General features: G+C 57.9%; 38 protein-coding genes (1 of these 38 cut by a window edge). 16 read left to right on the top strand and 22 right to left on the bottom strand.

From position 1 onward, the window contains the following. From tssI to PMI21_RS18650, 15 genes are all read right to left on the bottom strand, one after another. A partial coding sequence (tssI, locus tag PMI21_RS18580) for a type VI secretion system tip protein TssI/VgrG (protein WP_007936738.1) occupies positions 1–925 on the bottom strand: 925 nt, incomplete at its 3' end. A gap of 226 nt (positions 926–1,151) precedes the next feature. Continuing rightward, entirely contained in the window at positions 1,152–1,883 is a 732-nt protein-coding gene (locus PMI21_RS18585) for a hypothetical protein (protein WP_007936736.1), read from the bottom strand. A 397-nt stretch (positions 1,884–2,280) separates the two neighbouring features. Then, entirely contained in the window at positions 2,281–3,219 is a 939-nt protein-coding gene (locus PMI21_RS18590; RefSeq protein WP_007936735.1) for a carbohydrate kinase family protein, read from the bottom strand. Positions 3,220–3,232: 13 nt separating this feature from the next. Continuing rightward, complete coding sequence (gene xylB, locus PMI21_RS18595) at positions 3,233–4,729, bottom strand: xylulokinase (RefSeq protein WP_007936734.1); 1,497 nt, start codon at positions 4,727–4,729, stop codon at positions 3,233–3,235. 65 nt (positions 4,730–4,794) lie between these two features. Next, on the bottom strand, positions 4,795–6,267 hold the full coding sequence (locus tag PMI21_RS18600) for a mannitol dehydrogenase family protein (protein ID WP_007936733.1): 1,473 nt from the start codon (positions 6,265–6,267) through the stop codon (positions 4,795–4,797). Between the two features lie 16 nt (positions 6,268–6,283). Further along, complete coding sequence (locus PMI21_RS18605; RefSeq protein WP_007936732.1) at positions 6,284–7,387, bottom strand: ABC transporter ATP-binding protein; 1,104 nt, start codon at positions 7,385–7,387, stop codon at positions 6,284–6,286. Between the two features lie 32 nt (positions 7,388–7,419). Continuing rightward, a complete protein-coding gene (locus PMI21_RS18610; protein WP_007936731.1) occupies positions 7,420–8,250 on the bottom strand; it encodes a carbohydrate ABC transporter permease in 831 nt (276 codons plus the stop codon). Between the two features lie 10 nt (positions 8,251–8,260). After that, entirely contained in the window at positions 8,261–9,190 is a 930-nt protein-coding gene (locus PMI21_RS18615) for a carbohydrate ABC transporter permease (protein ID WP_007936730.1), read from the bottom strand. Between the two features lie 92 nt (positions 9,191–9,282). Then, entirely contained in the window at positions 9,283–10,593 is a 1,311-nt protein-coding gene (locus PMI21_RS18620) for an ABC transporter substrate-binding protein (RefSeq protein ID WP_007936727.1), read from the bottom strand. Positions 10,594–10,821: 228 nt separating this feature from the next. Beyond that, the gene (locus PMI21_RS18625; RefSeq protein ID WP_007936717.1) at positions 10,822–11,727 is read right to left on the bottom strand and encodes an AraC family transcriptional regulator; all 906 of its coding nucleotides are present in this window, start codon (positions 11,725–11,727) and stop codon (positions 10,822–10,824) included. An 82-nt stretch (positions 11,728–11,809) separates the two neighbouring features. Further along, entirely contained in the window at positions 11,810–12,697 is an 888-nt protein-coding gene (locus PMI21_RS18630; RefSeq protein ID WP_007936716.1) for a hypothetical protein, read from the bottom strand. Positions 12,698–12,886: 189 nt separating this feature from the next. After that, positions 12,887–13,753 (bottom strand): hypothetical protein, encoded by an 867-nt coding sequence (locus PMI21_RS18635; RefSeq protein WP_007936715.1) that lies wholly within the window; start codon positions 13,751–13,753, stop codon positions 12,887–12,889. 148 nt (positions 13,754–13,901) lie between these two features. Then, positions 13,902–15,197 carry a glycosyltransferase gene (locus PMI21_RS18640; protein WP_007936714.1) on the bottom strand — a complete coding sequence of 432 codons (1,296 nt, stop codon included), beginning with the start codon at positions 15,195–15,197 and terminating at the stop codon, positions 13,902–13,904. 119 nt (positions 15,198–15,316) lie between these two features. Further along, complete coding sequence (locus tag PMI21_RS18645) at positions 15,317–19,060, bottom strand: hypothetical protein (protein ID WP_007936712.1); 3,744 nt, start codon at positions 19,058–19,060, stop codon at positions 15,317–15,319. A 191-nt stretch (positions 19,061–19,251) separates the two neighbouring features. Further along, positions 19,252–19,614 carry a response regulator gene (locus PMI21_RS18650; protein WP_007936710.1) on the bottom strand — a complete coding sequence of 121 codons (363 nt, stop codon included), beginning with the start codon at positions 19,612–19,614 and terminating at the stop codon, positions 19,252–19,254. A gap of 217 nt (positions 19,615–19,831) precedes the next feature. On the opposite strand from PMI21_RS18650, the gene PMI21_RS18655 reads away from it, so the two are divergent. From PMI21_RS18655 to PMI21_RS18670, 4 genes are read left to right on the top strand one after another with little or no spacing between them, the layout of a single operon-like run. Further along, the gene (locus tag PMI21_RS18655; protein WP_007936708.1) at positions 19,832–23,323 is read left to right on the top strand and encodes a response regulator; all 3,492 of its coding nucleotides are present in this window, start codon (positions 19,832–19,834) and stop codon (positions 23,321–23,323) included. Then, the gene (locus PMI21_RS18660) at positions 23,323–24,138 is read left to right on the top strand and encodes a CheR family methyltransferase (protein ID WP_007936706.1); all 816 of its coding nucleotides are present in this window, start codon (positions 23,323–23,325) and stop codon (positions 24,136–24,138) included. The genes PMI21_RS18655 and PMI21_RS18660 overlap by 1 nt, the downstream gene beginning before the upstream one ends. Next, positions 24,135–25,367, top strand: coding sequence for a hybrid sensor histidine kinase/response regulator (locus PMI21_RS18665; protein WP_007936705.1), 1,233 nt, complete (start codon positions 24,135–24,137; stop codon positions 25,365–25,367). Before PMI21_RS18660 ends, PMI21_RS18665 begins: the two co-directional genes overlap by 4 nt. Before the next feature lie 44 nt (positions 25,368–25,411). Further along, positions 25,412–25,789: a response regulator gene (locus PMI21_RS18670; protein ID WP_007936703.1), complete on the top strand. Its 378-nt coding sequence runs from the start codon at positions 25,412–25,414 to the stop codon at positions 25,787–25,789. 86 nt (positions 25,790–25,875) lie between these two features. Here PMI21_RS18670 and PMI21_RS18675 read toward each other — a convergent pair whose 3' ends face one another. Next, complete coding sequence (locus PMI21_RS18675) at positions 25,876–26,931, bottom strand: tetratricopeptide repeat protein (protein ID WP_007936702.1); 1,056 nt, start codon at positions 26,929–26,931, stop codon at positions 25,876–25,878. A 76-nt stretch (positions 26,932–27,007) separates the two neighbouring features. Beyond that, on the bottom strand, positions 27,008–27,907 hold the full coding sequence (locus PMI21_RS18680; protein ID WP_007936701.1) for a bestrophin family protein: 900 nt from the start codon (positions 27,905–27,907) through the stop codon (positions 27,008–27,010). A 199-nt stretch (positions 27,908–28,106) separates the two neighbouring features. Between PMI21_RS18680 and PMI21_RS18685 the strand changes: the two genes are divergently transcribed. Genes PMI21_RS18685 through PMI21_RS18695 form a run of 3 tightly spaced genes read left to right on the top strand, consistent with a single transcriptional unit; the run spans position 28,107 to position 31,414 of the window. Next, positions 28,107–30,254: an FUSC family protein gene (locus PMI21_RS18685; RefSeq protein WP_007936700.1), complete on the top strand. Its 2,148-nt coding sequence runs from the start codon at positions 28,107–28,109 to the stop codon at positions 30,252–30,254. After that, positions 30,244–30,444, top strand: coding sequence for a DUF1656 domain-containing protein (locus tag PMI21_RS18690; RefSeq protein WP_007936699.1), 201 nt, complete (start codon positions 30,244–30,246; stop codon positions 30,442–30,444). Before PMI21_RS18685 ends, PMI21_RS18690 begins: the two co-directional genes overlap by 11 nt. Positions 30,445–30,448: 4 nt before the next feature. Further along, positions 30,449–31,414 (top strand): biotin/lipoyl-binding protein, encoded by a 966-nt coding sequence (locus tag PMI21_RS18695; RefSeq protein ID WP_007936698.1) that lies wholly within the window; start codon positions 30,449–30,451, stop codon positions 31,412–31,414. A 114-nt stretch (positions 31,415–31,528) separates the two neighbouring features. On the opposite strand, the gene PMI21_RS18700 is transcribed toward PMI21_RS18695, so the two are convergent. From PMI21_RS18700 to mexE, 3 genes are read right to left on the bottom strand one after another with little or no spacing between them, the layout of a single operon-like run. Continuing rightward, positions 31,529–32,950: an efflux transporter outer membrane subunit gene (locus PMI21_RS18700; RefSeq protein WP_007936697.1), complete on the bottom strand. Its 1,422-nt coding sequence runs from the start codon at positions 32,948–32,950 to the stop codon at positions 31,529–31,531. After that, positions 32,947–36,126 (bottom strand): efflux RND transporter permease subunit, encoded by a 3,180-nt coding sequence (locus tag PMI21_RS18705; protein ID WP_007936694.1) that lies wholly within the window; start codon positions 36,124–36,126, stop codon positions 32,947–32,949. The genes PMI21_RS18700 and PMI21_RS18705 overlap by 4 nt, the downstream gene beginning before the upstream one ends. Positions 36,127–36,138: 12 nt before the next feature. Next, complete coding sequence (gene mexE / locus PMI21_RS18710) at positions 36,139–37,392, bottom strand: multidrug efflux RND transporter periplasmic adaptor subunit MexE (RefSeq protein ID WP_007936693.1); 1,254 nt, start codon at positions 37,390–37,392, stop codon at positions 36,139–36,141. 525 nt (positions 37,393–37,917) lie between these two features. On the opposite strand from mexE, the gene PMI21_RS18715 reads away from it, so the two are divergent. Together PMI21_RS18715 and PMI21_RS18720 are read left to right on the top strand one after the other, a co-directional pair. Then, complete coding sequence (locus PMI21_RS18715) at positions 37,918–38,235, top strand: helix-turn-helix domain-containing protein (RefSeq protein WP_007936692.1); 318 nt, start codon at positions 37,918–37,920, stop codon at positions 38,233–38,235. Next, on the top strand, positions 38,228–39,487 hold the full coding sequence (locus PMI21_RS18720) for a type II toxin-antitoxin system HipA family toxin (RefSeq protein ID WP_007936691.1): 1,260 nt from the start codon (positions 38,228–38,230) through the stop codon (positions 39,485–39,487). The genes PMI21_RS18715 and PMI21_RS18720 overlap by 8 nt, the downstream gene beginning before the upstream one ends. 159 nt (positions 39,488–39,646) lie before the next feature. Here the strand turns inward: PMI21_RS18720 and PMI21_RS0128025 are convergent, their stop codons facing one another. Continuing rightward, positions 39,647–40,033, bottom strand: coding sequence for a hypothetical protein (locus PMI21_RS0128025; protein ID WP_033063912.1), 387 nt, complete (start codon positions 40,031–40,033; stop codon positions 39,647–39,649). A 342-nt stretch (positions 40,034–40,375) separates the two neighbouring features. Between PMI21_RS0128025 and PMI21_RS18725 the strand changes: the two genes are divergently transcribed. Continuing rightward, the gene (locus tag PMI21_RS18725; protein WP_007936689.1) at positions 40,376–42,397 is read left to right on the top strand and encodes an McrB family protein; all 2,022 of its coding nucleotides are present in this window, start codon (positions 40,376–40,378) and stop codon (positions 42,395–42,397) included. Continuing rightward, a complete protein-coding gene (locus PMI21_RS18730; protein ID WP_007936688.1) occupies positions 42,398–43,687 on the top strand; it encodes an McrC family protein in 1,290 nt (429 codons plus the stop codon). A 322-nt stretch (positions 43,688–44,009) separates the two neighbouring features. Here PMI21_RS18730 and PMI21_RS18735 read toward each other — a convergent pair whose 3' ends face one another. After that, positions 44,010–44,591: a helix-turn-helix domain-containing protein gene (locus PMI21_RS18735; RefSeq protein WP_007936687.1), complete on the bottom strand. Its 582-nt coding sequence runs from the start codon at positions 44,589–44,591 to the stop codon at positions 44,010–44,012. Between the two features lie 154 nt (positions 44,592–44,745). Here PMI21_RS18735 and PMI21_RS18740 point away from each other — a divergent pair, with 154 nt between their 5' ends. The 5 genes in view from PMI21_RS18740 to PMI21_RS18760 are tightly spaced (at most 56 nt apart) and all read left to right on the top strand, a layout consistent with a single transcriptional unit that may run on beyond the window. Next, a complete protein-coding gene (locus PMI21_RS18740; protein ID WP_007936686.1) occupies positions 44,746–45,639 on the top strand; it encodes a DMT family transporter in 894 nt (297 codons plus the stop codon). Between the two features lie 56 nt (positions 45,640–45,695). Beyond that, the gene (locus PMI21_RS18745; RefSeq protein WP_007936685.1) at positions 45,696–46,724 is read left to right on the top strand and encodes a beta-ketoacyl-ACP synthase III; all 1,029 of its coding nucleotides are present in this window, start codon (positions 45,696–45,698) and stop codon (positions 46,722–46,724) included. Positions 46,725–46,770: 46 nt separating this feature from the next. After that, positions 46,771–47,001 (top strand): acyl carrier protein, encoded by a 231-nt coding sequence (locus PMI21_RS18750; protein ID WP_007936684.1) that lies wholly within the window; start codon positions 46,771–46,773, stop codon positions 46,999–47,001. Next, a complete protein-coding gene (locus tag PMI21_RS18755; protein ID WP_007936683.1) occupies positions 47,001–48,218 on the top strand; it encodes a beta-ketoacyl-[acyl-carrier-protein] synthase family protein in 1,218 nt (405 codons plus the stop codon). Before PMI21_RS18750 ends, PMI21_RS18755 begins: the two co-directional genes overlap by 1 nt. A 30-nt stretch (positions 48,219–48,248) precedes the next feature. Next, positions 48,249–48,438, top strand: partial view of an acyl-CoA dehydrogenase family protein gene (locus PMI21_RS18760; RefSeq protein WP_007936682.1) — the 5' portion only. 1,640 nt of this gene lie beyond the right edge of the window; the window shows 190 of its 1,830 coding nt (coding positions 1–190); its start codon is at positions 48,249–48,251; its stop codon lies beyond the right edge, outside the window.

The raw sequence follows: 48,438 nt of genomic DNA, 5'->3' as shown, positions 1-48,438 counted from the left end.
CGTTCCACTCGGCGCGCGGGTGTTCGCTGAGGGCCAGGAAGTGACCGCTGACCAGGGTCGGTTCGTCGCCTTTACCTTCGGCGAGTTGATAGTCGCTGCGATGACGTTCGAGGGCGCGGGTCGCCAGTTGCTTGCCGCGCGCGCGGTCAGTGAAACGGCCGGGGTAGTCGTAGTCTTCGAGGTCCGGGGCGAACGTGCTCTTGGCCGCGCTTTCCGGCAGCAGACGGGGTTTTTCGAAGTCGTAGTCGCGGCGGCTGACGCGGGTGGTGCGGGTTTCCAGGCGCAGGTTGAAGCGCTTGATCACCGGCTTTTCGGCGGCCATGCCGGAATCCTGCTGGTAGCTCACCGGCGCGAGTTTGCGGAACACCGTCTGGTCATCGCCGAACACCAGCTTGTGGCCGCTGGTCGAGTGCTGGAAGTGAAAGTGGATGCCTTCCTCTTCGCACAGGCGCTGGATGAAATGCAGGTCGGATTCGTCGTACTGCACGCAGTACACGCGCTCCGGGTAGATGGCGCCGAGCTGGAAGCTGTAGGCGTCGGCCAGAATGCCCCGGGCTTCGAGGACCTGGGCGATGATCTTCGGCACGCTGAGCTGCTGGAAAATCTGCTGGTCGTGGTTGTGCCGCAGGTAGGCCAGTTGCGGCACCAGGCTGATGCTGTAGCGGGTCAGGCTCTTGCCGGAATCGCCTTGCTCGATGCGGTACACCAGGCCATGGATTTTTCCCTGGCCGGTGGCGCCGAAGGTCAGGCAGCCGGGCTTGTGCAGCAGCTCTTCGAGTTTCAGGTCGGGGCGGGTGCTGACCAGTTCGATGTCGAAACAGAACGGCTGGTTGAGGGCCTCGCGGCCGACGAAGCTGAGCACCTGAAGGTCGACGGAAACGCCTTCGAGGGTGAGAGAAATATGGATTGCGTTTGCGTCCAGCATGCCTTGAATTCCGTCCTTTGAAAAAGCAGAGGCGGATGGTGCAGGATTAAATGGCCACGTTCAAGGTTGGAATGCCGTAGGTCCGGGAGTGACGGGTATCGGGTTTTCCCCTATAACCGCTGTTTTTCCTAATGAGTACAGGCATTGCTCGAGGCAATTGGCCGTTATGCCAGATAAAAAGAAGGCCCCACGAATGGGGCCTTCATTTATTACTCAGTCAGTCAATTCAAAGCGATTGCAACGAAATGGTTGCGCTCTGAGAGTCTTGCTGGCTGTCAGCATCCATCCAGACCCACTGTGTACCGTCACCTTGCAGATTATTGGAGATGTTCTGAATCTGCGAGTAAGAGATCTTGACGGCCCCAACCTCACTTGCAGTAGGCCCAATCGTGGTGACTTGGCCGGAGAGCAGGCCATTCGAAGTCTCATTGACGACGAATACGGTCGCTTGCGCCTCACGGAACTGGCAGGAGAGGAACTGTGTAATGGTGCTGGTGATCGTCAGGTTCATCCATTTCGATGGAGGCACCGCATAGTAACGGGAGTACTTGTTGAACGGATGCTGTTCACCATCGGCTGGCAGCGGATAATTGCTGAGCCCCGATGTATTGGTCGGCATGCTGACACTTCCCAGCCAGATTTCGACCTGTGATTTACCGCTGTTGCTGGACAGTGAGACCGAAACGGTTTGAGTATCGGTGCCCGAGACAAAACCCAACGATGCCAGGCCTGCATTGGCCGTGGTGCCAGGCACCGTGATCGGCACGGGCGGCTGGCTATTGCTCCAGTTCACGCTGACAGTCGAGTTGTTGTCATTTTGAGCGGAGTTGTAGATAAAGATCCCATAAAGCTGGCCTGGGCTAAGCGCAGTACAGGTGGCTGTATCACCTGCGGTGAGCGTAATGCGTTGTCCGCCGTTCCAGTTAATTTGGGCAGCTGAGATAGCGACACTTTCCATGTTGGAGTTCCTTTTCCTGTTGTGGTGGTATAAGGATTGCGCACAGCAGTTATCCTTACCTGCGCCGTGCGTGGAAAAGAGACTAGTTGAAGGTATGTAACGGTCAAGTAACTGCCTGGTTATAGTCGGTTGCGAGTCATTATTTTTTGGAATAGTTGCAAGTGTAAGGCGCTATAAGTTTGCTTCGCGAATAAAAATATAAAGCTGTCAATGGCCGCCTATCTTTTATCTGGTTTAATATTTTTTAAATTGCAATAAGAATATATCTAAAAAATATAATAGGCGAAAAGATATAACTCTCAATGAAGAAAAATAGGCGGACTGTCTTTTTATTAAAATCCACCGGCAGGCCCCGAAATCAGGACCTGCGCTAGTAGTGGAGGCATGGGGGGGAATTTCAGCCCAACTGCCGCCGATACGGCAAATCCGGCCCGGTCTTGCTGCAGGTCAACGCCGCGGCGCTCACCGCAAACCTGAGCATCGCGTCAATCTGCTCACGGCTCAGCCGCTGCACACCCTCAACCGAATCCATCCGCTGCTCGGTCAGCCAGGTAATCAGCGCTGCCTGGAAGGTATCGCCAGCCCCGACAGTGTCGGCAATCTTCACCGAACAAGCTGGCACCGACCATGTGCCATGAGCCCGGCTGAACACCGTCGCCCCCTGACCGCCACGGGTCAGGAACACCAGCTGACAGCGATGCTCCAGCCAGCCTTCGATCACGCGCTGCGGATCCTGCTCGGGGTACAACAGGCTCAAATCTTCGTCGCTGACCTTGATCAGGTCGGCAAGCTCCACCAGGGTGGCGATCCGTGAACGCCACAACTCGATGTTCGGCTCGGGGTTCAGGCGCACGTTCGGGTCGAGGCTGATCAGGCGTTTGCCGCTTTCGCGCTGCACCAGCGCCAGCAAGGTATCGGCAATCGGTTGCACCACCAGCGAGAACGAGCCGATATGCAGGCCGCGCACTTCAGGCCCCAGTTCTGGCAGGTGCTCCAGTTTCAATTGCCGGTCAGCGCAGCCTTCGCCACGAAAGCTGTAGTGGGGCGAGCCATTGGCACCGACCGCCACCATCGCCAGCGTGGTGGGCGCGGCAAAGTCCACCAGGTAATCCGGGCGCACGCCTTCATCCTGCAGCACTTGCTGCAACCGTCGGCCAAGGTAATCGGTCGACAGCCCGGCAAACAGCGCGGCATCCACGCCCAAACGGCGCAAACCCACCGCCACATTGAACGGCGAGCCGCCGGCAATTGCCTTGAAATTCACTTTGGACGCCAGGCCGCTGGCATCGTCTTCGCTAAAGAAATCGAACAGCGCTTCACCACACACCAGATACATAGTTGCTCGCTCTTTAAAGGGTTGCGACATGCTGTTGATAGCGTTCGTAGGCCTGCTGACAGGCCTGTACATTTTCTGCAATCGGCAAGGTTTCACTGGCCAGGTCGAGCTTCACGCAGCGCTCGCACAAGTCCGCCAGGCTGTCTTCGTGGCCGTTTGCCCAGGACTTGCACCACGCCGCCTGAATCGCTGCGCCAAGGGCCGCTGCCTCGCTGTGTTCGGTACAAATCACTGGCGTATTCATGATGTCGGCGACGATCTGCCGCCACACCGGGCTTTTGGAGCCGCCGCCGGTCAGGCAGATGCTGCGGCTTTGTAAGCCATTGTGGCGCAGCAGGTCCAGCCCGTAACGCAAACCGAAGGTGGTGCCTTCCACCACGGCGCGGCACAGATTGGCCCGGGTCAGGTTGGTCATGGTCAACCCCAGCAGGCTGCCGCTGGCATGGGGCAGGGCGGGAACGCGTTCGCCATTGAGGAACGGCAGCATGCACACGCCTTCGGCACCAATCGGCGCTTGTTCGACCAAGGCGTTGAACTGCTCGATATCCAGTTCGAATAATTCGCGAATCGCGCCGGTGGCATTGGTCAGGTTCATCGTGCAGATCAGCGGCAGCCAGCCGCCGCTGGAGGAGCAGAACGTTGCCACCGAGGCGTCCGGGCTGACGTGCGCTTGCTCGGCATAGGCGTAGACCGTTCCCGAAGAACCGAGGCTCATGGTGATTGCGCCGGGCTTGATGTTGCCGGTGCCGATCGCGCCCATCATGTTGTCGCCGCCGCCGCTGGAGACCAGTGCCTTGGGGTTGATGCCCAGATGTTCGGCGATGCCTGGCAGGATCGTGCCGACCGGCTGGTGGGCATCGATCAGCTCCGGGAGCGCGGCTTGCAGGCGCCCGCTGGGGTCGATGTCGCGCAGCAGTTGCAAGTCCCACTGACGGGTTCGTACGTTGAAATAGCCGGTGCCCGACGCATCGCCGTACTCGCTGCAACTGCGGCCGGTGAGCCAATAGTTGAGGTAGTCATGGGGCAGCAGGATGCGGGCGATCCGGGCGAAAATCTCCGGATGTTGTTCTTTGGTCCAGAGCAGTTTGGACACGGTGTAGCCCGGCGCGATGACCACGCCGAGGCGTTCCAGTGAAGCCTTTTCGCCGCCCAGATGAGTCAGCAGGCGATCATTCTCCGGGGTGGATTCGGTATCGCACCAGAGCTTGGCCGGGCGCAGTACCTGGCCGTGATCGTCGAGCAGCACCAGACCATGTTGCTGGCCGGAAACGCCGATGCCGAGAATGGCCTGACCGTCGACATCTGCGGCGAGCAGTGCGCGGCGGGTGGCCTGGGTAAAGGCTTCCAGCCACTGGGCGGTGTCTTGCTCGCGACGCCCGTTGGCACCGCTGATGAGGCTGTGGACAGCGGCGCCCTGACCGAGGACCTGACCGCTGCGCGCGTCGAGGATCACGGCTTTGGTGCCTTGGGTGCCGCAGTCTATGCCCAGGAATAGTTGTTGGTTTGCCATGGAAACTCCCTACCGAAGATCGTTCCCACGCAGAGCGTGGGAACGATCAGAATTCGCCACCGAACTTACGCCAAAACCCGCTCCAGCGTCTGCGTCACGCCAACTTCCCGCAAGCTGTTGCAGCACCACTCGAACGCCGCGACAAACTCTGGCGAACGCGGGATCGCCGTGCCGAAAATCTCTTCAACCTCCAGCAGCCGCTGGGTGATCAACGCATCATCGGCCACCAGCGCCTGACAGAACGCCGCCCGCGGATCGGGAATCGAATAGGTGTGGCCATTCTCATCCACGCCTTTGAGGTACAGCGCCCACGCCGCCACCACCAGCGCCGCGCGCTTGGTCTCGCGGCCATCGGCGATCAAGCGGTTGAGGGTCGGCACGGTGAATTTCGGAAACTTCGACGAACCGTCCGAACACACCCGCTCCAGCTGATCGGCAATCGCCTGATTGGAGAAGCGCGCGACCAGGGTGTTTTTGTATTCGGTCAAATCGATGCCTGGCACCGGCGCCAGTTGCGGCGTCACGTCCAGGTCCATGTAGGCACGCATGTAGCGCACGAACAGGGGGTCGTTCATGGTTTCGTGAACGAAGCGGTAACCCTTCAAAAAACCCAGATAAGTCAGGGCCAGGTGGCTGCCGTTGAGCAGTTTGATCTTCATCTCTTCGTAAGGCGTGACGTCGTCGGTGAACTGCACGCCGACCTTTTCCCAGGCCGGGCGACCGTTGACGAATTTGTCTTCCAGCACCCACTGCACAAACGGTTCGCAGACCACTGGCCAGGCGTCGTCGATGCTGTGTTTGTCGTGCAGTTGCAGACGATGCTCGGTGCTGGTCATCGGTGTGATGCGGTCGACCATGGCGTTGGGGAAGCTGACGTTGCGCTCGATCCAGTCGCGCAGGTCGGCATCGCGCAGGGCGGCGAATGCGAGCAAGGCTTTACGGGTCACCGCGCCGTTGTGTGGCAGGTTATCGCAGGACATCAGCGTAAACGCAGGCGTGCCGGCTGCACGCCGTTTGGCCAGCGCGGCGCAAAGGAAGCCGAACACGGTTTTCGGCGCGTTCGGGTTGGCCAGGTCGTGCTGGATCTGCGGCAGGTGTGCCATGAACTCGCCGTTGCTGTCATCGATGCAGTAGCCGCCCTCGGTGATGGTCAGCGAGACGATGCGGATTTCGGGGCTGGCCAGTTTATCGATCAGCGCCTCGGCGCTGTCTTCGGCCAGCAGCATGTCGCGGATGGCGCCGATGACTCGCACTTCGGTGTCGTCGGTATCGCCGAGTTCAAACAGGGTGAACAGGTAATCCTGCTCTTGCAGATCGTCACGGGCGCGACGGTCTTCGGCGCGCAGGCCAACCCCGCAGATGGCCCAGTCCAGCGCTTCGCCGGTGTTCATCAAGGCGTCGGTGTAGTACGCCTGATGCGCGCGGTGGAAACCGCCGACGCCAATGTGCGCGATGCCCTGGCGGGTGTCGCTCAGGGTGTAGGCGGGCAGGGCCACCTCGGGGGCGAGGCGGTTGAGGTTGGACTTATTCAGTTTCATCGCATGCTCTCTGAAATCAGGCTGCGGCGCGCAGTGGACGGGTTAGCGCCACGCCGTCGGCATCGAATAAATGGCAGTGTTCGGCGTCCAGGTGCAGGCTCAGGGTTTCGCCATAACGGCTCGCCAGATCGCCGCGAACGCGCATGGTCAGCGCTTCGCCGGACGAGGTCAGGACGTGGCAGAAGGTGTCGCTGCCCAAACGTTCGCTGACATCGGCGGTGACTTGCAGCGTGCAATCGCCGGGTTGCGCCAGCTCCAGATGTTCCGGGCGAATGCCCAGCGTCACCGTGCCGCCGACGCTCAGGTTCGCTCCGCTCAGCGGCAGGCTGATGCGGGTGCCGGCGTCCAGCAGCACTTCGCAGCCCCGGCTTTCAACACGGGTGACTTTACCTTTGAGGAAGCCCATTTTCGGTGTGCCAAGGAAGCCTGCGACAAACAGGTTGGCCGGCTGGTGATACAGGTCCAGTGGTGAACCGACCTGCTCGATCTTGCCGCCATTGAGCACGACGACTTTGTCGGCCATGGTCATGGCTTCGACCTGATCGTGGGTCACGTAGATCATGGTGGCTTGCAGTTCTTTGTGCAGGCGCAACAGTTCCAGGCGCATCTGCACCCGCAGGGCGGCGTCGAGGTTGGACAGCGGTTCGTCGAACAGGAAAATTTTCGGGTTACGCACGATGGCCCGGCCGATCGCCACGCGCTGACGCTGACCGCCGGACAGCTGTTTCGGTTTACGTTCGAGCATCGGCCCGAGTTCCAGAATGCGCGCTGCTTCGCCGACTTTCTTCTCGACTTCAGCTTTCGCTACACCGGCCAGGTCGAGGGCGAACGACATGTTTTTACGCACACTCATGTGCGGGTACAGGGCGTAGGTCTGGAACACCATCGCCAGGTCGCGCTTGGCCGGGCTGACTTCGGTGATGTCGCGTCCATCGAGTTCGATGGTGCCGCCGCTGACTTCTTCAAGGCCGGCGATCAACCGCAGCAGGGTGGACTTGCCGCAACCCGACGGGCCGACGAACACCACGAACTCCTTGTCGTTCACTTCCAGGTCGATGCCTTTGATGATGGAAAAACCTTCGAAGCCTTTTTGCAGATTTTTTATTTTCAGGTTGGCCATGATGGCGCTCCTTTGTGCTTATTCTTTGAGGGCTATTTCACGGCGCCAAACGACAGGCCGCGGACCAATTGTTTCTGGCTGATCCAGCCGAAAATCAGGATCGGCGCACAGGCCAGGGTCGACACCGCCGACAACTTGGCCCAGAACAGACCTTCAGGGCTTGAGTACGAGGCGATCAAGGCGGTCAGTGGCGCGGCTTTGGACGAGGTCAGGTTCAGCGACCAGAACGCCTCGTTCCAGCACAGGATCAGCGACAGCAACACCGTGGAAGCCAGGCCGCCCTTGGCGATCGGCAACAGCACCCGGACCATTTCCTGCCACAACGTGGCGCCATCCAGACGTGCTGCTTCGAGGATGTCCTTGGGGATGTCTTTGAAGTAGGTGTAAATCATCCAGACCACGATCGGCAGGTTGATCAGCGTGTAGATCACGATCAGCGCGATCCGCGTATCCAGCAGGCCGAAGCTCTTGGCCAGCAGGTAGATCGGCATCAGCACGCCCACCGGCGGCAGCATCTTGGTGGAGAGCATCCACAGCAACGTGCCTTTGGTGCGCTGGGTTTCGTAGAACGCCATAGAGTAGGCCGCCGGCACCGCAATCAGCAGGCACAACGCCGTGGCGCTGAAGGAAATCACCACCGAGTTCCAGGCGAAGCTGAAGTAATCGCTACGCTCGTTGATGTGCAGGTAGTTCTCCAGCGTCGGCGTGAAGATGAACTGCGGCGGTGTGGCGAACGCGTCGATTTCGGTCTTGAAACTGGTTAGCACCATCCAGAAGATCGGAAAGAAAATCAGGATCGCGATGGCCCAGGCCAGGGTGCCGAGCAGCAGGCTTTGCAGACGACGGGATTGTTGAAGAGTCATGGCGCAGGCCTCAGGCTTTGTCTGTCAGGTTTTTGCCGATCATGCGCACCAGCACGATGGCCGCGATGTTGGCAATCACCACCGCGATCAAACCGCCGGCGGAGGCCATGCCGACGTCGAACTGCACCAGCGCCTGGTTGTAGATCAGGTAGGCGAGGTTGGTCGAGGCGTAGCCGGGGCCGCCGTTGGTGGTGGTGAAGATTTCGGCGAACACCGACAGCAGGAAGATGGTTTCGATCATCACCACCACCGCAATCGGCCGGGCCAGGTGCGGCAAGGTCAGGTGCCAGAAGATGGCGATCGGGCCAGCACCGTCCAGGCGTGCGGCTTCTTTCTGTTCCTGGTCGAGGGACTGCATGGCGGTCATCAGGATCAGGATCGCGAAGGGCAGCCATTGCCAGGACACAATGATGATGATCGACAGCAGCGGGTAGTGCGCCAGCCAGTCCACCGGCTGCGCGCCGAACAGCTTCCAGATGTAGGCAAGAATCCCTGAGACTGGGTGAAAGATCAGGTTCTTCCAGATCAGCGAACCGACGGTGGGCATGATGAAGAACGGCGAGATCAACATCACCCGCACGATGCCGCGACCGAGAAACTCACTGGCCTCCAGCAACGCGCTGATCAACACGCCGAACACCACGCTGATCAGCAACACGCTGCCCACCAGCAACAGGGTGTTGGTGGCGCCGGGCAGGAAACCCGAATCGCTCAGGAAGTAGCTGAAGTTCTCCAGCCCCACGAATTCGTTTTCGCCGGGGTAGAGCAGGTTGTAGCGGATCATCGAAAAATAAACGGTCATGCCCAGCGGCACGATCATCCACAGCAGCAGCAATGCCACCGAGGGGCTGACCAGAAACCAGCCGGGGTTGGTCAACCGGCTTTTACGCACCGGTTGCGGGATGTCCATATGAGCTTTGACAGTGGTTGAAGTATTCATGGTGATCAGAACCGATTCATGCAGACCTATGAAGATCTAATGTGGGAGCGAGCAGGTTCGCTCCCACAGAAGGCGAGAGCAGGGTGCGTTGGTTACTTGGGATAACCGGCGCGCTTCATCTCTCGTTCGGTGGTTGACTGGGCGGCGGTCAGGGCCTGGTCGACCGTGGTCTGGCCGATCAGCGCGGCCGAGAACAGCTTGCCGACCTGGGTGCCCACGGCCTGGAACTCTGGAATGGTCACCAACTGGATGCCGACGTAGGGCACCGGTTTGGCGCTCGGATTGCTCGGGTCTGCGGCTTTCAGCGATTCCAGCGTTACCTTGGCGAATGGCGCGGCATTCATGTAGGCCTCGGTGTAGGTCGAGGCGCGCGTGCCTGGCGGCACGTTGGCGATGCCGTCTTTTTCCGCGACCAGGGCACCGTACTCCCTGGACGTGGCCCAGGCGCTGAAGGTTTTCGCCGCGTCCTTGGCTTTGGAACTGGTCGGAATCGCCAGCGCCCAGGAATACAACCAGGCCGAGCCTTTGTCCGTGGTTTCGTGTGGCGCGTAGGTGAAGCCGACGTGATCGCTGACTTTGCTTTGGGTTTTGTCGGTCACGAAAGAACCCGCAACACTGGCATCGACCCAGATCGCACACTTGCCGCTGTTGAACAGCGCCAGGTTTTCGTTGAAGCCGTTGCTTGAGGCGCCCGGCGGGCCGGATTTCTTCATGGCGTCGACGTAGAAATTCAGCGCATTTTTCCACTCGGGGCCAGTGAATTCCGGCTGCCATTTCTCATCAAACCAGCGCGCACCATAGGCGTTGGCGAGGGTGCTGATCAGCGCCATATTCTCGCCCCAGCCGGCCTTTCCGCGCAGGCAGATGCCGTACTGTTCCTTATCCTTGTTGGTAAGTTTGCTGGCGAATTCGCCGATCTGGGTCCAGGTCGGGCGTTCCGGCATGGTCAGCCCGGCGTCCTTGAACAGGTCGGTGCGGTAATAGGTGATGGAGCTTTCAGCGTAGAACGGCAGGGCATAGAGCGAGCCCTTGACCGACAGGCCTTCACGCACCGAAGGGAAAACGTCGTCGAGGGCGTAGCTGGCCGGCAAGTCCTTCATCGGTTCCAGCCAACCCTTGGCACCCCAGAGTGCGGCTTCGTACATGCCGATGGTCAGCACATCGAACTGCCCGCCCTGGGTGGCGATGTCGGTGGTCAGGCGCTGGCGCAGGACGTTTTCTTCGAGCACCACCCAATTTAACTTGATGTCCGGATGCTCGGCCTCGAAGGTTTTCGAGAGCTTTTGCATGCGGATCATGTCGCTGTTGTTGACGGTGGCGATGGTCAGGGTCTGGGCGCCGAGGCTGACGCTGCTGAGGGTCATGCAGGTGAGGGCAAGCAGAGCTTTTACCGAAGGTTGCATCATGCACTCCTTTTCTGCACCCGGCGGGGTTACAGAAGGACAGTTATTGTTTTTGTGTCTTCCTGCGGAGGAAGAATGTGCGCTGATTACAGCCTTCAAACGCAGGGCTGACAAATCATCCCTAGCACTCAAACCGATACTTTTTTGCACTGGTGTTTTGATGGGGAGGCGCAAGGCACGGCTATCCAGCCGTTACGAAGGTTGAATTGAGTACAGGTTTTTGCGGTCTCAGCTGTGGTTTTGCTCGGTCAACCGCTGAACCACCAACCGACGGTAGTGTGAAGGCGTCATGCCCTTGAGCTGTTGAAAACGCCGGTTGAAGTTGGAAATATTGTTGAAACCCGACTCGAAACACACATCGGTCACCGGTTTGTCGCCGTCGGCCAGCAACTCGCAGGATTTGCTGATGCGCAGGCGATTGACGAACTCAATGAAACAGCGCCCGGTGGCCTGCTTGAATACCCGACTGAAGTAGGTCGGCGTCAGACCCAAGTGCTCGGCGACTTCTTCCAGCGGCAAGTCCCGGGCGTAATGGGCAAAGATGTAATCCACCGCGCGGTTGGTGCGGTCAATATTGTGTTCGTCGGCCAATTGCGGCGTTGTGGCCCCCGACAGCAACTGATAGTCATCGGACGTCGCCAGCAGCTCCAGCAGAATGAAAAAATGCCCGAGCCGGGTCATGCCCTGGGTGTCGGCGATGCGCTGCATCAAGGTCATGGCCTGGCGGATGGTGCGTTTGCAGCGAAACTCGATGCCGTACTGCGCGCGCTCCAGCAAGGGCGCAAGCGTCTTGAGTTCGGCGAACACCTGATGGCCGCTTTCGAATAGCTCGTCAGTGAAATTGACCAGCATGTCGCGCTTGGGCACCACTTCGTCTTCGGCCACCTGGCTGATCCAGTTGTGGGGCAGGTTGGGGCCGGTCAGGAACAGGGTTTCCGGGTAGAAGTTGCCGATGTAGTCACCGATGAACACCTTGCCGGAGCTGGCGACGATCAGGTGCAGTTCGTATTCCTTGTGAAAATGCCAGCGCACCAGAGGGCAGGGGAATCCGTGCTGGCGATAGATGATGGACAACCCGTTGTGGTCGTCCATCAGTTCATAGGAAGGATCGGTGACTCTGGCGGTTCGGGTCATGTCAGGGCACTTTTTATTGTCATTGCACCCTGATCATGCCTCTTTCCGGGCCTTTAATGCCAGCTTGCGACGCTCCGGGCGATTAAGCCGGTTCCCGAACATGCAAAGCATGGCCGTAGACCGCTTTCATGCTGGTGGCCGTCCAGCAATATCGAACGATCTCTGACTCATCAAAAAAATCGGTATTGATGATGCTACAGCGTGTCACCCAGTCCCGGGTGGGATTGAACCAGTCATTGATCTGGTTTTTGATGTCTTGAGGGCCCCCGAGAAACGCATAGCTGGTGGCCGATAGCGACCATAGAAATGCTCCGTAAGGCGCGTCTTTGAGCGTGCTGGAAATATAGGTTTTCAGATCTTCGGTGTCGATAAATCGCCTGCTGCTCCACTTGTGTGTGATGCGCGGCCAGAAGTAATCCTCATCCAGTTCCCGCCGTAGAGGCGCCGCCAGCACCACCCTGCAGCGCGTACTGATTTGCTTGAGCTCGCCGATCGTTTTTGTGGCGTTGTCAGGCGGTATTACCCACTGTCCGAGTCGACTGACCAGAAAGTCATTGAGTTTTTGATAATCAAAGGGCTTGGCCCCGTCGGCGAGCTGGTGGAAATCCAGCACAATGAATTCATCCGGATTACGCTCAAGGAACGCTAATACGGCTGTGACCAGTTCATCGAGGACGCGATGAGACTGGTGCCCGTTGTGATGAAAATAGAAGATCGACTGGTCAGTACCCTCGGTGTAGCCCAAGCGGATATCAAAGGCCCGTGCACCATTGGACAGTTGCCAGGCAAATGAACCGTTTTGACACGTCGTCCAGTTACCGATGACCACTTCATAATTAGGCGCCTGTTTATCCATGCCGGCGTTATGGGCGCCGGGCCAGACGACATCGGTCAGTTTTATACGATCGATGTCGAGGACATTACTCATCCACTTTTGTTTGTCTAACGTGACAGCTGTGTTATGGGTCATGACAGTTCCTTGTCGTTGACTCGCCCCCTCCCTGGGGACGACGAAGTTAATGTGTCAGATGTGGCTGAGTGCTACATCCGAATGGCTCGCCTGCATAGACAGGCTTTCATGACCCAGCATAGAAGTACGCGATAGTATTGCCAGTCAGGGAAATACTTGCACAAAAATAGCCATTTAATGGCACGGTGATTAAGGGGCTCGCTCGGCGGCTTTATTCAGGTTCGCGACTCGGCAATATGAAACAATTTGCGTCTCTTCAATGAAGTCGACGTTGATGATGTTGCACTTTTGCGTCCAATCGACTTTTTCCGGGTCAAACCACGAATCAAGCTCTTCATGAATATCTTCGGGGCCACCGAGGGCGGTATAACTGGTGGCGGATAGCGACCACGGCGCCCATGTTCCAGGCGGGTTTGTCAGCACATTAGTAATGTGCTTCTGCAAGTCGGCAGCGCTGGTGATACCGCTGCCAGACCATTTGTGTTGAATTTGCTCAAGGAACACGTTTCGATCAAGTGCTCTGTTCCAGGGAGCTGCGACCAGAACCCTTTGTTCAGAACTGATTTGTTTGAGTTGACGGAGGCTCAGAGACCGGTTTTGAGTGGGGATGATGCGGTCACCAAGAAGATGGATCATCATGTTGTTGAAATAAGTAAAATCAAACGTATCCCCTTTCAGTTCGTGAAAGTCCAGGATAATGAATTCATCGGGGTTTTCACGTAGAAATTTTCTCACGTCATCGATCAGGTTCCCCAAAGTGCGAGCATTGCGGTAACCGTTGTGATGCATTCGGAACTTTCCAAGCCCCGGCGCATCGGCGTCGAACATTAATCGGACATCCAACGCTCGGGAGCCGTGGCACAGCTGGGAGTAAAATGATTGGTGCTGACAGGCCAGCCAATGGGCCCCAGGAATCACCGGCCAAGACGCGTGCCAGTCGCTCCCGGCGTTATGGGTACCCGGCAGTGTCAATTCACAGAGCGACAATGTATCAATCGCCAGCGTGCCGGTCATCCAGTTATTAAGTGCAACGTTATTCTGAACAAAGTTGTCCATTTAATGCATCCTTGCATTGTTTGATAAGCAGGTTTGTTGTGTCTCGCTTAATGAGCGAGGCGTATGTTTGGTGGGGTATTTATAAAGCGGGTATCAGGCGTGGTCAATAATACTGATAATGCAGAATGTTTAATATTGGGGTGGGCACTTAAAGTGGGTTTCGGTTTTTCGCTTCAATCCATTGCGCCATATATTGCGTACTTTTGTTGTGGTGGTGGCGTAACATGCTGCCGGTAAAATTATCCCTTCTAAGTTGCGGCAAGTGCTGCTGGCAATACAGTAATTTTTCTATCAGTGCCGGGCCATGTATCGATCGTTGATAACGATCGTTCAGGAGTGTCTGTCCGAAAGATTGGGCGTCTTTCCAGCATGATTCATCCTTGTAGAGCTGAACCGCGTTATTGGCGAACTCTTGTGCTGTGTGGGCGATGGCGCCCGGCCACGAGTGTTCGCCGTACATGGCTTCGGCACCTATCGGTGTGGTGACGTTAGGCGTTCCACAGAGCATGGCATCGACAATTTTGCCTTTGATGCCCGCACCGAAACGCAAAGGTGCCAGGCAAACCCGTGCCGCCGACATGACTTGCAATGCATCTTCTGCCCAGTTCATGACATGAAAACCTTGGGCCGCATTGTGCAGGGCCGTGGCTTTAGGTGGCGTGTAGGCACCATAGATGTGCAACTGGGCATTGGGCAGTTGTTCGCGGATCAACGGCCAGATCGTCGTTTTCATCCAGAGCACCGCATCCCAGTTAGGTGCATGTCGAAAATTGCCGATGCTGAGAAAGTGCGCCCGATCTTCAAAGGTGGCCGGCGGCACGCTGGGCGATTCGACCATCAGCGGACACCAGTGCAGCAAGTTGCGCGGCATGTTGAACTGTTCGACCAGTAACTCGATTTCCACTTCAGAGATCATCAGGTTCAAGTCGCAACGATACAGCGCGGCAATTTCACGTTTCGCCAGATCGGTATCAGCCATCAATTCGAACTCTTCGCGCAACGCTGGCGCGAACAGTTCGTTGAAATCATTGTTGTCGTCACTGGCCTTCAAGCGGTCCTTGAGGCGCTGATGCCGAGCGTGCCGCAAGCTTTGCAAATCCGACGTTTCAAGCACCCGCAACGCGTCAGAACAGTGCTTCTCTACCCGCCAGCCGAACTGTTCCTCCATCATGAACTGATCGAACAGCACAATATCCGGAGCCAGTTCGCGGACGAAGTCGTCGAAACTGCTGTTGTTCAATTCGATCGGCACTTCGCGAATGCCCAGCGCCGTCAGGTCAGCCCGATGTTCTCCGGTGCCGGCCGGGCTGCTGAACGTGATGTCCCAACCCTGCTGCAAGAGCGTCTCGAGGATTTGCATCACATGCCCACTGGCCGCTGAAGAGCGAGGCTCGGGCCAGACGTATCCAATGACCAGGACTTTGGTTGCGTGGGGCTGGGTCATTGGTGTTCCTTCGGACAGGTAATCGGGCAGAAATCGAGAGGGCGCAATTAAACCACAACACGGTCGATTCCGAGCGAAACACCGCCGCCGCAGGACAGCCTGCGGCAGCGGTCCTGGTGTTACACCGTATTGAGTTTCACCAAAACATCCACGCCGATGTAGCCGTTGCGGCTTCGATCAAGCGCTGCCTGCATGGCTTTGATATTTTCCAGGTAGACAGGTCGGTTGGTCGCTAACTGGCTTAACAATGAAGTCGTTATGGCAAACGAGTCTGCGTTTTTTAAGGCCGTAGTGCTTTTGAGGTATACAGGCGGATATTTCCCCGGAATCGCTGGCGCATGTCCGGAGGCAAGGTTCAGCAAAGGGCCTACGTCAAGTTGTTGGTAACCTTTTTGATAAATATCCGGGTCCAACGCATAGTTGAAGTCGCTGGTGTCGGGCGCACCGTGAAACATTTCGTGAACCAAGCCGTCAGCCGTGGTGCCTGAATTGAAAAATTCCTTGCGATAATTATCGTTAAAATTGTGAATGTTAATTCTGATGAATTTTTTGCGCGCTGCCTCAGTGTGGCTTGCCGCTTTCCATTCCTTATACCAAGTAGCGTTTAATGAGGCGAGCGCTTCGGTGTTTTTTGAACCATCAAAAATCAGGTTGCTGAGACTGACCTTCGCAAAGTCAGCTTTTACTTCATTCAGATAGGTGAGGTATTGGTTACGTGTTTGGGGTGAGGCGTCCCCCAAAAGTAGCTTGAGCACAAGGTTTGCATCATCATTTGAACCGGTGTCGGACAAGATGCTGATAGCGCTTTCAACTTTTTTACGCGCCAGAGGAAGACCTTCCTTGATGACACTTCTGGCATAGCTTTCGGGCATTAATTTATAGCGGATTGGAAGGTGGAATTTTATGGTCGACTTGAAGTCATCCAGTTTTCTTCCCCACGGCTGGCCGAGTCGGTTGAGAGCATACCAATCGTCATTCCTGCGGACAGCCGCAAATACAAAAGAATCGACGGCGCTATCAAGTGGGCGCCATGTGCCTTGCGCAACGTCAAGTCGTTGTGCTGCTTTGATCAAGTCGTAAGAATCTGCGGCGCCGGTAAGCTTTCGAAATTGATGGGTGGCATTTTCCAATGAGTGCAGACCTAGCTTGCCAATCCCCAGTGCACCTTTTTTCAGATACTTCCCGGCGCCATAGAGTAGTTCAGGCGTCCCATCCACCGGGTTGAACACCGAGTTGAGAAATCCAAGGCCGATCTTCGCTAACGCTCTCGATTTTGCCCCGATGGAGGCAGCCTTGCCGACTGCGCCAACGGCCTTTGCAACCACGCCGACAACCAGTAACACGTTAATGGCGAGCTCAATCGTGCAAGACAGTACGCTCCCTCTGTTGCGGTCGGGATCATCGGATGTCAAATCCTCAATACAAGACTTGAAAGGTACGATGATATTGATAAAGGTATCGAAGTATTCTTCTTCTCTGGCAAGTTTGAGTTCCAGTTCTGTGCGGCCTCGTGAATCCTCTATCAGCTCTTCATATGTCCAGACAGGTCGATGTTTCAGGATGAAGTCCACCAGCGAATTAAATTGCCCGCTGTAAAAACTCTTGTAATGACTTTGCTGGATTTCGCTTGATTTTTTTTCAGCGGCAGGGAATGTGCCCAGCTTGTCGATTACTCCTTGACTGGATAGGGTGACGCCGTGGGGAACTCCATGGGTATAGCGTTCGATGTTGGTAGGCAACGTGTGTAGGGAGGCGGTTTTACTTAAACTATTAATGTGACCGGTAAAATCCAGCCTCGCGGGTTGCTGTAGCGAGTTTTCTTTTTGTATAAGCGCTGCCAACTCAGGGTTTTCTCGACATTCACCCTGTAAGGTGAACAGCTCATAACAGTACAGCCGTCCTTCATGGTTCGAACATAGCACTAAGCCGTAGCGCCCCGTAGCGGCATCCTTGTCTTTCTGTTTTTCCTGGGGAAACAGGTCTGGAGGCTGGATAAAGGCAACCGATGGACGGATTGTGAAGAGCGTGACTTCGCCGCACAGCAAGCGAACGCGGTCAATGGGCGGTAATGCCGACAAAACGAGGTTCACTGTTGTGGCCATTGCTTTTGCCAATGGTGCATAGGCTTGGTCAAAGCGACGCTTGAATACCCCCTCCGTAGAAACCAGGTTAGGCAAAAGGCGCGGGAAGCTCTGATAGATACTTGTGCCTTTTTTCAAATCCCAATTGCTTGTCCCAAGATGATTGGACATGTTGAGCCCGACCATTGACATAGCCAAAGGCTCGAAACTGTTAAAACCGGGGTATCCCCGTTTTTTTTCGTAGAGTATTTTTTCCTCCAGGAAGTCGCAGCCCGGCACGATATGCTGGAGTATTTCCAGTGATATCGCTTTTCGGCTGGGCAGTGGGGTGGCCAAGGTTGTTGCTGTCTGTGTGTAGAGATCACCGAACGTTTGATAAGCCGCGATGGCAGACTCAACGGCTGCCGGGTAATTACTATTGACACTGTCGAGCGTAACAATACTGTTCAATAAGGCCCAATCAATGATGGGGTCAACCGCCAACACGTGGTGCAGAATTTCCAAGTCCTTGTTGACCGGCTCAATCGCCTCGAGTTGCATGACATCAGAATAGGTCATCGACAGCGCAGACCCGATCGCGTTTGCTTCTGCCAAGGCGACTCCCCTACAGAAGGTGATCCATTCGGGTGTTCCCAAGAGCAGAGAGTCGGGTAGTTCTTTAACCAGAAACTCTGGGGCCTTGCCTGCCATTAGCAAGTAAGCAGCTAATGTGGCGGTATACGCTGGTACTTTATGCTTTTCCTCGAGATGCCTTTCAAATTCGAAGATGATGTCGGGTACCGACTTTTCAATGTTTTCGGGAGCGTAAAGATTGTAACCAGCCACATGATTGCGGGGTTCGTCTTCTCCCGCTGCGGGGTAAATGTCCAGAATGACTGCGGTCATCAGGAGCTGTTCCGCGTACAGGTCAGAGATTTGTTCTCCCGCATTGGAACCGTACCAGCCGAGTGCATCGATGTAGGCTTTAGACCAGGACTGCAAGAAGGGGGGAGTGCCCAATTCGTGCAAAAGATCACGGCAGTTCAACAGGGTCGCGGTGGGCCCTTGGGGCCCCAATGCGATCTCTCCTAGAACTGTCATGAGTTTTTTTTTGCGCCCGGTAAATTGATTCGTCAAAACGCGTATTTTATTTCGCTCATCAGGCGACAATACAACGGACTGATCGTCGAGGGCTGAGATCATTCCCCAATAGTTGTCGAGAGGAGGGCTGGGGCTGTACTCGAATTCTAGATGTTTAATGAGGTTTTTTATGCCCTTTACATCTTCAGGTAGTTCGTACTCGTGAAATGCCATCCACTGCGTGATACCGACAGCATTGTTCACAGAAACAGATCCACCAACTGCAGCCGCGATTTCTGTGAGCGTCGTAAAATCATCATTGAGCTCAGTGTCAAGTTTTATCGCAGTGGTGACGCGGCCTGCCCGGCCGGGAGGCGATACAAAGATATCACCGTCGGTAAATATATAGATCTCAGAGTTCGCATTAACGCCATGTTCTTCAAGAATACGTTTAAAGGCTGGCTTGTCCATCATTCGCTGCAACAGGACTGCACCAGGTTGATGCGCCTGTTCGAAAGATGAATCCTTTTCCGCCGTGATAAATTCACCGTCCCAATACACGGGGTCATCGTCGTTCGCTCCGGCGATGCCTTTTTTAAGCAGCGTGAGCATTCGTTGTCGCTCGATTTCGTCACTTTTAATGTTTTTTTCAGGGTCGTTGATGATGCGATATGGTTTGGAGAAGCGCACATCAGAAGTTGCTGCAATGTCAGGGTGGTTCATTAATAAATCCATTTATCAGGTATTGCTTTTAGGTGTGGCAATCCTCTTGCAGTCGGGGTGAGCAGGCAATTAATGTTGTGTGAATACTTGTTTCTTACTTTCGGAAAGCTATGAAGTTCGCTTGATGCTATTGAAACAGGAAGCGTCGTTCTTTATGGGGTTCGACGCCGAGGATGGATTAATCAAAATCTTTAGTTGTCGAGTATGTTCTTTACTTTGTCACGCAACTGATCAATGGAAAACGGCTTGCCGATCACATACATGCCCTCAGGCACTTCAATACTTTCGGCATAACCGCTGGCGAACAGGATCGGCAACTCGGGGCGCAGCATGCGCGCCTGCCTGGCCAATTCCCGACCGTCCATCACCGGTAAGCCGACATCGGTCATCAGCAAGTCGATGACCTGGTCCTCATCGTTGATGAACGTCAGCGCAGGTTCATGGCCATCGGCTTCAAGCACCCGGAACCCCAGCTCCTCCAGCACATCGACGATCAGCGTGCGCACGATGGCATCGTCTTCGACGACTAGAATGGTGGAGGGGTGGGTGGACATAGTGGGGCTCTCAAAGATTGAATTCGCGGTGGCTGGTCGATCAAAACCGCCGGGCTATAAAAAACAATAGCCGCACAAGATCCGCACAGAATAACCGCTCCTTTGCGCCAGAGCAGTCAAATACAGGATTTCGCCGAAAAACATGTCAGAAAATTGGATCGCCCCGGCCGTTTTGGGGCAGACTCGATGGCTTTCAACAGTTCGACAAGGCTTGCCCATGATCTCTGCGTCTTCGGTTGATGAGCAACGATTCCGCAAACTCCTGAGTCGCAACGTCAGCCTGCCGTTGGGTGTCGGTGTCATCAGCGCGGTGTTTTTTGTCTTGCTGATCACCTATTTGCTGTCGGTGATCCAGTGGGTCCAGCACTCCGACCGGGTGATCAATAATGCCAATGAGGCGATCAAGCTGACCGTCGATCTGGAAACCGGAATGCGCGGTTTCCTGCTCAGTGGTGACGAACATTTCCTTGAGCCCTACGAGACGGCCAAACCGCGCATTGCGGTCGCCCTCAATACCTTGCTCGAACTGACCGCCGACAACCCGGTCCAGACCGATCGCCTGCACCGGCTCCAGGCCTTGCAGGGGGAATGGGTCAATTTCGCGCAATCGATGATCGATTTGCAGCGCGCCAGCGGTGACTACCGCAGCGCCATCAAGGCCGGGCGCGGCAAGCGGCTGACCGATGAGATCCGCAAGCAATTCGAAGACGTGATCGACATGGAGCAGCAGTTGCGTGTCAGGCGCAACGAGGAAGTGCGCAGCACCACGATCTGGAGCATCGCCCTTTATCTATTATTCGTCGCCGGTATCAGCGGGTTGCTGGCCTACATTGGCCGCCGGGATTTGCTCAACCTGTCCCGCAGCTACAGTGCCAACCTCGCCGCGCAACAGGCCAGTGCCCGGCGTCTGGAACAGCAAGCCTGGTTGCGCAGCGGCCAGACCGAACTGGCCGGGCAAGTCCTGGGGCAGTTATCGCTCAATCTGTTGGGGAGCAACATTCTGCAGTTCTGCGCGCACTATCTGGGCAGTGCTGTCGCGGCAATCTATGTCCGAGAGGAACACGGGGGCCTGAAGCGCATTGCGTCTTACGGTTTTTCCCGGGAGCAGGAGGCACTTGAACAGCAGGTTTACAGTGGCGAAGGCATTGTCGGGCAGGTGGCGCAACAGGCGCGCTTGATCCGTCTGGACCCTGTCCCGAGTGATTACTTCAAGGTCTGCTCCGGCCTCGGCGAAGGCCTGCCCCATAGCGTATTGGTGGTGCCGACCCGCGACGACGACCGGGTCAACGGGGTGATCGAACTGGGATTCCTGCGGCCGCTGACGGATCGCGACGTCGAATTGCTCGAGCTGATTGCCGGCAACATCGGTACCTCGATCGAAGCGGCGCGCTACCGCCAGCGCTTGCAGGACGTATTGGCCGAAACCCAGCAACTCAACGAAGAGCTGCAGGTTCAGCAGGAAGAACTCAAGACCGCCAACGAAGAGCTGGAAGAACAGTCGCGGATTCTCAAGGAGTCCCAGGCGCACCTGGAAACCCAGCAGGTCGAGCTGGAGCAAACCAACGAACAACTCGCCGAACAGGCGCAGATCCTGGCCGAGCAACGCGACGCCATGGATCTGAAGAACACCGAACTGAATCAGGCCCAGCTCGAGCTCGAAGCCCGCGCCGAAGAGCTGCAGCGTTCCAGCAAGTACAAGTCCGAATTCCTCGCCAACATGTCCCATGAACTGCGCACGCCGCTGAACAGTTCGTTGATTCTGGCCAAACTGCTGGCGGAAAATCCGCAGGAAAATCTCAGCGCCGAACAAGTCAGGTTCGCCGAGTCGATCTACTGCGCCGGCAACGATCTGCTCCACCTGATCAACGACATTCTCGACATTTCCAAGGTCGAGGCCGGCAAGCTTGAGGTACGCCCGGAGAACACCAGCGTCGAGCGTCTGGTGGAGGGGCTGCGAGGGATGTTCGAGCCGTTGGCCGCGGACAAGAAACTGGATTTCGAGGTCCGATTGCAGGCCGATGCGCCGCTGATGTTGTTCACCGACCGCCAGCGCCTGGAGCAAGTGATCAAGAACCTGCTGTCCAACGCGGTGAAATTCACCGAAAAGGGCACCGTCAGCCTGAGCGTCGCTGCTCAACCTGGCGAGGGCATTGCCTTCATCGTCCGCGATTCCGGGATCGGCATTGCGCCGGATCAACAACAAAGCATATTCGAAGCCTTCCGTCAGGCCGATGGCAGCACTAACCGTCGTTACGGCGGCACCGGCCTGGGATTGTCGATTTCTCGTGATCTGGCCGGGTTGTTGGGCGGCTCCATCAGCCTGATCAGCACACCTGGGCAGGGCAGCGTGTTCACCCTGGTCTTGCCGCAGCACTACGTCGAACCGGGTAACGCGCCGGTCGAGACGATGAACGTCACGCCGGTTGACGCGCCGAAAGCCACCGTGGTTGCCACGCCTGTGCCGTTGATCGCCGACGTTGAGATTGCGCGTTTTGACGATGATCGTCACAAGGAGCCATTTGCCTCTCGCTGCATCCTGGTGGTGGAAGATGAGCCAGACTTTGCGCGCATCCTCTACGATCTGGCCCATGAACTGGGTTATCAGTGCCTGGTGGCCCATGGCGCCGACGAAGGCTTCGACCTGGCCAGGCAATTGATCCCCGATGCAATCCTGCTGGACATGCGCCTGCCGGATCATTCCGGGCTCACGGTATTGCAACGTCTTAAAGAGCACGCTGAAACCCGGCACATTCCCGTGCATGTGATCTCGGTCGAGGATCGCGTCGAGGCCGCCATGCACATGGGCGCCATCGGTTATGTGGTCAAGCCGACCACCCGCGAGGAACTCAAGGAGGTGTTTGCCCGCCTCGAAGCCAAGCTGACCCAGAAGGTCAAACGCATATTGCTGGTCGAAGACGACGATCTGCAGCGCGACAGCATCGCCCGACTGATCGGCGACGAAGACATCGAAATCACTGCCGTCGGCCTGGCGCAGGATGCACTCGACCTGCTGCGTACCACGATGTTCGATTGCATGATCATCGACCTGAAACTGCCGGACATGCTTGGCAACGACTTGCTCAAGCGTATGTCCACCGAGGATATCTGCTCGTTCCCGCCGGTGATCGTCTATACCGGGCGCAACCTGACCCGGGATGAAGAGGCGGAACTGCGCAAGTATTCGCGCTCGATCATCATCAAGGGCGCGCGTTCGCCCGAGCGGTTGCTGGATGAAGTGACCCTCTTTCTGCACAAGGTCGAATCCGGGTTGTCCCATGAGCGCCAGACGATGCTCAAGACCGCCCGCAGCCGCGACAAGGTCTTCGAGGGGCGTAAAGTGCTGCTGGTGGACGACGACGTTCGTAACATCTTTGCCCTCACCAGTGCTCTGGAGCACAAGGGCGCCGTGGTGGTCATTGGTCGTAACGGTCGTGAAGCGATTGAAAAACTGAATGAAGTCGAGGACATCGACCTGGTGCTGATGGACGTGATGATGCCGCAAATGGATGGTTTCGAAGCCACCGTAGAAATCCGCAAGGACCCGCGCTGGCGCAAGCTGCCGATCATTGCGGTGACGGCCAAGGCCATGAAGGACGATCAGGAGCGCTGCTTGCAGGCCGGTTCCAACGACTACCTGGCCAAACCCATCGACCTGGATCGCCTGTTCTCGTTGATTCGTGTGTGGTTGCCGAAGATGGAACGCCTCTAGTGGAGCGTAATACCGAGATCGAATTGCGCTTGTTGATCGAGGCGATTTACCTCAAGTACAGCTACGATTTTCGCGATTACTCCGGCGCGTCGATCAAGCGCCGGGTCAACCATGCGTTGAGCCAATTGGAGTGCAATACCATCTCGGCGCTGCAAGAGAAGGTCCTGCACGACCCGGGCGCGTTCATGCAACTGCTGCAATTGCTGACGATTCCGGTCAGTGAAATGTTTCGCGACCCTCCGTACTTCCTGGCCCTACGCCAGCAAGTGGTGCCACTGCTCAAGACCTGGCCGTCGATCAAGGTCTGGATTGCCGGTTGCAGCACCGGCGAAGAGGTCTATTCGATGGCGATTCTGCTGCGCGAGGAAGGCTTGCTGGATCGCGCCATCATCTACGCCACCGATATCAACCCGCGCTCGCTGGATAAAGCCAGGCAGGGGATTTTCTCCATGGCGAATGTCCGCGCCTACACTCACAACTATCAGCAGGCCGGTGGTCAGCGTTCGTTCGCCGATTACTACACGGCGGCTTATGACTACGCGATTTTCGACAAGAGTCTGTGCGACAACGTGACCTTCGCCGATCACAGCCTGGCCACCGACAGCGTATTCTCGGAAACTCAATTAATTTTGTGTCGTAATGTGCTGATTTACTTCAATAAAAAGCTTCAGGATCGTGCGTTCGGCTTGTTTCACGAATCCCTGTGTCATCGTGGTTTTCTAGGACTTGGCAGTAAGGAAACCCTGGACTTTTCGGCCTATGGCAATCAGTTTGAACCGTTGGTCAAACACGAACGGATCTACCGTAAATCATGAACAGTGCAGGTTTGCCTCTCAGTACTATCCTGACCAAATTGCTGATCGTCGATGACCTGCCGGGGAACCTGCTGGCGCTCGAGGCCTTGATCAAGCGTGAGGACCGCATCGTCTACAAGGCCTTGTGCGCCGATGAAGCTTTGTCGCTGTTGTTGCAGCATGAATTCGCGGTGGCCATTATCGATGTGCAAATGCCCGGCATGAACGGTTTCGAGCTGGCTGAACTGATGCGCGGCACGGAAAAAACCAAGCACATTCCGATTGTGTTCGTCAGTGCCGCCGGCCGCGAGCTCAATTACGCGTTCAAGGGCTACGAAAGTGGTGCGGTGGACTTCCTTTACAAGCCGCTGGATGTTCACGCGGTCAAGAGCAAGGTCAATGTCTTCGTCGACCTGTATCGCCAGAGCAAGGCGATGCAACAGCAGGTCGAAGCCATGGAGCAAAGTCGCCGCGAACAGCAGGCACTGCTAGATCAGTTGCAGAATACCCAGGAAGAGCTGAAGCAGGCGGTGCGCATGCGCGATGACTTCATGTCCATCGTCGCGCACGAAGTCCGTACGCCGCTCAATGGCCTGATCCTCGAAACCCAGTTGCGTAAAATGCACCTGGCCCGGGATAACGCGGCGGCGTTCACCCTGGACAAAATGCACGCCATGGTCGAGCGCGACGAGCGGCAGATCAAAAGCCTGATCCGCCTGATCGAAGACATGCTCGATGTGTCGCGGATCCGCACCGGCAAGCTGTCGATCCGCCCCAATCGGTTTGACCTGGTGCAACTGGTGCACAATCTTTTGCAAAACTTCGCACCGCAGGTTGAGGCCGCAGAGTCGTCAGTCAGCTTGATCGCCGACCAACCCGTGATAGGCGACTGGGACGAGTTTCGTATCGAACAAGTGATTTCCAATCTGCTGACCAATGCGTTGCGCTATGGTGCCAAGAGCGCGATCGACGTACGCGTGTACAATCACCACGGGCAAGCGCGGGTTGAGGTTCAGGATCGCGGTATCGGGATCGGTGAAGAGAATCAGCAGCGCATTTTTCAGCAGTTCGAACGGGTTTCCACCAGGGCCGTGGTGGCGGGGCTGGGCCTGGGGTTGTTTATTTCGCAGCAAATTGTCGCCGCCCATGGTGGCTCCATTACCGTCGAGAGCCGGATTGGCGAAGGCGCCTTGTTTCGCGTTTGTCTGCCGCTGCAGGAAAACAGCCCGATGAACGCAACCTCTGATTGACCACATGGTCGTATCAGCAGCTATTGACCGAACAAAGGTTTTCCATGAGTGAAGATGCACAAGACGTGGTACTGATCGTAGAGGATGACCCTTCAATTTTGATGGTGCTGTCCGCTTATTTGTCGGGTGAAGGTTATCGGGTGCTGCAAGCCGAAAACGGTGAGCAGGCCTTTGAGATTCTGGCGAGCAAACCGAACCTGGACATGATGATCACCGACTTCCGCCTGCCTGGCGGGATTACTGGCGTGCAGATCGCCGAACCGGCCGTGAAACTGCGACCGGAACTCAAGGTGATCTTCATCAGCGGTTACCCGCAGGAAATCCGCGAGACCGACAGCCCGATCACCCGCAAGGCGCCGATCCTGGCCAAGCCATTCGATCTGGATGAGTTGCAACGGAAAATGCAGGAGTTGCTCTCCTGAAGCGGCGTCGACGGTTGTGTCGCACGGCCCCCCCTATAGGAGCTGCCGAAGGCTCGGGCCGCGCTCGGACGATCTTTTGATCTTGATTAAAGCCCTTGCTGCAACGCCGGATCATCCGGATTGAGCTGCTCGAGCTGCGCCAACAGGATCTGCACGTTCTGCAACTGTCCGCTTTCCTTCCAATAGTTGATCAACAGCACGCGCGCCTTGCGATCTGCCGGGTGGCGCTGGACGATTTCCTGCAGCTGTTTCTGCGCCGCTTCCAGCTCTTGCTCACCATGCAACGTGGTGGCCAGGTCGTAGCGGTAATCCTTGTTGTCGGGCTCAAGCTCCACGGCTTTGGACAGCCCAAGCAACGCGAACTCACTTTGCCCGTGATGCAGCAGCCAGAGCCCCAACGCATGTTGCAGGTAGGCCGAATCGGGCTGAGCCTTTAACTGCTTCGCCAACAATTGTTGGGCGGCATCGCTTTGGCCCTGTCGATCCAGCACGTCAATCTGCATCACCAGTGCCGGCAGGTTGCCGGGCGCCAGTTGCAACGTGCGCTCCAATGCCTGCTGCGCGTCCTTCAGTTCGGCATTGTGCAAATGCAGGCGCGCCAGTTGGTACTGGGTGTCGGCGCTTTCCGGCTGGTGCTTGAGGACCTGTTCCCAGGCATCGATGGCTTGCTCCAAGGGGCCGAAATACAACCCCAGCTCATCCGGGGACAGGCCCAACAAGGCGTTGACTGCGACAAACCGGACACTTTGGTCGCTGTCGTCGAGCAAGGGCCCAAGCAACAGACTTCGCTGTCCATTGGGCACTAAACCGCTGACGCTTTTGATCGCCGCGATGCGCACATCCGCCGAAGGATGTTGCAGGTCCGCATCCGCCAGTTTCAGGGCTTGTGGGCTGGGGTAGTTGGGCAGTTCGGCATGCAGCCAGACGCGGCGCTTGTCGGACAGGTCTGGGCGGCCCAATTGCTGGTAAAGAACCCGCGCCGCCCCCGGTTGACCCGTGCGTGCCTGGGTCAGCGCTTCGCTGTAGCCGCGTCGAATCGCCTCCGGCACCACAGGCGTCGTGCTGCGCAAAAAAAACCAGGCGAGGGCGAGGGCAAACAGTGCACAGAGGCTGATGAGCAGATAGCGGCGGGACTGAGGCATGCAGGAATCCGGGAGCTGACAGGCTTTTGCAAAGTCACCAGCTTCGGTCAGGCCGGGCTGTGAGTCAAACCCTTGCTCAGTTCAACACGTAGTCATCAGGCTCAAGGGGCGGTGGCAAGTCGGTTTGCCCCAGCGCTGCCAGCACTTCGCGCTCCAGTGTGCGCAAAATCGCATTGCACGGCAGATCGTTCTCATCGAAGCCGAACGGGTCTTCCAGATCGTCGCCGATTTCGTCGAGACCGAAGAAGGTGTAGCTGACAATGGCGGTAATCACCGGTGTCAGCCAGCCAAGAGATTCTGCCATGGCGAACGGCAACAGGATGCAGAACAGGTAGATGGTGCGGTGCAGCAGCAGGGTGTATGGGAAGGGCAGCGGCGTGCTTTTGATGCGTTCGCAACTGGCCTGGACCTGACTGAGGCTGACCAGTCGCGTTTCTAGTTGGGTATAACGCCATTCGCTGATCTGGCCGCGCTCGGCGAGGGCCGAGCACCGGGCGCCGATCCGCTGCAACAGCGCGTCAGTGATGTTCGGATGCCCCGCGTCCACGGCATCCGGCGTCCACGGCTTGATGGCGCTGAGCTCGTTTTCAACGCGCAGGCGGGCGATCAGGCCATGGGCGAACCCGCAGAGTTCACGCAGCATAAGTTCACGTTCGGCCGCCGCCATCAGCCCCTGGGTTTGGCGAATCAACGAGCGTACTTCGATGATCAACTGCCCCAGATGCTTGCGGCCCTCCCACCAGCGGTCGTAGCAGGCGTTGTTACGAAAGCTCATGAAGATCGACAACGACAGGCCCAGCAGGGTGAACGGTGTGGCGTTGACCTTGGAGAAATACGCCGGGTGCCAGATCTCCACCAGCACGATCACCGACGCCAGCAGGGTCACCAACAGACTGCGCAAGGCAATACGCTTGGCAATTGAGCCTTTAAGGGAAAACAACATGCCGAGCAGGTTCGGCTTGGGACGCACAATCATGGGCAGGGGCTTTATAGAGAGAGTGACGCTTTCGCAGCGATTTCAGCCTAGGGGCATGGGGTGATCCTGTCCAATCGCTTTGGCTGACGAAGTGATCGACAGGCTCTATCAAGGTGGGCGTAACCATCGGCGAAATGCCCTACAGGTTTTGTCGACACAGAAATTCGTCGTGATGACTACGCTTGCAGGAGATGACTCGATGAGTGCTCCCATGCAACCGCTGCTTCAATACTTCAAGGCGATTCTCAACCCCGGACGCGAGGCGCTGCTGTTTGCCCTGAGAACCATCGTGGCCGGGTTACTGACGCTGTACCTGGCCTTTGTGTTCGACCTCGACCAGCCCAAGTGGTCGATCATGGCGGTGATCATTGTCAGCCAGCCATTGGGCGGCATGGCTCTGGCCCGAAGTTTCGGCCAGATCATCGGCACCACGTTGGGCGCGGCAGTCGCGGTGTTGATCATGGCCATTTTCCCCCAGGCGCCGCTGCCCTTCATCATCACCCTGGCCTTATGGCTGGCGCTGTGTACCGCCGGCGGCACCTTGTTGCGCTACACCAGTTCCCAGGCGTTTGTTCTGAGCGGTTACACAGCGGTGGTGGTGGCACTGCTGGCGCAACCCGATCAGGAGGGCACGTTCCTATTGGCGGTCACTCGCGTCACAGAAACATTGTTGGCGGTGGCCTGCGTGTGCGTCGTCAGCCTTCTGACGGCGCGACCGGAGGCGGTGGCCCGGGGTTACTTCGCCAAGATCGATCAAGTGATCAAGCTGCTCGCGACGCATGCGGCGGCGGTTATTCGAACCGAGGAAAGCGAGGCCGACTTCCACAAGCGGCAAATGCAACTGTTGGGCGAGATCAGCGCCCTTGAAGGGCTGCGTCGACATTTGTATTTCGATGCACCACGGTTGCGCAGTGCCAACGGTCTGGTGCAGTTGCTCGGCAATCAACTGGTGCTGCTGACTTCGCGGTTGACGGCTTTGCGTCACCAGCGACTACTGCTCACCGAACGCTGGGAAGGCGCATTGCCGGAAGAGGTACAGCGTTTGCGCGCCGAAGAACTGGCGTTTCTCGATGACCTGGCCGTGCAAGGGCGCTCATTGTCGACCGAGGCGCGGCACCACTTCTCGACGCTGCAACAGCGTTTCGATGACATGGCCTACAAGGCCGAACAACTTATCGAGACGATGCCTGCCACGCTGCGCTCGTTGGCCTGGGCACTGCGCTGGGAGCAGGCACGGATGTTGGAGCAACTGGGGCAGATTCTGGAACTGAGCGACGCGATCCAGGAAGGACGTGAAGCCAGTTGTGTGTTCCGCGGCCAGGACAATCCATTGCATCTGGACTTCACGTTGGCGGCAATGAACGCAATCCGGGCATTTACTGCGTTGCTGGTGGCCGGTCTGATCTGGATCGAGACTGCTTGGGATGGGGCTCGCGGCGGGATGATTGTGGTGGGGATTCTCTGTTCGCTGATGGCGACTTTTCCGCGGCCATTGCTGGCCAGCCAAAGCTTTGCCAGGGGGCTGGGTCTGGCCTTGGTGGTGTCGGCGCTCTATCTGTTCATGCTGATGCCGATGATCAGTGACTTCGAGTTACTCGCCTTGTTGTTTGCGCCATTGCTGTACGCGGTCGCGGTGGGGCTGGCCAGCCCGCCAACCACTGGCACAGGCATTGGTCTTGGACTGACGACCATGCTGTTGCTGGGGCCGCAAAACGCAGGAATCGGTCAAAACAATGCCATTCAGTGGTTTGAGTTTGCCGGTGCGTATATCAGCGCCGCCGCGCTGGCGCTCAGTGTTTACGCCTTGATCTTCCCGTTCAGGCCCGATTTACGGATACGCCGGCTGTTCAATGAAAGCTGTGAGCAGGTCTACGCTTTGTTGAAGACGCCGGCCACCGATGAGCAGCAATTTGCGTTTGAAAGCCGTATGGTCGATCGCCTGACCATGATGTTGGGACTATTGCCGGCGACCAGCGACAAGCATTCCCGTGAGTTGTTCGAAGTCAGCCTCGGGTGCATGGCACTGGGGGTGGCTTTGAACCAGCTCAGGCAGCAGGGGCAAAGCAATACGTTGTTAAGTACGGAACAAAAGAACCGTTTGCTGGCGGCTGTCCGAGAGACAGGGCGATTGATCGCCGGGCGACTCGGGGTTGACCTTGTGCAGTTGCTCGGAAGCTTGCATGTCTTGGGCGATGAAATGGACGACTTGCATCTAGACGTTCATGAACACCTGTGGTCGGTATTCAGGATGCGCGTGGCGTTGTTGATCGTGGTGTCGTTTCTGGAGCGCCATCGCAAATATTTTCAACCCGCAGACGTGGAAGGAGTGCCGGCCCTTGCCCATTGATCTGGAGTTGGGCGGCGTCTATCTGCCGCCAATCGCCCAGGCCCTGCTGCTGGCCTTTCCGATTTTTCTGCTGTTGGACTGGATCTTGCGCCGCTTCGGGGTACTGCGGTTTGTCTGGCATGAGGCGCTGTTCGAAGGCGCGTTGTATGCCTGCGTTTGCGCAACGTTGATCCTGGTGATGGGAGCCTGACGCCTTGAAGACGATCCTTGCCCGACTCGCGACCCTGGCGGTGGTAGTGCTGGCCGTCATCCTCGGCTGGTTCGCCTGGGAGCATTACACCCGCGCCCCCTGGACTCGCGATGCACGGGTTCGCGCCGATGTGGTGACGTTGTCCGCCGATGTCTCGGGGCGCATCGTCAGCCTGAGCGTGCAAGACAACCAGCGTGTCGAGAAAGGCCAGTTGCTGCTGGAAATCGACCCGGCGCGTTATACGCTGGCGGTGGAGCATGCCAAGCGTGCGGTGGAAGTCGCCAAAGCCACGCTTGGCCAGTCCGAAGCGACGATTGTCTCCAGTGAAGCGCTGCTCAGGCAGCGTCAAAGCGAAGAGCGTCGCCGTCGAACCCTCAAACAGCGTTTCGCGATCTCCGGCGAAGAATGGGAAAAATCCAGTACCGAAGTGGCTGTGGCGCAGGCGGAGCTGTTGCGCAATCAGGCCAATCTGGGCCTGGCACAGGCCAACGTGCAGCTGTCGATCGCCGCTTTGACCCAGGCCGAACTGGACTTGCAGCGCACGCGGGTTGCAGCGCCTGTCAGCGGTTACGTGACCAACCTGCTGACTCGCCAGGGGGATTACGCCACTGCCGGGGGCGCATTGTTGGCACTGGTGGACAGCGACTCGTTTTATATCAGTGGCTACTTTGAAGAAACAAAACTGCCACGAATTGAGGAGGGCGATCGGGTCAGGGTCGAGTTGATGAGCGGCGAGACCTTCGGCGGCACCGTGCAAAGCATTGCCTTTGCTATCGCCGACCGTGAGAACTCCCCCGGCAGTCGCCTGCTGGCCAACATCAACCCCAGTTACACCTGGGTCAAACTGGCGCAACGGGTGCCGGTGCGGATACAGATCGACGCCGACTATATCGCCAAAAACCGCCTGCGCGCAGGGACCACTGCCACGGTAACCGTCATGGAAAACCGAGACTCCGAGGCAACCCATTAGCCCCTGTGATTGTTTCTGGCACGGCATGCAGACAAAAAAAGCCCCGCGACCGAATGAGGCGCGGGGCAAGGAATTTGGTTGGGTTGCGGCCAACCAAAGGGGCACGTTAAAGCATTACTTGCTGGCGACCGTCTCTGGCTGCCAGCCGCCGCCGAGGGCTTTGTAGATCGCGACGATGCCGCGGTACAAATCGACTTCGGCCTGGGCCTGGGTGTCTTCGGCTGCCAGACGCTCACGCTGAGCATCGAGCAGGACGAGGAAGTCCACGGTGCCTTCGCGGTAGCGAATGTCGGCGAGGTCCGCAGCGGCGCGGCTTGATTCGCTTTGACGAATCAGCGAAATCAGGCGCTGCTGGCGTTTGCCGTAATCGCTGAAAGCGTTTTCCGACTCTTCCAATGCCAACAGTACTTTCTGCTCGTAGGTCGCCAGGGCGCCTTCGGCTTCAGCATCGGCGCCGCGCAATCGGGCGCGCACGCTGCCCAGGTCGAACGCCGCCCAGGTAATGCTTGGGCCCAGTGCCCAGGCATTGGCCGCCGACGAGCCGATTTGCGAACCACGCCCGGCGGTGAAGCCGAGGAAGCCGCTGAGGCTCACTCGAGGGAACAAATCAGCCTTGGCCACGCCGATACGCGCGGTGGCAGCCGCCAGCTTGCGTTCGGCGCTGCGGATGTCCGGACGCCGTTGCAGCAGTTCACCCGGATCACCGATCGGCAGTGCCTTGGCGATCGCCGGCAAGTCTTTTGGACTCAGGTCGACGGTCAGTTTGTCCGGACGTTCACCCAGCAGGGTGGCGATGCGGTTGCGCTGACGAACCTGTTCGGCCTGCAGTTGCGGCACGCTGGCTTCGACAGACGCCAGGCGCGCATCGGCGCGAACCACGTCCAGCTGATCGCCGACACCGGCATCACGCAGGCTTTCGGTGATCTTGCGTGACTCCTGCTGGTTGTTCAGGTTGGCCAGGGCGATCTTTTCCCGCAGTTGTGCGCCGCGCAGTTGGCCATAGGCATCCACCAGTTCGGCAATCATGGTGACTTGCAGTTGGTAAAGATCGGCTTCGGCCGCTTGCTGTTCGGCGTCGCTGGATTCCAGGTTGCGCTGGATGCGACCGAACAAGTCCAGTTCCCAGGCCATGTCCAGGCCCAGGTCATAACGTTCAGTGTTGACCCGTTTGCTGGTCTGGCCGGGAATCTGTCCCTTGCCCAGATTGCTGCTAGCGCGGCTGGTGATGGTCGGCATGGCGTCATTGCTGGCGTCATCGCGAATCGCCCGGGCCGCTTTCCAGCGGGCGAAGGCCACGCGCAAATCACGGTTGCCTTGCAAGGATTGCTTCACCAACTGGTTGAGGGTTGGATCGTCGAATTGCTGCCACCAGATGCCTTCGAAACGGGCGCGGTCAAAGTTCTTCTGACCAGCGCTGCCATCGGTGGCGGTCGTGATGTTGGCCGCCTCGGTGGCTGGGGTTTTGTAGTCCGGGCCGACGGCACAGGCACTCAGGGCCAGTACCAGCAGGCTCGGCAGGAAGGCTTTCAGGCTCATTGTTGCGCCTCCAGTTTCAGGTGCTTGGCCGCTTTGCGCGCTTCACCGCGCTCCACAAAGTTGCGAATCAGTACGTAGAACACCGGCGTCAGCAACAGACCGAAGAAGGTCACCCCGAGCATCCCGGAGAACACTGCCACACCCATGGCGTGACGCATTTCGGCACCGGCGCCGCTGGAGAAGACCAGTGGCACAACACCCATGATGAACGCGAAGGAGGTCATCAGGATCGGCCGCAGACGCAGACGGCAGGCTTCCAGAACCGCTGCCAGCGGGCCGAGACCTTCTTCCTGTTTATCCTTGGCAAACTCGACGATCAGAATCGCGTTCTTACAGGCCAGTCCCACCAGTACGATCAAGCCGATCTGGGTAAAGATGTTGTTGTCGCCGCCCGAGGCAATCACCCCGGTAATGGCCGACAGCAGGGTCATCGGTACGATCAGGATCACCGCCAGTGGCAGGCTCCAGCTTTCGTATTGAGCCGCGAGTACCAGGAACGCCAGTAGTACGCAGAGCGGGAACACGAACAACGCGGTGTTGCCGGACAGAATCTGCTGGTAGGTCAGGTCGGTCCACTCGTAGGTCATGCCGTTCGGAAGTTCATCCTTGAGCAGTTTCTCGATGGCTTTCTCGGCTTGGCCGGAGCTGTAGCCTGGGGCTGCCGCACCGTTGATTTCAGCGGTGATGAAGCCGTTGTAGTGCATCACGCGGTCTGGCCCTGAGGTGTCGCTGACCTTGATGAAGGTCGCCAACGGGATCATCTCGCCACGGTTGTTACGCACTTTCAGCTGACCGATCTGGTCCGATTCGAGGCGGAACTGCTGCTCAGCCTGAACGTTGACCTGATAGGTGCGACCGAAGCGGTTGAAGTCGTTGGCATACAACGAACCCAGGTAGATCTGCAGGGTGTCGAAGATGTCGCTGACAGCCACGCCGTGAGTCTTGGCTTTTTCCCGGTCGATGGCGGCATCGACCTGCGGCACGTTCACGGTGTAGCTGGTGAACAGACCGGCCAGTTCCGGCACGCTGCGGCTCTTGGCGATGATGTTCATGGTTTCTTTGTACAGCTCGTCATAGCCCAGGTTGCCCCGGTCTTCGATCTGCAGGCGGAAACCACCAATGGTCCCCAGGCCTTGTACCGGTGGCGGCGGGAAGATCGCCATATAGGCTTCCTGAATCCCGGCGTACTGGCCGTTCAACGCACCGGCAATCGCACCGGCGGACATGCTCGGATCCTTACGCTCGTCGAACGGTTTCAGGGTGACGAACACGATGCCGGCGTTGGGGCTGTTGGTGAAACCGTTGATCGACAGGCCGGGGAAGGCCACCGCGCTTTCGACGCCAGGCTGTTTCAGGGCCAGGTCGGACATACGCTTGATCACGTCTTCGGTACGGTCCAGGCTCGCGGCATCCGGCAGTTGCGCGAACGCTACCAGGTATTGCTTGTCCTGGCCGGGTACGAAACCGGTCGGCGTGTTGGAGAAACCGAAGAAGGTCAACACCATCAAGCCTGCGTACAGCAGCAGGGCGATACCGCTGCTGCGGATAACCCGGCCCACGGTGCCGACATAGCCATGGCTGGCCCGATCGAAGAAGCGGTTGAACGGACGGAACAACCAGCCGCCGAAGATCTTGTCCAGAACCTTGGAGAAACGGTCCTTCGGCGCGTCATGGCTTTTGAGCAACACGGCGGCCAGGGCAGGGGACAAGGTCAGCGAGTTGAAAGCCGAGATCACGGTCGAAATCGCAATCGTCAGGGCGAACTGTTTGTAGAACTGACCGGTCAAGCCGGAGATGAACGCGGCCGGGATAAACACCGCACACAGCACCAGTGCCGTTGCGATGATCGGGCCGGTCACTTCACGCATCGCACGCTTGGTGGCTTCTACCGGGGTGAGTCCGAGCCCGATGTTTCGCTCGACGTTCTCCACCACCACGATCGCATCGTCGACCACGATACCGATGGCTAATACCAGTCCGAACAGCGACAGGGCGTTCAACGAGAAGCCGAACAGGTGCATCACGGCAAACGTACCGATCAGCGAAACCGGCACCGCCACCAACGGGATGATCGAGGCGCGCCAGGTTTGCAGGAACAGGATCACCACCAGCACAACCAGGATCAGCGCTTCGAAGAGGGTGTGAACCACTGCCTCGATGGAGCCGCGCACGAAGATCGTCGGGTCATAGACGATGCTGAAGTCCATGCCTTCCGGGAAGTTCTTCTTCAGCTCGGCCATTTTCGCCCGAACGTCGTTGGAGATCTGGATCGCGTTGGAGCCTGGGCGCTGGAAGATCGGGATCGCCACCGCCGGCTGGTTGTTCAGCAAGGAGCGCAGGGCGTACTGGCTGGAGCCGAGTTCGACACGAGCGATGTCTTTGAGGCGAGTGATCTCACCATTTTCGCCAGCGCGAACGATGATGTTCTCGAACTCTTCCTCGGACACCAGACGGCCTTGAGTGTTGACCGACAGCTGGAATGCCGTGGCATTCGGTGCAGGCGGAGCACCCAGGGCACCGGCCGCCACTTGACGGTTCTGTTCACGAATCGCGGTGACCACATCGGTCGCGGTCAGGTTACGCGAAGCGGTCTTGTTCGGATCGAGCCACACCCGCAGCGAGTAATCGCCCATGCCGAACAGTTGCACATCACCGACACCGCCCAGACGCGCCAGCTCATCCTTGATGTTGAGCAAGGCGTAGTTGGACAGGTAGAGCATGTCGTAGCGTTTGTCCGGCGAGGTCAAGTGCACAACCATGGTCAGGTCGGGCGATGCCTTGTCGACGGTGATACCGATGCGCGTCACTTCCTCGGGAAGCTTGGGCTCGGAACGCGTCACGCGGTTTTGCACCTGCACCTGCGCGTTGTCCAGATCGGTGCCCAGGGCGAAGGTGATGGTCAGGGTGATCTTGCCGTCAGCGGTGGACTGCGAGGACATGTACAGCATGTTCTCGACGCCGGTGATGGCTTGCTCCAGCGGAGCGGCCACGGTTTCACCGATGACTTTAGGGTTGGCACCGGGGAAGTTGGCACGGACCACCACGGTCGGTGGCACCACTTCCGGGTATTCGCTGATCGGCAACTGGAACAGCGAGATGGCGCCGGCGATCAGGATCAGCAGCGACAGTACCGCTGCAAAGATCGGCCGTGAAATGAAGAATTGGGAAAAATTCATCGGAGTTGCCCCTTAACCGCGTGGAGTCGCAGCAGCCAGTTTCACAACCGTACCCGGCGCGACCTTGGCAGGTGCGACTTGGGGCAGGTTGCTGGCTTCCAGCGCTTGTCGTTGTTGAGCGAGTGCCGCGAGGGTTTCCTTGCTGGCCATCGGGATCACTTCAGGGGTGACCGGTGAGCCAGGGCGAACCCGTTGCAAGCCCTTGACGATGATGGTGTCGTCTTTGTTCAGGCCGCTGCGCACGATGCGCAAACCTTCGATTTTCGGACCCAGTTCGACGGGGCGGTAAGCCGTTTTGTTGTCGGCATCCATCACCAGCACGAACTTTTTACCCAGGTCGGTACCGACCGCTTCGTCGTTGATCAACACCGCGGAGTAGGTGCCGCTGCCCACCAGTTTCAGGCGTGCATAAAGACCCGGGGTGTAGGTGCCGTCGCTGTTGTCGAACACCGCACGACCGCGGATGGTGCCGGTCTTCGGGTTGACCTGGTTATCGACGAAATTCATCTGGCCCTGGTGCGGGTTGCCGTCTTCATTCGACAGGCCCATGTAAACCGGGGTAGCGGCGCCGCGTTGACCCTGGCGGGCGAGCTGGGTGTATTTGAGGAATACACGCTCGTCGGCGTCGAAGTAGGCGTAGACCTTGTCAGTGGACACTACGCTGGTCAGCGCGGTGGTATCGGCGGTCACCAGGTTGCCGGCGGTGATTTCCGCACGGCTGACACGACCGCTGATAGGGGCCGTGACACGGGTGAAGCTCAGGTTCAGTTTGGCCAGGTCCAGTTGCGCCTGGAGTGCACCGACGGCGGCGCGAGCCTCTTGAGCGGCACTGGTGCGTGAGTCGGCAAGTTCGGCGGAAATCGCGTTGCTGGTGCGCAGGCGTTCACCGCGCTGGGCTTCGTTTTCACTGCGGGTGGCCGTGGCGCGAGCTTGTGCAACCAGGGCTTCGAGGCGGCGCACCTCAGCCTGGAATGGACGCGGGTCGATCTGGAACAACAGATCGCCTTTCTTGACCAATGCGCCTTCGGTGAAGGTTACGTCATCGATCTGGCCGGAGACCCGTGGACGAATCTCTACCGTTTCCGGCGCTTCCAGGCGCCCGGTGAATTCGTCCCACTCGTTGACCGGCTGCTCCAGCACCTTGGCCACACTGACTTTGGCCGCAGGCATGGTGGCGGCTGCGTCCGGGGTCTTGCCGCAGGCGCTCATCACCAGCACGGCCAACAGGGCCAAGGGGAAGCGCAAATGTTTGAGTGACTGTTCCATGGATGCATCCGCCAATGTATTGAGATGGGCGGATAATGCTTGGCGGGGCGGTATCAAACGAATCGAACGAGGCAAAGGTAACTATCATTCGGAATGATATAAGCCAGGAGCAAGCCCTCTAGCATGCACCTTTCGTTAGCGGGCTATCAAATGAAATGATGACAATTCTGTGTTGCGGGGAATGCAAAGGTTTGGCTTGAAACCGTGTCGTGGCCTTCGCGGGCAGCCTCACTACAAAATGAGGATCAGGCCAGACTATCCGGGTCCCCGCGGTGCTTTTGCGTTCTACCTGAGCGGGCGTGATCTGGATGAGCTCGACGCGCGCGGTCTGCGGCTGGCGAACGTGATGCTCAACTACCAACAGGGCGAATCTTCCCACAAATAGCATTAATTCCAATAAATTGTGGGTACTACAGGAAATTCCTGAATAAAGCACAAGATTAGGGAATTACGCGCCTTGAACTGCATTGTGGTTAATTCTATAATTTTGGGTATTAAACGGTGTGCAGCGACGGAAGACACGTGATGTTGGATTTAAGCTTCAGTAAGCCGAGTGAGATCGTCAAGCGACTCTGCGATCGCCTGCGCACGGAGCGGCTGGCTCTGCAGATGACGCAAGCCGATGTGGCCGGTCGCGCCGGTATCGGGACCAATACCGTGTCCAACCTCGAAGCTGGGCGCAATGTCGGGTTCGAGAATGTGGTCCGTGTGGCCATGGTCCTTGGACGAACCAAGGAGCTCGAAGGACTGTTTTTGCCAAAGCTGGACAGCCTTGAAGACATTCGCCGATACGAAAACAGTGTCAATCGTCATCGTGCCAAGAGGAAGTCCGACAATGCTTGAGCAAGTTGACGTCTACTACGGTGGTTGGGGTGAACGTTGGCTGTGGGGCACGCTTGTGTCTACGACCGCCATCACCGGTCGCCCGCAGATTGTGTTTGAGTACAGCAATGAAGCGAAGAGTAGAGGTTTTGAGCTGTCGTCCTACACACTTCCATTGGAGGGGGCCCAGTTACGTCGAGGCTTTCCGTCCCACCAGTTGGGCCTGCCAGGGCCTGTTTATGACTCGTTGCCTGACGGTTGGGGCATGCTGCTGATGGACCGGTTGTTCAGGCGCCGCGGCCTCAACACAGCACGCATAGGACCTCTGGAGCGGCTGGCCTATATTGGCAACAATGCCATGGGGGCAATGTCGTTCGAGCCCGTGGCGCCCGAGGGGCAGGAGCCGCAAGCGCATATCCCCCTTGAGCTGCTTGCGGCTGAGATTCAGGAAGTTCTCAATGGTGAAGGTGGGGAATTCCTGCAGACGTTGCTGCTGGTGGGGGGCTCGCCTCAAGGCGCCAGGCCAAAGGCGTTGGTCTATCGCGATCCTCAAAATGGATCTTTTACCACCGCCGCCAAGCCGGGCTTTGAAGCCTGGCTGATTAAGTTCCCGGCAAAAGAAGAACATCCCGAGGTGTGTGCTATCGAAATGGTCTATGCCGAGTGCTTGCGCATGTGCGGCATCCAGACTCCGGACACGCAGCACTTCAGTCTGCCCAGCGGGCTGGCAGCCTTCGCGAGTAAACGCTTTGATCGTATAGACGGTCAGCGCGTGCCCATGCAAAGCCTTGCAGCCTTTACCGGGGCCGACTACAAGTCACCGGGGTCCTTGGACTATGTCAACTTCTTGCGTGCGACACAGATGTGCACTAACGATGTGCGAGAGAAAGCTATCGCCTTCAAGCGTGCCGTCTTCAATGTCGCGTTCAACAACCGAGACGACCACCCCAAAAACTTCGCCTACGTCATGTCGCCGTCCGGTGCATGGCGGCTGGCGCCGGCCTACGACGTGACTTTCTGCGAGGGACCGGGCGGTTATCATCAGATGGACGTGATGGGCGAGGCCTTGGAGGTTGACCGAGATGCGATGCTCAGACTTGCAGACGAAGCAGAGGTCTCAGTGGAGACTGCTGGCGGCATCATTGACAATATTTGCCGCGTCGCCAGCCAGTTTGCAACCATCGCCGAGAACCTGTTCCCACGCTTGATCACCCAAGACACCCTGGACATCATTCAAGGCCGAATCGACGAGAACATCGACCTGCTGCGCTGACGCTACTGCTCGCCTACAACTTCAGACGGGTGTTGAACCTACTGAGGGTAACGCCCTGATGGCAGCGATGAAGGTCTGAAGTGCAGTTGATGGCCCTCTGTGATTATCGTAGGGCATGACGGAAATCTCAGCCTGGAGTATGGGGGTAGAGAAACTTTGCTATCGGGCATGGGCATTGAATAGAGGTAACACATGCTCGGCCAGCTCAGAGATCACATCTTCCGCGTGGCGATGAGACGGCTTCATGTTCAGTGCGATGTGGGTCACACCGGTTTCTTGCTGGGCATACCATTTTTCGATCAGTGCTTTACGGCCCATGCGGATGACATTGTGGAAACGTTGCTCCGGGGCATCAGGGTCTGTTGCCAGGTCGAAAAAAGTTGCGTAGCCGTAGGGCGGCGGGACTGAATCTCCTGCTGCTTCGCGCAGCGCTGCAATCACCTGGGCCACTTGGGCAGGGTCATACACCGACCAGATCCAGGCATCTGCGTTGCGCGCGATCCATTCAATTGGCTGTCGTGCCCGGCCTACGGTGATCATTGGCATTCGGGGTACCGCGGGCTTGCGCTAAAAGCAGGGTCGCGGCGCGCCCTATCGCAGCGTGTGGTGTTCTAACCGTTACTGCCAAAGGGCTCAAAGGCTCTCAGGGTCGCCGAAGAACATTTTGACATTGCTCTAGATCAATGCTTCTAGGCCGAGAATTATCGGAACTGCCCCCACATTTGCCCCCGATTGCACGTCGTACTCAATCGACATTGACAGGGACCCTCTGACGTCTTGGTGGCCATTGCGGGGATGTCCATGCCCCCAAAACATTTCGAAGCGCTCTATCCAGGTATCAGCGGTAATGGCACCATGCAATCATCTTCAAGGAAGGAATAGCAACACGTGGTGCCAACCTATTTCACCCGCGACCATTTCAAATGTTTGAACGGCTGGCGCGACAAGGTCTTTGACAAGACCGACGCTTCTCACCGACAAGCCTACAGCCAATTGCGCGAAGCTTATGACATCACCAAGCAGTGGGCGAATGAATTGCGATGGCGTGTTTTCCCGGACAGCATTGCTCCCAAAGTTATTCGCAGGCCTATAGACCAGTGGCACAAAAAGTTTTTGAGCTACAACTGGGCCCGTATCTATCCGCAGGCAGACTCTCCCCAAGGCTTGGCCTATACCGTAGGCATTGATGCCGACAAGGGATTCGTCGTCAAACTTGATCTGGTCGATACAAAAATCGAAGGTGCTGCGTTGCGTGACCGTTACAACAAGCTGCGCGGGCCTGTTCACGTTTCACCCATTGTTGCAATCTTGCCTACTGAGGACGGCCTGGCGCTTGGCTTTCAGGGGATTGTCGATTGGAGCGCGGCGTCTATTACAAAATTTGGAATTGGATACGACGACATGGCTGACCAGCTGGGCTTGACTACCACATCGAGCGTGGTGGAACTGTTGCGGCACTTCCAGGTAAGCAAGGATTTCAGAGAGCGGCAGCCGAACTGGAGCCACGAGATGACGCAGTTGTTTGCACGGTTGGCCGTTGCGATACATGAACTGGGTTTTGATTGGTGGTCTACAAAGTCCACTAACTCTCAACTGGTATTCGGCGGGAAGGAGAAGAGCGCGACAAGGGGGTCATCGGTTGGTGTGTTGTTTGTGCGAGCGGATCGTGTGTCGGTCAGATGGGCATCGTTCGACGGCCTGGATTCGATATCGCAAAACCAGGACCTGAGTGAAGAACTGGTGGCGTCAGTCGAGGCAGCAAATGCCGACAAAAACGGCGTGTCGGCCAAGCGGGGCCAACACTCCAGTCGCATTGGTTACTGGCCAGACGAGTACGGCAGCGAAGAGGAGGCCGGCAGGGAGGAGGGTGAGCAGCCCAATAGCTTCGGATTGTCCGAGGGAACAATCGCCCCACGCAATCAAATCTATTTTGGCCCTCCCGGCACCGGCAAAACCCGGATGTTGCAAGAGTTGCTCCGCAGAGACTACACGTCCACCGACGAGGTGAAACGCTACGAATTTGTCACCTTCCACCAATCCTACGGGTATGAAGAGTTCGTCGAAGGGCTGCGTCCGGTGATTGTCGACAGTGAAGACCAGAGCACAGATGACCAGGCAGCCGCAGCGACATCAGGAGACGTTCGCTACGAGATCAGAAAAGGCGCTTTCCTACGGCTGTGCGAAAAGGCCAGGGCCGATCTAAATCAGCAATATGCGATGGTCATCGACGAAATCAATCGCGGAAATATCAGCAAGATTTTTGGCGAGTTGATCACGCTGATTGAAGTCGACAAGCGCGAGAGGGCCGAGTACGAGGTGACGCTGACATTACCCTACTCGGGCAAGCCATTCAGCGTTCCGTCAAACGTCGACGTGATTGGTACGATGAACACCGCCGATCGCTCATTGGCGCTGGTTGATACGGCGTTGCGCCGACGTTTCGAATTCATCGAATTGATGCCCGATCCTTCCGTATTGGCCGAAGTCGTGGTGTCTGAGCGGGGGCATACAATCCATCTCGATCAACTGCTGACTGCACTCAACAAGCGCATTGAAGCGTTGTATGACCGGGAGCATACCGTCGGGCATGCGTATTTCACTGCGTTGAAAAAGGCTGCGCCCGAAGAGCGTTTCGCGGCGTTGGCCGGGATCTTCCGGACGCGGATCATTCCGCTGCTGGAGGAATATTTCTTCGATGATTGGCAGAAAATCCGACTGGTATTGGGCGACAACCAAAAGGCAGCAGAGCTTCAATTTGTCCAGGCGCTGAAAGCCGACCAAGGCTTCAAGGGACTGTTCGGTTCGAGTCACGAACTGGATGAATACTCGATGAGGCCTCAGTACCGCTTGAATGCAGGTGCGCTTGATAACCCGCAAGCCTATATCGACATCTATGCGACGCTGTCCTGAATGACCGCCGTACAGATTTTCGAGTACGACAAGCTGGTCGGGCCGGGTGACGGTTTGAATGGCAAGGCCGTCCCCGCGCGCGTATTCGCCTGGCTGGAAGAGCAATGCCTGGCCACCGGTGAGCGCACGCCAGTCTGGTTGAAGCTCACAAGTCGACGGGGGCAGCGCGCAATTCAGGTTTGCAATTACGTTGGCGTGCTACGTGCCCCCTGCGGTTTTCAGATAGAGATCCTGCCCAAGATCGGTCGCAATACGTCTTCGGCCATGGCGCGCAGAAAACTGATCGAGATGCTCAAGTGCCTGCGGGGTTTTCGTCACATCAGGACGCTGAATGCTGATCTTCAAACGGAACAGATGCCGTTGCTCGAAGTGTTCCTTCAACAATTTCTCGAGGCAGTGGGGCACATTGTGAAGCGCGGCGTGCGCAGTGATTACACCGCTCGCCAGGCAAACCTGTCCAGCCTGCGCGGCAAACTGGTGATGGCACGTCATCTCTCGGAGAATTTGGTACGCCGTGACCGATTCTTTACCGAATACGATGAGTTCACCCAGGACCGCGCTGAAAACAGGCTGATTCATGGCGCACTGCTCAAAACACTGGGAATGTGCAAAGCGCCCGGCAATCAGCGCCTGGCACGAGAGTTGTGTTTTGTGTTTGCCGACGTGCCGGTGTGCGCCGATGTTGCCCAGGACCTTAAGCGTATCCGGCTGGACCGGGGCATGGACTATTACAAGCCCGCGCTTGATTGGGCAAAGTTAATTCTGGAGGGCGACAGCCCGGTGACAGGTGCGGGCAAGCACAATGCTCCGTCCTTGCTGTTTCCCATGGAGGCAGTGTTCGAAGCCTATGTGGCAAAGCACTTGGCAGGCCAGGTCCGGCAGGGTTTTAACCTGCGGACCCAGATCAGCAGGCAGTATCTGGTGAGCCACAATGAGCAGGACTGGTTTCGTCTGAAGCCGGATTTACTGATTGAGCAGGGTGCGCAGTCTCACTTGGTGCTCGATACAAAATGGAAACTCCTGGATAGCGTAAAAGGCAACAGCCGCGAAAAATACCTGCTCAGCCAGACCGATTTCTACCAGCTCCACGCCTATGCACACCTCTATTTGAAGGGCGCCGGGAATGTCGTGTTGATCTACCCATGGACAGGTTCATTTACTGAACCTTTGCCTGTGTTCGACTTCAGGTGCTCAAATGATTTGAAACTCTGGGTCCTTCCGTTTTGTTTTGAAAGTTGCAAGTTGCTGCTGCCAGAGGTGTCACCCCTGAATCAGTACCTCTGCGGCTGAACACTCACGCTGTATCTGGGCTTATTGGGCCTGACTTCCGATGCCCTCAAAGACTCTCAGGGTCGCCAAAAAACATTTTGACTTGGCTCTAGGGCGGTGGTTTCAGGTGATAAAAAATTAGTGACGCCCCCACTTTTACCCCCACTCGCTCGTGATACACGAGCGAACGAAAATGGCGAGTGCTTGCAGAATTCCATTAGGGTTCTAATGGTTTCTGTTAACTCCACATTGGAGTCAGGGGCATCGTGCACAGCTGTCAGGGCGTCTAGAAAATTCAGGGTGATTCAAGACGCGGATACCCACCGTGTCGATGGCACCCACCTCAGGAATGCTCTATCACCATCACCGCAGTGGTGTCCGCCTCGAGTGCTTCGAACACGTGAGGCACATTCGCCAGGTAGCTGATGTAGTCGCCAGCGTTCAGCAATACAGGTCCAGTCGCCGGGCCGATATGGGCACTGCCACTGCACAGCACCACGTGCTCTACGGTGCCCAGTGGGTGGGGCTGAGACAGCCGAACTTCGCCGGGCTGCACTTTGAGCCGGTAGATATCGCGTTGTACTCCCGCCGGGCAATCGGCAAGCAGTGTCGCTGCATAATTGGCAGTCTCGGCATAGGTCGTCATACCCTCGTTGGCGCGAATCACCCGCAGGGTCTGCTGGGGTTGCTCGAAGAACCGGGTGACTTGCAAGCCCATTGCCATCGCCAGCGACCACAAGGTTTCGATGCTGGGGTTACCGATTCCCGACTCCAATTGAGACAAGGTCGACTTCGCCACCCCGGCGCGCTTCGCCAGCTCGGTCAAGGAAAGCCCGGCGGCCAGGCGCTCGCGTTTGATTGAAAGGGCCAGCAGATCGATTCGGCTCGGGTTATTTCTCAGTAGAGCGTTCGTTATGTCAGTCATTTGTTTTGTAAATCATCCTGAAATGGGTTGACGCTCTCAGGCGCCTTGTTCAGTATAGTGGTCATTAGTTCATTATAAAGTTTGCTTTGCCGAACCAACCCCGCGAATGGCGGCTTAGGTTACGGCAATGCTGGCAGCAAGGAAGCAGTGAGTGATGAAGTCGCAAACCCGTGGGACGCTCGAAATGATTTCGGCCATGGTGATCTCCGGCACGGTGGGCTGGTTCGTCATCATGTCGGGGCAGAGCCCGGAGGCCGTGGTGTTCTGGCGTTGCTTGTTCGGCGCCATGGCGATGCTGGTTGCGTGCCTGGTGCTCGGGGTGCTGCGCCGCTCCCTGATCAACGCCCGGCAGCTCATTCTGGTGTGCTTGGGCGGGGTGGCGCTGATTCTCAACTGGGTGCTGCTGTTCAGTGCCTACAAACATTCCTCTATCGCCATTGCGACGGTGGTCTACCACGTTCAGCCGTTCATGCTGGTCGGTCTGGGTGTGCTGTTCTTCGCCGAGCGCCTCAGTGCCGCCAAGGTCGGCTGGTTGCTGTTGGCCTTCGCCGGTCTGATGCTGATCGTGTCCGCCAAGGGCAGTGGGCAGGCAGCCGGCTCCGATTACCTTCTGGGTGTCTGTCTGGCCCTGGCTTCAGCCTTCTTCTACGCTGTGGCGGCGGCGATCACCAAGCGCCTCAAGGACTTACCCGCGCACCTGATCGTGCTGATCCAGATGGTGGTAGGCGTGCTGATCCTGGCACCGTTCGTGGACTTCACCAGGGTCGATACGGTCGAGGGCGCCTGGACTTACCTGATCATTGTCGGCGTGGTCCATACCGGGCTCATGTCGACCCTGCTGTACAGCGCCATCCAGAAAATCCCCACGGCGCTGGTCGGGGCACTGTCGTTCATCTATCCGATCGTCGCCATCCTGGTCGACTGGGTTGCCTTCGCCCACCCGCTCGGCGTCCTGCAAGTGATTGGCACGAGCGCCATCCTGCTGGCGGCTGCGGGCATGAACTTCGGTTGGTCGCTGGGCCGCGCTCCGCGTCAGGAAGTGACGTAGGGCCTGGCGCGACACCACACGCCATCTGAACCATCGTTAAATCAAGGGAGTTGATCGTGACTGTGATCCTGTGTGGCCTGGGAGGCTGTCTTCCGCCTCAGATAATTGACAATCATCAAATTTCCAGTGGGCTGGATACCACGCCCGAATGGATAGAATCGCGCACCGGCATTCGTGAACGCCGAATGGTCAGTGACGGATTGAGCATGCTCGACCTGGCACTCAAGGCCGGCGCCCGTGCCCTCGCCTCGGCAGGTGGGCGGGCGGTGCAGGCGGTGGTGGTCGCGACCACCTCGCCGGAGCGCATCTGCCCGGCGGTGGCGCCAGAAGTGGCGTCGGCACTGGGCCTGGGCGACATCGCCGCCTATGACATCACCTCTGCCTGCAGCGGCTTCGTGTATGGGCTGGCCACCGCTTCCGGGCTGATTGCCGCGGGTATCGCCGACAGTGTCCTGCTGATCGGAGCGGAAGCCTTTACCACCTTCGTCAACCCGCAAGACCGTGCCACTCGGCCGATCTTCGGTGACGGTGCCGGCGCCGTGGTCCTGCGCCGTGGCGAGGCGGACGAGGCCGGCGCGCTCGGTTGCTTCGACCTCGGCAGCGACGGTGCCCGTTCGGACCTGCTGGCAATTCCAGCCGGCGGCTCACGACAGCGTTCGGCCAGCGCCGGGCTGGGCCATGACGCAGTAGCGCCGGGCGAGTTCTATCTGCACATGGATGGCCGTGCGGTCTATGAACAGGCCGTCGCGCGTATGTCCACGTCGGCCCAGAGCGTGCTGGACCGCGCGCGCTGGTCGATGGACCAGGTCGACTGGTTCGTCGGTCACCAAGCCAATGTACGCATCCTGCAAACCGTGGCTTTCGAGCTGGGCCTGCCCGCAGAGAAGGTGGCGGTGAATATCCAGCGGCTGGGCAACACCCTGACCGCCTCCATCCCGCTGCTGCTCAACGACCTGGCCCTGCGCGGCGACCTCAAGGCCGGCCAGCGTGTGTTGGTGAGTGCATTCGGTGCAGGCCTTTCGTGGGGCTCGACCGTGTTGCGTTGGCCACAACTGACCACCCGCAACAGCGAGTGGCAGGACTGATTCAGATTTTTCCCAACCTACAGTTCCGCACAACAGGAGTCATGTGATGACCGTAAGTAACGAAGCTATCGCCCAAGCCATTGCCGCGCGTTTCAACATCGAAGAAAGCCGCATCGTCCCCGATGCTTCCCTTGAGGACCTGGGTTTCGACTCGCTGTCGCAGGTCGACCTGGCCCAGTTGCTGAGAAAGAAACTCGGCGTGCAGATCAGCGATGCACAGCTGTCGGAGGTCGCCACTGTCGGCGATGTTCTGGCGCTGGCCAACGGTAAGGCGTGATGGTCGCCGAAGCTGCGGTTGTGACCGGTATCGGCCTGGTCACACCTGCCGGCATCGGCATCGAGGCGAACTGGCAGCGGGTGGTGGCAGGTGAAGCCACGGCCGCGCCGGACAAGACCCTCGAAGCGATGCCGGTGGGGATCTCGTGCCGTGTGCCGAGTTTTGACAGCGCCTTGCTGGGCGTCAAGAACCCCTGGCAGTGGGACCGTTATGCACAGTTCGCCTTGCTGGCGGCGCGCCAGGCCCTGGAGGATGCCGGTCTCGAGGCCGGCCGCTGGCAAGATGAGAGTCGCGTGGCGGTGATCATTGGTTCGTGGGCAGGGGGCACCGCCACCCTGGAGCAGCAGCACGCCGTGCTGCTCGCCGAAGGGCCTGACGATATTTCCTCGCTGACCCTGCCCATGGGCCTGCTGAACATGGCTGCCGGGCAGGTTGCCATTGAGCTGGGCGCCCGCGGCCCGTGCCTGGCCCTGTGTTCGGCTTGTGCGTCCGGCGCTTCGGCGCTGGGCATGGCCAAGGACCTGATCAACCGCGGGGTATGCGACATCGTGGTGGCCGGCGGTGCGGAAGCACCGATTACGCCGCTGTATGTCTCAGCGTTTGCCAAGATGCGGGCGTTGTCGCGCAACACCGATGCCGGCGGCGCATCACGCCCGTTCGATGCTGCGCGTGACGGCTTCGTCATCGGTGAAGGCGCGGGGATGTTCGTCCTTGAGTCCGAGGCGCATGCCCGGGCCCGAGGTGCACGCAACCGCGGGCGTCTGCTCGGCTATGGCGCATCGGCGGATGCTCACCACGTCACCACGCCCCATCCCCAAGGGCTCGGTGCCCGCTTGGCGATGCAGGCGGCGCTGCGCGATGCCGGTATCGAGGCCGGCGCCGTGGATTACGTCAATGCCCATGGCACGTCGACGCCGGGCAACGACGTGGTCGAGTCGCAAGCCATCGCCGAGTTGTTCGGTGCTCGCATGCTGGTCAGTTCGACCAAAGGTGTTACCGGGCATCTGCTGGGCGCCGCCGGCGCCATCGAGGCGGCCTACACCTTGCTCGCGCTTGAACACGGGCTGGTGCCGCCGACGGCCAACTTGCGCAACCCCGACCCGCAGATAGCGGTTGACCTGGTCCAGGGCCAGGCGCGCGCGCAGCCAATCAAGGTGGCGCTTTCCAATTCGTTCGGATTTGGCGGCCAGAATGTCTCACTGGTGTTCGCCGCCTGAGACCTCGCTGCTCACTGCACAGGACATGTCATGACTCATCCAAGCATCCCGGGAACTGTCGCCCCCTTGGCGCGCGACGAACTGCGCGACCTGCTGTTCGCCGGCACGTTCGAGAGCCATCACCAGAGCATACGCGAGGTGCTGCTCGACCCGATCTTCGACCCGCAGCCGGGCCTGAACATGGAGCAGGCCGGGCGGCTGGCCTACGCCCGCAGCCGCC

The organism is Pseudomonas sp. GM18 (assembly GCF_000282195.1).
In the GTDB taxonomy this organism is placed as follows: domain Bacteria; phylum Pseudomonadota; class Gammaproteobacteria; order Pseudomonadales; family Pseudomonadaceae; genus Aquipseudomonas.
The sequence above is the reverse complement of the archived record's forward strand: the minus strand, read 5'-3'. Positions and strand labels throughout refer to the sequence as shown.

What these genes read in the sequence shown, in the direction of transcription:
- PMI21_RS18705 (WP_007936694.1), bottom strand. Translation starts at nt 36,126, where the DNA reads ATGAATTTTTCCCAATTCTTCATTTCACGGCCGATCTTTGCAGCGGTA.
- PMI21_RS18630 (WP_007936716.1), bottom strand. Translation starts at nt 12,697, where the DNA reads ATGACCCATAACACAGCTGTCACGTTAGACAAACAAAAGTGGATGAGT.
- PMI21_RS18585 (WP_007936736.1), bottom strand. Translation starts at nt 1,883, where the DNA reads ATGGAAAGTGTCGCTATCTCAGCTGCCCAAATTAACTGGAACGGCGGA.
- PMI21_RS18720 (WP_007936691.1), top strand. Translation starts at nt 38,228, where the DNA reads ATGCTTGAGCAAGTTGACGTCTACTACGGTGGTTGGGGTGAACGTTGG.
- mexE (WP_007936693.1), bottom strand. Translation starts at nt 37,392, where the DNA reads ATGGAACAGTCACTCAAACATTTGCGCTTCCCCTTGGCCCTGTTGGCC.
- PMI21_RS18750 (WP_007936684.1), top strand. Translation starts at nt 46,771, where the DNA reads ATGACCGTAAGTAACGAAGCTATCGCCCAAGCCATTGCCGCGCGTTTC.
- PMI21_RS18700 (WP_007936697.1), bottom strand. Translation starts at nt 32,950, where the DNA reads ATGAGCCTGAAAGCCTTCCTGCCGAGCCTGCTGGTACTGGCCCTGAGT.
- PMI21_RS18620 (WP_007936727.1), bottom strand. Translation starts at nt 10,593, where the DNA reads ATGCAACCTTCGGTAAAAGCTCTGCTTGCCCTCACCTGCATGACCCTC.
- PMI21_RS18675 (WP_007936702.1), bottom strand. Translation starts at nt 26,931, where the DNA reads ATGCCTCAGTCCCGCCGCTATCTGCTCATCAGCCTCTGTGCACTGTTT.
- PMI21_RS18590 (WP_007936735.1), bottom strand. Translation starts at nt 3,219, where the DNA reads ATGTATCTGGTGTGTGGTGAAGCGCTGTTCGATTTCTTTAGCGAAGAC.
- PMI21_RS18665 (WP_007936705.1), top strand. Translation starts at nt 24,135, where the DNA reads ATGAACAGTGCAGGTTTGCCTCTCAGTACTATCCTGACCAAATTGCTG.
- PMI21_RS18715 (WP_007936692.1), top strand. Translation starts at nt 37,918, where the DNA reads ATGTTGGATTTAAGCTTCAGTAAGCCGAGTGAGATCGTCAAGCGACTC.
- PMI21_RS18655 (WP_007936708.1), top strand. Translation starts at nt 19,832, where the DNA reads ATGATCTCTGCGTCTTCGGTTGATGAGCAACGATTCCGCAAACTCCTG.
- PMI21_RS18600 (WP_007936733.1), bottom strand. Translation starts at nt 6,267, where the DNA reads ATGAAACTGAATAAGTCCAACCTCAACCGCCTCGCCCCCGAGGTGGCC.
- PMI21_RS18730 (WP_007936688.1), top strand. Translation starts at nt 42,398, where the DNA reads ATGACCGCCGTACAGATTTTCGAGTACGACAAGCTGGTCGGGCCGGGT.
- PMI21_RS18640 (WP_007936714.1), bottom strand. Translation starts at nt 15,197, where the DNA reads ATGACCCAGCCCCACGCAACCAAAGTCCTGGTCATTGGATACGTCTGG.
- PMI21_RS18735 (WP_007936687.1), bottom strand. Translation starts at nt 44,591, where the DNA reads ATGACTGACATAACGAACGCTCTACTGAGAAATAACCCGAGCCGAATC.
- PMI21_RS18610 (WP_007936731.1), bottom strand. Translation starts at nt 8,250, where the DNA reads ATGACTCTTCAACAATCCCGTCGTCTGCAAAGCCTGCTGCTCGGCACC.
- PMI21_RS18740 (WP_007936686.1), top strand. Translation starts at nt 44,746, where the DNA reads ATGAAGTCGCAAACCCGTGGGACGCTCGAAATGATTTCGGCCATGGTG.
- xylB (WP_007936734.1), bottom strand. Translation starts at nt 4,729, where the DNA reads ATGGCAAACCAACAACTATTCCTGGGCATAGACTGCGGCACCCAAGGC.
- PMI21_RS18635 (WP_007936715.1), bottom strand. Translation starts at nt 13,753, where the DNA reads ATGGACAACTTTGTTCAGAATAACGTTGCACTTAATAACTGGATGACC.
- PMI21_RS0128025 (WP_033063912.1), bottom strand. Translation starts at nt 40,033, where the DNA reads ATGCCAATGATCACCGTAGGCCGGGCACGACAGCCAATTGAATGGATC.
- PMI21_RS18625 (WP_007936717.1), bottom strand. Translation starts at nt 11,727, where the DNA reads ATGACCCGAACCGCCAGAGTCACCGATCCTTCCTATGAACTGATGGAC.
- PMI21_RS18645 (WP_007936712.1), bottom strand. Translation starts at nt 19,060, where the DNA reads ATGAACCACCCTGACATTGCAGCAACTTCTGATGTGCGCTTCTCCAAA.
- PMI21_RS18615 (WP_007936730.1), bottom strand. Translation starts at nt 9,190, where the DNA reads ATGAATACTTCAACCACTGTCAAAGCTCATATGGACATCCCGCAACCG.
- PMI21_RS18670 (WP_007936703.1), top strand. Translation starts at nt 25,412, where the DNA reads ATGAGTGAAGATGCACAAGACGTGGTACTGATCGTAGAGGATGACCCT.
- PMI21_RS18755 (WP_007936683.1), top strand. Translation starts at nt 47,001, where the DNA reads ATGGTCGCCGAAGCTGCGGTTGTGACCGGTATCGGCCTGGTCACACCT.
- PMI21_RS18650 (WP_007936710.1), bottom strand. Translation starts at nt 19,614, where the DNA reads ATGTCCACCCACCCCTCCACCATTCTAGTCGTCGAAGACGATGCCATC.
- PMI21_RS18685 (WP_007936700.1), top strand. Translation starts at nt 28,107, where the DNA reads ATGAGTGCTCCCATGCAACCGCTGCTTCAATACTTCAAGGCGATTCTC.
- PMI21_RS18680 (WP_007936701.1), bottom strand. Translation starts at nt 27,907, where the DNA reads ATGATTGTGCGTCCCAAGCCGAACCTGCTCGGCATGTTGTTTTCCCTT.
- PMI21_RS18605 (WP_007936732.1), bottom strand. Translation starts at nt 7,387, where the DNA reads ATGGCCAACCTGAAAATAAAAAATCTGCAAAAAGGCTTCGAAGGTTTT.